Source organism: Planotetraspora sp. GP83 (assembly GCF_041262585.1).
Classification (GTDB): domain Bacteria; phylum Actinomycetota; class Actinomycetes; order Streptosporangiales; family Streptosporangiaceae; genus JAOEGB01.
The window spans coordinates 115,343-173,013 of sequence record NZ_JBGCBZ010000015.1; the positions used below are offsets into that span (position 1 = coordinate 115,343).

General features: G+C 70.7%; 44 protein-coding genes and 1 other RNA gene (2 of these 45 running past the window's edge). 30 read left to right on the forward strand and 15 right to left on the reverse strand.

The genetic code is table 11. The annotated features are described in order from the left end of the window. From ABH927_RS21565 to ABH927_RS21600, 8 genes are all read left to right on the forward strand, one after another. Positions 1 to 3, forward strand: the end of a protein-coding gene (locus ABH927_RS21565) for an HPr family phosphocarrier protein (protein ID WP_370024057.1). The gene continues 255 nt to the left of window position 1, outside the view; 3 of the gene's 258 nt are visible here — the last part of the coding sequence; the start codon falls outside the window, past its left edge; it ends in the stop codon at positions 1 to 3. A gap of 5 nt (positions 4 to 8) precedes the next feature. After that, positions 9 to 1,715, forward strand: a complete 1,707-nt coding sequence (ptsP, locus tag ABH927_RS21570) for a phosphoenolpyruvate--protein phosphotransferase (RefSeq protein ID WP_370024058.1) — start codon at positions 9 to 11, stop codon at positions 1,713 to 1,715. A 62-nt stretch (positions 1,716 to 1,777) separates the two neighbouring features. Then, the gene (gene nagZ / locus ABH927_RS21575; protein WP_370024059.1) at positions 1,778 to 3,202 is read left to right on the forward strand and encodes a beta-N-acetylhexosaminidase; all 1,425 of its coding nucleotides are present in this window, start codon (positions 1,778 to 1,780) and stop codon (positions 3,200 to 3,202) included. Between the two features lie 23 nt (positions 3,203 to 3,225). Beyond that, positions 3,226 to 3,894, forward strand: a complete 669-nt coding sequence (locus ABH927_RS21580; RefSeq protein WP_370024060.1) for an HAD family hydrolase — start codon at positions 3,226 to 3,228, stop codon at positions 3,892 to 3,894. A gap of 73 nt (positions 3,895 to 3,967) precedes the next feature. After that, positions 3,968 to 4,474: a DUF6912 family protein gene (locus ABH927_RS21585; protein ID WP_370024061.1), complete on the forward strand. Its 507-nt coding sequence runs from the start codon at positions 3,968 to 3,970 to the stop codon at positions 4,472 to 4,474. A gap of 82 nt (positions 4,475 to 4,556) precedes the next feature. Further along, positions 4,557 to 5,189 carry an HAD family hydrolase gene (locus tag ABH927_RS21590; protein WP_370024062.1) on the forward strand — a complete coding sequence of 211 codons (633 nt, stop codon included), beginning with the start codon at positions 4,557 to 4,559 and terminating at the stop codon, positions 5,187 to 5,189. A gap of 280 nt (positions 5,190 to 5,469) precedes the next feature. Beyond that, positions 5,470 to 6,216, forward strand: a complete 747-nt coding sequence (locus ABH927_RS21595; protein ID WP_370024063.1) for an HAD family hydrolase — start codon at positions 5,470 to 5,472, stop codon at positions 6,214 to 6,216. Between the two features lie 233 nt (positions 6,217 to 6,449). Continuing rightward, positions 6,450 to 8,471 carry an acetoacetate--CoA ligase gene (locus ABH927_RS21600; protein WP_370024064.1) on the forward strand — a complete coding sequence of 674 codons (2,022 nt, stop codon included), beginning with the start codon at positions 6,450 to 6,452 and terminating at the stop codon, positions 8,469 to 8,471. A gap of 27 nt (positions 8,472 to 8,498) precedes the next feature. On the opposite strand, the gene ABH927_RS21605 is transcribed toward ABH927_RS21600, so the two are convergent. The 5 genes from ABH927_RS21605 to ABH927_RS21625 form a co-directional block, all read right to left on the reverse strand. Continuing rightward, a complete protein-coding gene (locus ABH927_RS21605; RefSeq protein ID WP_370024065.1) occupies positions 8,499 to 9,923 on the reverse strand; it encodes an FAD-binding oxidoreductase in 1,425 nt (474 codons plus the stop codon). 106 nt (positions 9,924 to 10,029) lie between these two features. Then, positions 10,030 to 11,487 (reverse strand): NADH-ubiquinone oxidoreductase-F iron-sulfur binding region domain-containing protein, encoded by a 1,458-nt coding sequence (locus tag ABH927_RS21610; protein WP_370024066.1) that lies wholly within the window; start codon positions 11,485 to 11,487, stop codon positions 10,030 to 10,032. Further along, positions 11,484 to 12,416, reverse strand: coding sequence for a hypothetical protein (locus ABH927_RS21615; RefSeq protein WP_370024067.1), 933 nt, complete (start codon positions 12,414 to 12,416; stop codon positions 11,484 to 11,486). The genes ABH927_RS21610 and ABH927_RS21615 overlap by 4 nt, the downstream gene beginning before the upstream one ends. Positions 12,417 to 12,668: 252 nt before the next feature. Beyond that, positions 12,669 to 13,907, reverse strand: coding sequence for a DUF1996 domain-containing protein (locus ABH927_RS21620; RefSeq protein ID WP_370024068.1), 1,239 nt, complete (start codon positions 13,905 to 13,907; stop codon positions 12,669 to 12,671). Positions 13,908 to 13,975: 68 nt separating this feature from the next. Next, complete coding sequence (locus ABH927_RS21625; RefSeq protein WP_370024069.1) at positions 13,976 to 14,578, reverse strand: DUF4142 domain-containing protein; 603 nt, start codon at positions 14,576 to 14,578, stop codon at positions 13,976 to 13,978. 162 nt (positions 14,579 to 14,740) lie between these two features. On the opposite strand from ABH927_RS21625, the gene ABH927_RS21630 reads away from it, so the two are divergent. From ABH927_RS21630 to ABH927_RS21645, 4 genes are all read left to right on the forward strand, one after another. After that, entirely contained in the window at positions 14,741 to 15,268 is a 528-nt protein-coding gene (locus ABH927_RS21630) for a sigma-70 family RNA polymerase sigma factor (RefSeq protein ID WP_370024126.1), read from the forward strand. Beyond that, entirely contained in the window at positions 15,268 to 15,480 is a 213-nt protein-coding gene (locus ABH927_RS21635; RefSeq protein ID WP_261581426.1) for a zf-HC2 domain-containing protein, read from the forward strand. Before ABH927_RS21630 ends, ABH927_RS21635 begins: the two co-directional genes overlap by 1 nt. Before the next feature lie 107 nt (positions 15,481 to 15,587). Then, positions 15,588 to 16,409 carry a tryptophan 2,3-dioxygenase gene (locus ABH927_RS21640; RefSeq protein WP_370024070.1) on the forward strand — a complete coding sequence of 274 codons (822 nt, stop codon included), beginning with the start codon at positions 15,588 to 15,590 and terminating at the stop codon, positions 16,407 to 16,409. Positions 16,410 to 16,441: 32 nt separating this feature from the next. Further along, positions 16,442 to 21,409, forward strand: a complete 4,968-nt coding sequence (locus ABH927_RS21645; protein ID WP_370024071.1) for an NAD-glutamate dehydrogenase — start codon at positions 16,442 to 16,444, stop codon at positions 21,407 to 21,409. A 136-nt stretch (positions 21,410 to 21,545) separates the two neighbouring features. On the opposite strand, the gene ABH927_RS21650 is transcribed toward ABH927_RS21645, so the two are convergent. Beyond that, a complete protein-coding gene (locus tag ABH927_RS21650; RefSeq protein ID WP_370024072.1) occupies positions 21,546 to 22,616 on the reverse strand; it encodes a hypothetical protein in 1,071 nt (356 codons plus the stop codon). 82 nt (positions 22,617 to 22,698) lie between these two features. On the opposite strand from ABH927_RS21650, the gene prfB reads away from it, so the two are divergent. Next, a complete protein-coding gene (gene prfB / locus ABH927_RS21655) occupies positions 22,699 to 23,808 on the forward strand; it encodes a peptide chain release factor 2 (RefSeq protein ID WP_370024073.1) in 1,110 nt (369 codons plus the stop codon). A gap of 5 nt (positions 23,809 to 23,813) precedes the next feature. Here prfB and ABH927_RS21660 read toward each other — a convergent pair whose 3' ends face one another. Next, positions 23,814 to 24,002: a hypothetical protein gene (locus ABH927_RS21660; RefSeq protein ID WP_261581432.1), complete on the reverse strand. Its 189-nt coding sequence runs from the start codon at positions 24,000 to 24,002 to the stop codon at positions 23,814 to 23,816. A gap of 179 nt (positions 24,003 to 24,181) precedes the next feature. Here ABH927_RS21660 and ftsE point away from each other — a divergent pair, with 179 nt between their 5' ends. The 5 genes from ftsE (at position 24,182) to ssrA (ending at position 28,928) form a co-directional block, all read left to right on the forward strand. After that, positions 24,182 to 24,871: a cell division ATP-binding protein FtsE gene (gene ftsE / locus ABH927_RS21665; RefSeq protein WP_370024074.1), complete on the forward strand. Its 690-nt coding sequence runs from the start codon at positions 24,182 to 24,184 to the stop codon at positions 24,869 to 24,871. A 14-nt stretch (positions 24,872 to 24,885) separates the two neighbouring features. Continuing rightward, positions 24,886 to 25,785, forward strand: coding sequence for a permease-like cell division protein FtsX (gene ftsX / locus ABH927_RS21670; protein WP_370024075.1), 900 nt, complete (start codon positions 24,886 to 24,888; stop codon positions 25,783 to 25,785). Positions 25,786 to 25,873: 88 nt separating this feature from the next. Then, positions 25,874 to 26,356: an SsrA-binding protein SmpB gene (gene smpB, locus ABH927_RS21675; RefSeq protein WP_370024076.1), complete on the forward strand. Its 483-nt coding sequence runs from the start codon at positions 25,874 to 25,876 to the stop codon at positions 26,354 to 26,356. Positions 26,357 to 26,359: 3 nt separating this feature from the next. Next, on the forward strand, positions 26,360 to 28,246 hold the full coding sequence (locus ABH927_RS21680) for a penicillin-binding transpeptidase domain-containing protein (protein ID WP_370024077.1): 1,887 nt from the start codon (positions 26,360 to 26,362) through the stop codon (positions 28,244 to 28,246). Positions 28,247 to 28,542: 296 nt separating this feature from the next. After that, positions 28,543 to 28,928: a transfer-messenger RNA gene (gene ssrA, locus ABH927_RS21685) on the forward strand. A 224-nt stretch (positions 28,929 to 29,152) separates the two neighbouring features. Here the strand turns inward: ssrA and ABH927_RS21690 are convergent. Next, the gene (locus ABH927_RS21690; protein WP_370024078.1) at positions 29,153 to 29,698 is read right to left on the reverse strand and encodes a DUF1697 domain-containing protein; all 546 of its coding nucleotides are present in this window, start codon (positions 29,696 to 29,698) and stop codon (positions 29,153 to 29,155) included. Positions 29,699 to 29,895: 197 nt separating this feature from the next. Next, on the reverse strand, positions 29,896 to 31,473 hold the full coding sequence (locus tag ABH927_RS21695; protein ID WP_370024079.1) for an alpha/beta fold hydrolase: 1,578 nt from the start codon (positions 31,471 to 31,473) through the stop codon (positions 29,896 to 29,898). Positions 31,474 to 31,817: 344 nt separating this feature from the next. Between ABH927_RS21695 and ABH927_RS21700 the strand changes: the two genes are divergently transcribed. Continuing rightward, complete coding sequence (locus ABH927_RS21700) at positions 31,818 to 32,408, forward strand: GntR family transcriptional regulator (protein ID WP_370024080.1); 591 nt, start codon at positions 31,818 to 31,820, stop codon at positions 32,406 to 32,408. Between the two features lie 86 nt (positions 32,409 to 32,494). Here ABH927_RS21700 and ABH927_RS21705 read toward each other — a convergent pair whose 3' ends face one another. After that, positions 32,495 to 33,520 (reverse strand): adenosine deaminase, encoded by a 1,026-nt coding sequence (locus ABH927_RS21705; protein ID WP_370024081.1) that lies wholly within the window; start codon positions 33,518 to 33,520, stop codon positions 32,495 to 32,497. A gap of 92 nt (positions 33,521 to 33,612) precedes the next feature. Beyond that, positions 33,613 to 34,692, reverse strand: coding sequence for a S1C family serine protease (locus tag ABH927_RS21710; protein WP_370024082.1), 1,080 nt, complete (start codon positions 34,690 to 34,692; stop codon positions 33,613 to 33,615). A 149-nt stretch (positions 34,693 to 34,841) separates the two neighbouring features. On the opposite strand from ABH927_RS21710, the gene ABH927_RS21715 reads away from it, so the two are divergent. From ABH927_RS21715 to ABH927_RS21745, 7 genes are all read left to right on the forward strand, one after another. Beyond that, positions 34,842 to 35,759 carry a hypothetical protein gene (locus ABH927_RS21715; protein WP_370024083.1) on the forward strand — a complete coding sequence of 306 codons (918 nt, stop codon included), beginning with the start codon at positions 34,842 to 34,844 and terminating at the stop codon, positions 35,757 to 35,759. A 315-nt stretch (positions 35,760 to 36,074) separates the two neighbouring features. Continuing rightward, positions 36,075 to 38,282, forward strand: a complete 2,208-nt coding sequence (locus ABH927_RS21720) for an acyl-CoA dehydrogenase (protein WP_370024084.1) — start codon at positions 36,075 to 36,077, stop codon at positions 38,280 to 38,282. Positions 38,283 to 38,371: 89 nt separating this feature from the next. Next, positions 38,372 to 40,204 carry a hypothetical protein gene (locus tag ABH927_RS21725; RefSeq protein WP_370024085.1) on the forward strand — a complete coding sequence of 611 codons (1,833 nt, stop codon included), beginning with the start codon at positions 38,372 to 38,374 and terminating at the stop codon, positions 40,202 to 40,204. 138 nt (positions 40,205 to 40,342) lie between these two features. Beyond that, the gene (locus ABH927_RS21730; protein ID WP_261581445.1) at positions 40,343 to 40,474 is read left to right on the forward strand and encodes a hypothetical protein; all 132 of its coding nucleotides are present in this window, start codon (positions 40,343 to 40,345) and stop codon (positions 40,472 to 40,474) included. Between the two features lie 201 nt (positions 40,475 to 40,675). Then, positions 40,676 to 42,013, forward strand: a complete 1,338-nt coding sequence (locus tag ABH927_RS21735) for a glycosyltransferase family 4 protein (protein ID WP_370024086.1) — start codon at positions 40,676 to 40,678, stop codon at positions 42,011 to 42,013. Between the two features lie 15 nt (positions 42,014 to 42,028). Beyond that, positions 42,029 to 46,303: an alpha-(1->3)-arabinofuranosyltransferase family protein gene (locus tag ABH927_RS21740; RefSeq protein ID WP_370024087.1), complete on the forward strand. Its 4,275-nt coding sequence runs from the start codon at positions 42,029 to 42,031 to the stop codon at positions 46,301 to 46,303. After that, complete coding sequence (locus ABH927_RS21745; protein WP_370024088.1) at positions 46,300 to 47,295, forward strand: DUF3068 domain-containing protein; 996 nt, start codon at positions 46,300 to 46,302, stop codon at positions 47,293 to 47,295. Before ABH927_RS21740 ends, ABH927_RS21745 begins: the two co-directional genes overlap by 4 nt. Here the strand turns inward: ABH927_RS21745 and ABH927_RS21750 are convergent. Continuing rightward, the gene (locus ABH927_RS21750) at positions 47,236 to 47,973 is read right to left on the reverse strand and encodes a class I SAM-dependent methyltransferase (RefSeq protein WP_370024089.1); all 738 of its coding nucleotides are present in this window, start codon (positions 47,971 to 47,973) and stop codon (positions 47,236 to 47,238) included. The two genes, ABH927_RS21745 and ABH927_RS21750, sit on opposite strands and share 60 nt — an antisense overlap. A 1,962-nt stretch (positions 47,974 to 49,935) precedes the next feature. After that, positions 49,936 to 51,327 carry an acyltransferase family protein gene (locus ABH927_RS21755; RefSeq protein ID WP_370024090.1) on the reverse strand — a complete coding sequence of 464 codons (1,392 nt, stop codon included), beginning with the start codon at positions 51,325 to 51,327 and terminating at the stop codon, positions 49,936 to 49,938. A 188-nt stretch (positions 51,328 to 51,515) separates the two neighbouring features. Here ABH927_RS21755 and ABH927_RS21760 point away from each other — a divergent pair, with 188 nt between their 5' ends. From ABH927_RS21760 to ABH927_RS21775, 4 genes are read left to right on the forward strand one after another with little or no spacing between them, the layout of a single operon-like run. Then, complete coding sequence (locus ABH927_RS21760; RefSeq protein ID WP_370024091.1) at positions 51,516 to 52,436, forward strand: DUF3068 domain-containing protein; 921 nt, start codon at positions 51,516 to 51,518, stop codon at positions 52,434 to 52,436. A 56-nt stretch (positions 52,437 to 52,492) separates the two neighbouring features. Further along, positions 52,493 to 53,380 (forward strand): decaprenyl-phosphate phosphoribosyltransferase, encoded by an 888-nt coding sequence (locus tag ABH927_RS21765; protein WP_370024092.1) that lies wholly within the window; start codon positions 52,493 to 52,495, stop codon positions 53,378 to 53,380. After that, positions 53,377 to 54,714, forward strand: coding sequence for an FAD-binding protein (locus ABH927_RS21770; RefSeq protein ID WP_370024093.1), 1,338 nt, complete (start codon positions 53,377 to 53,379; stop codon positions 54,712 to 54,714). Before ABH927_RS21765 ends, ABH927_RS21770 begins: the two co-directional genes overlap by 4 nt. Positions 54,715 to 54,748: 34 nt before the next feature. Continuing rightward, complete coding sequence (locus ABH927_RS21775) at positions 54,749 to 55,498, forward strand: decaprenylphospho-beta-D-erythro-pentofuranosid-2-ulose 2-reductase (RefSeq protein ID WP_370024094.1); 750 nt, start codon at positions 54,749 to 54,751, stop codon at positions 55,496 to 55,498. Between the two features lie 262 nt (positions 55,499 to 55,760). On the opposite strand, the gene ABH927_RS21780 is transcribed toward ABH927_RS21775, so the two are convergent. Both ABH927_RS21780 and ABH927_RS21785 read right to left on the reverse strand, forming a co-directional pair. Further along, positions 55,761 to 56,954 (reverse strand): alpha-lytic protease prodomain-containing protein, encoded by a 1,194-nt coding sequence (locus ABH927_RS21780; RefSeq protein WP_370024095.1) that lies wholly within the window; start codon positions 56,952 to 56,954, stop codon positions 55,761 to 55,763. A 204-nt stretch (positions 56,955 to 57,158) separates the two neighbouring features. Further along, positions 57,159 to 57,671, reverse strand: the final stretch of a protein-coding gene (locus ABH927_RS21785) for a S1 family peptidase (RefSeq protein WP_370024096.1). 1,014 nt of this gene lie beyond the right edge of the window; 513 of the gene's 1,527 nt are visible here — the last part of the coding sequence; its start codon lies off the right edge, out of view; its stop codon occupies positions 57,159 to 57,161.

The window sequence follows — 57,671 nt, forward strand, 5'->3', positions numbered from 1 at the left end:
TGACACCCGTGGACGAGGACGACACCGAGATCGGGCGGCTGCTCGCGGGCACGGGGGTCAGCCCCGGAGCCGCGTACGGCCCGGCATATCCGGTCGTGGGGAACATCCCCGAGCCTGACGGCGACTCCCGGCACGACGGCGACGCCGGGGCCGAGCGAGACCGGGCCGAGCGGGCGCTGGAGCAGGTCGCCGCCGACCTGGAGGCGCGGGGCGTCCAGGCGGGGGGCGAGGCCCAGGAGGTGCTCGGCGCGCAGGCCATGATGGCCCGTGACCCGGGGCTCGCGGACGAGGTGGCCGCGCTGATCGACCAGGGCGTCACCGCTCCGAGAGCCGTCTTCGACGCTTTCAAGAAATATCGGGATCTGCTCGCGGCTGCCGGGGGGTACCTCGGCGAGCGTGTCTCCGACCTCGACGACATCCGCGACCGCACGATCGCGGTGCTCACCGGCCTGCCGATGCCGGGCGTGCCCACCACGGCCGCCGAGCCGTACGTGCTGGTCGCCCGTGATCTCGCCCCCGCCGACACCGCTCTGCTGACCAGGGACGTCGTCGCCGCCTTCGTGACCGAGCAGGGCGGCCCCACCAGCCACACGGCCATCCTCGCGCGCTCGTTGGGCGTGCCGGCCGTCGTCGGCTGCGCGGGCGCGACCGCGATCCCGCCGGGCACGCCCGTGCTGGTCGACGGGGCCTCCGGTGACGTACGGCTCTCGCCCTCCGACCAGGAGATCGCCGGAGCCCGCGACGCCGACCAGGCCAGGCGGGCCGTGCTCTCGGCCACGACCGGTCCCGGCGCCACCGCCGACGGCCATGCCGTACCGCTGCTCGCCAACATCGGCGGCCCGCGCGACCTCGACGCCGCGCTCGCGGCCGGGGCCGAGGGCGTGGGCCTCTACCGCACGGAGTTCCTCTTCCTCGACCGGGAGACCGCCCCTTCGGCCGAGGAGCAGGAGCAGGCATACCGGGCGGTTTTTGAGGCGTTCCCCGGCGGGAGGGTCGTCGTCAGGACGCTCGACGCGGGCGCCGACAAGCCGCTCGCCTTCCTGCCGCCTCCCGAAGAGGAGCCCAACCCCGCACTCGGCGAGCGTGGCGTTCGCCTGTTCCGGCGGTATCCGGACATCATGGCCGCCCAGCTCGGCGCGCTGGCCCGCGCTGTGGCCGGTACGTCGGCGAAGGCCGAGGTCATGGCCCCGATGGTGGCCACCGTCGACGAGGCGGCGTGGTTCGCGGAGGCCTGCCGTACGGCGGGGCTGTCCAGCGCCGGGATCATGATCGAAGTGCCCTCGGCGGCGCTCCGGGCCGCGGACCTGATCGGGGCCGTCGACTTCTTCTCGATCGGCACGAACGACCTCACGCAGTACGCGCTGGCCGCAGACCGTCAGGTCAGCGCCGTCTCCGAGCTCCAGGACCCCTGGCAGCCCGCTGTGCTCGACCTCATCGCGCTGGCGGCCTCGGCCGCTACGGCCGCGGGCAAGGGCTGCGGGGTCTGCGGCGAGGCGGCGGCGGACCCGGTCCTCGCCTGTGTGCTCGTCGGCCTGGGGGTGACCTCGCTCTCCATGGCCTCTCCCGCGTTGCCGTGGGTCCGCGCCGCGCTCGGACGGCACACGCTGGACCAGTGCCGCACGGCCGCCGCCGCGGCACGGTCGGCGACGTCGGCGGGCGCGGCGAAGGCGGCCGCGTGGGCCGAGCTTCCCGGCCTCGGAGCGCTCGCGCTGTGAGGCACGGCAGACGCTGTGAGCTTTGGCAGCGAGCGGTCCGCGAGCGTAGATAACGTAAAGAGGTGTCAGGACTGCGGCGCCGGATCGGGCGCGAGGCGAGGCGGGGGGCCAGGCGAGGGGCCAGGCGGGGGGCAGTCGGCCTCCTGGCTTTCATCGTGACGGGCTGCTCCGCCGGCCTGGGGAGCAGCGCGCCGCCCTCCACCCGCTCTCCCGCCGCGCCGTCGGCCGCGCCCACGGCTGTGCCGTCCACTACTGTGCCGCCCTCGACTTCCGCGCCCTCGGCGGAGCCGTCAGAGAGCGAGACGGGCCCGTCCACCCCGGCGGACGTCTCGGACGCGCTCGCCGGGATGACCGTCGAGGACAAGGTCGGCCAGCTCTTCGTGACCGTCGTGTACGGCTCGCACGCCGGCTCCTCCAGCAAGGAGAACCAGGCGAGGTACGGCGTGGCCACCCCGGCCGAGGTGGTGGCGAAATACCGGCCCGGCGGGGTGATCCTCTTCCCGTGGGCGGGCAACGTGTCCAGCGCCACGCAGGTCGCCGCGCTCACCACCGGCCTGCGGGAGGCGTCCTCGAAGACCCCGCTGCTGATCGGCGTCGACCAGGAGAACGGGCTCGTTTCGCGGCTGCGCCCACTGGTCACGGAGTTGCCCGGCGCGATGGCCATCGGCTCGACCGGCGACCCCAGGAACGCGCGGGACGCGGCACGGGTGACCGGCGAGGAGTTGCGGGCACTGGGCATCTCCCTCGACTACGCCCCGGTCGCGGACGTCAACATCAACCCGCGCAACCCGGTGATCGGCCCGCGGGCCTACGGGTCCGATCCGCGTGAGGTCGCCACTATGGTCGGCGCGGCGGTCGACGGCTTCCACGCCGCCGGCGTCGCCTCGGCGGCCAAGCACTTCCCCGGGCACGGCGACACGTCCGTCGACAGCCACACCGGGCTCCCCGTCATCCGGCATTCGATGGCGCAGTGGGAGAAGCTGGACGCGCCGCCATTCCGCGCGGCCATCGCGCGGGGCGTCGACGCGATCATGTCGGCCCACGTCGTCATGCCGAAGCTCGACCCCTCCGGCGATCCTTCGACGCTGTCCCGCAAGATCCTGACCGGGCTGCTCCGCGAGAAACTGGGCTTCGACGGTGTGATCACCACCGACGCGCTCGACATGGCGGGCGTCCGGAAGAAGTACGGCGACGCGGAGGTGGCGGTGCGGGCCATCCTGGCCGGGGCCGACATGCTGCTGATGCCGCCGGACTTCCGCACGGCGTACGGCGCCGTCCTCAAGGCGGTCCAGACGGGACGGATCAGCGAGGAGCGGCTGAACGAGTCAGTGACGCGGATCCTTCACCTGAAGGAGTCGCGCGGCGTGTTCGACGCGGCGCACACGGATCCCGGCGCCCTGAAGTCGAGCGAGCACCTCAAGGTCGCCAAGCGGATCCGCGAAGCCGCGGCCGCCCGCGCGCAGTCCCTGCCGATGCGCGCCCTGTGACGGGGCCCCTTATCCTGTACGGCGTGTCAACAGACGGAGCCGTGCTCAAGGGTGTGCTGATCGACTGGGGTGGGGTGCTCACGACGAGCATGGCCGACTCCATCGCCGAATGGATCGAGGCCGACCGCATCGACTCCGGCCACTACCGGGACGTCATGCGTGAACTCATCCTCCATGCTTACGAGGCCGGCGCCGCGCCGGGGGAGAACCCGATCCACGCGCTGGAGCGGGGTGAGGTCCCGGCGGCCGAGTTCGAGCGCAGCCTGGCCGCCCGGCTGCGGACGCTCGACGGTGTGCCGCCCGAGGCCGACGGCCTGCTGACCCGGATGTTCGCCGGGTTCCGGCCGGTGGAAGAGATGCACGACATGCTGCGCCTGGCCCGCGCGGCCGGGCTCGCCACCTGCCTGGTGTCCAACTCGTGGGCCAACGACTACCCCCGGGACCTGTGGGACGGGCTCTTCGACGCCATCGTCATCTCCGGCGAGGTCGGCATGCGCAAGCCCGAGCCGCGCATTTTCGAGCACGCGCTCGGAATGGTAGCCCTGCCGGCCGAGCGGTGCGTGTTCATCGACGACATCAAGGCCAACATCGAGGCCGCCGAGGCGCTCGGCTTCGTCGGCATTCACCACAGCGACGCGTCGGCCACCATCGCCGAGATGGAGCGGCTGTTCAGCCTTCCGTTCAGGCCGTGAGCTCGCGGGGCCGCGCATCCCGGGCACGTCCAATACCGAAATATCGTGACAATACTCGTGAGTCGAGGAACGCATGCGCGTGTATCTGCCGTGCACGCTCCCCGCGCTGGCCCAGGTGGCCGCGGCGGGCGAGCTTGGACCGGCCCCGCTGACCGGCTACGCCGTGACCCCCGCGCTGATCGAGTGGTATGTCTCGGGTGACACCGAGGAGCTTGAGTACGTCGCGCTCACCGAGGCCGCCCGCGCCTCTCTGCGCATGCTGGTCGCGGACCGCGCCGACGGCGTCGAGGTGGCCGCCCGGCGCGTCGTCGTCGCGGCCGACGTGCCCGACGACATCGTGAAAATCGGCCCCCACCTGGAGGAACGTGCCCGGGTGCGGCTGCTGCAGCCGGTGCCGCTCGGCATGCTCGCCTCCGTCCACGTGGACGACCCCACCGCCGTCGAGGACATCGACGCGGCGATCGCCGCACTCCCGGCCGCCGACCGGGGAGACGACGACGCCCAGTTCGCCGTGGACGGCGCCGAGGATCACGAGCTGATGTGGTATGCCACGCAGGAGATCCCCGACCTCCTGACCTGACCTCGTCTGACCTCACAGTCGTCTGACATGACCGTCGGGGTTCACGGAAATGTCATAGGTGCGGTCTATCCTCGGGAGCGATATGACGCACATAGTTTGGGACTGGAACGGCACGCTGTTCCACGACATCGACGCAGTCGTCGGGGCGACGAACGAGCTCTTCCAGCCGTACGGCCTGGGCCCCTTCGACGCGGACAGTTTCCGCGAGGTCTACACCCGCCCGATCTGGGTTGCCTACGAGCGCATGCTGGGGCGGCCGCTCAAGGAAGGCGAATGGGAGCTGCTCGACCTGGGGTTCCATGAGCACTACCACCGGCTGATGCTGGCCTGCCAGCTCGCCGACGGCGCCACGGCCAGCCTGCGGGCCTGGGAGGACGGCGGACGGACCCAGTCGCTGCTGTCAATGTGGGGCCACGAGCGGCTGGTCGGAAAGGTCGGCGAGTTCGGCATCGACGGGCACTTCATCCGGGTCGACGGGCTGCGCTCCGCCTCCGGCGGGACCAAGGCCGAGCACATGGTCGAGCATCTCAAGGCGCTCGACCTGGATCCGGCGAAGGTGGTCGTCATCGGCGACAGCGTGGACGACGCGCACGCGGCCCAGCACGTCGGCGCCCGCGCGATCCTCTACACGGGTGGCATGACCAAGCGTTCGGAGCTCCAGCGCGTGGGCGTCCCCGTCGTCGACTCGCTCGCCGACGCTCTCGACAGGGTCTGACGCGCCGGACCGCTCGGCGAGGCCCCGTGGGGCCAACTGCCGTGCCACGTGTCGGGCTCTCCCGGTGCCGCGCATGGTCTGCGGGCATGGCGCGCCTGAGTCATCGCACCCGGGTGTGGCGCCGGAGCGTGGCTCACCCGGACTCGGCGGCCCAGCATGGTGCCGGGTCCACGTGGGGGCCTCGGGTGTATGCGCGGCCGGGGCCGGGGGTATGCGACGGATGAGCTCGGCATTGGACGGCTTCAGTTGCGTGCGATAGCCGTACCCTTGGGCACGAGCCATGCCGAAACCCCCCACGGAGGCCACGATTAACCGCCTCGTTCTCTGGAACGTTGATCTCACCCTGGTCGATGTCACCATCGTGGCCCGCGATGCCTACGCGGACGCGTTCCGGATGGTCACCGGGCGGCCGCTCGTCAAGCTCGCGCCCGCGATGGGCCGCCCCGACTCCGAGATCATCTTCGAGACGCTGGCCATCAACGGCATCGTGGTCGAGGACTATCACCTGCCGCGTTTCCTCGACGCGCTCGCGGTGTCCTTCGGCGACAAGCACAGGCGATTGGCGAAAGAGGGGCGGACGATGCCGGGGGCCAAGGACGCGCTCAAGGCCGTCTCGCGGCTCGACGGGGTCGTCCAGTCCGTGCTGACCGGCACTATCAAGGGCAACGCCGTGCACAAGCTGAAGGCCTTCGGGCTCGACAAGTGGGTCGACTTCGAGGTGGGCGGCTACGGCGAGGAGGTCTATCCCAAGGCCACGCTGCTGCAGGTGGCGCAAGGGAGGGCCAAGGCGAAGTACGGCGCGGCGTTCACCTCGGGCAACACCGTGCTCGTCGGCGACTCCACCCGCGACGTCCAGGCCGCCAGGATCGGCGGCGCGGCCATGATCGCCATCGCGTCGGGCCGGTCCACGGCGGCCGAACTGCACGAGGCGGGCGCGGACATCGTGCTGCCCGACCTGTCGAACGCCTCCGAGGTCGTGGCCGCCGTCGCCCGCCTCACCACGCCCGCCGACCGCAAGGCGGGCTGAGCCACCAGGCCTTCCTCGGTCTCGCCGCTCGCGGCGCCCTCGCTGACCACGGCCCGCATGAGCCGCCGCGGCGCGGACACGGCGCCCGCTTCCAGCGGGCGGGGGGCGGAGGGGCCGTCCGGGACGAGCCGCGATCGACCACCTCAGAGGCCATATAGGGCCCACATATGACCGGCCCCTTCTATGTGGGCGGCGATGGTGACATACGGGCCGCCCCTCGTAAGGATGGGCACATGGTTGAGGAAGGCGCGCTGCTCTGGGAGCCCACACCGGACGTCGTCCGCGACGCTCGGATCACCCGTTTCATGGAACGGCTCGGCCGGCCGGTGGACTACCAGGACATGTGGCAGTGGTCGGTCGAGTCTCCGGCCGATTTCTGGACATCGATATGGGACTACTTCGGTGTGCTCGGTGAGCGTGGTGACGGGCCCGTCATCAGTGGGACGATGCCGGACGCGAAATGGTTCGCCGGAACGACGACCAATTACGCCGAGAACGCGCTGCGCGGCGATCCCGACCGCCTTGCCGTGATTTTCCGTGACGAAGCGGGGAGCCGGCGCACGTACACCCTTGGTGAGCTGCGCGAGGAGGTCGGCCGGGTCCGCGCCGGGCTCGTACGGCTCGGCGTCGGCCGTGGCGACCGGGTGGCCGGATATGTTCCGAACATCCCGCAAGCGCTGATCGCCTTCCTGGCGACCGCTTCGCTGGGGGCGATCTGGTCGTCGTGCTCGCCGGACTTCGGCGCACCGAGCGTCATCGACCGATTCACCCAGATCGAGCCGAAAGTCCTCATCGCGGTGGACGGCTACCGGTACGGCGGCAAGTCCTTCGACCGCTCGGACGTGGTTCGCGACATCGCCGCCAAGCTGCCCGGCCTCGTGGCGACCGTATGGATCGACCACCTCGCGCCGGGTCAGGAGGACGCGGGCCGTACGGCCGTGCCCGGCGGGGAGAGCGCGGGCGGTTCGGCGAGGGCGGCGCGGGAGTCGACCTGGCAGGAGCTGCGGGCCGAGGCCACCGGGCCCCAGTTCGAGGGGGCGGCGTTCGAGGGGACACAGTTCGAGCGGGTGCCGTTCGACCATCCGCTCTGGGTGCTGTACTCGTCCGGCACGACCGGCCTGCCCAAGCCCATCGTGCACGGGCACGGCGGCATCGTGCTGGAGCACCTGAAGTCGATCTCCTTCCACCAGGACCTCGGCGAGGGCGATGTGTTCTTCTGGTACACCACCACCGGCTGGATGATGTGGAACTACCTCATCGGCGGACTGCTCGTGGGGGCCACCGTCCTCCTCTACGACGGCAGCGCGACCCACCCGGAGACCGGCGCCCTGTGGAACCTGGTGGCCGAAGAGGGCGTCACCTACTTCGGCACCGGCGCGCCGTACCTCATCGCGTCGATGAAGGCGGGGCTGAAGCCGGTCGGGCTGGAGCGGCTGCGGGGGATCGGCTCGACGGGCTCACCGCTGCCGCCGGAGGGCTTCGCCTGGGTCTACTCCGACGTGAAGTCCGGCGTGCAGCTCGGGTCGTTCTCCGGCGGCACCGATGTGTGCACGGGCTTCGTGGGCGCGGTGCCGCTGCTGCCGATCAGGGCGGGCGTGATCCCATGCCGCTGCCTGGGCGCCCTCGTGGAGGCCTTCGACCCCTCGGGCGTTCCCGTGGTCGGCGAGGTGGGGGAGCTGGTGGTGACCCGGCCCATGCCCTCGATGCCGGTCATGTTCTGGAACGACCCCTCAGGAGACCGCTATCGCGAGTCGTACTTCGCCGACTACCCCGGCGTCTGGCGGCACGGTGACTGGATCAAGATCCTTCCTGACGGGAGCTGCGTCATCTACGGCCGCTCGGACTCGACCCTCAACAGGGGAGGGGTCCGGATGGGCACCAGCGAGTTCTACCGGGTCGTCGAACGCTTCGAGGAGATCACCGACAGCCTGGTGATCGACACGGGCAGGCTCGGCCAGGACGGCAGGCTGCTGCTCTACGTCACCCTCGGGGAGGGGGAGACCCTGTCCGACGATCTGGTCTCCCGGCTGCGTACGGCCCTGCGGACCGAGCTGTCCCCCCGCCACGTGCCCGACGAGATCCACGAGGTCCCAGGCATCCCCCGGACGCTGTCCGGCAAGAAGCTTGAGGTGCCGGTACGGAAGATCCTTCTCGGCACTCCCGTCGAGCAGGCCGCCAACCCCGACGCCATGGCCAATCCCGAGGTCCTCGGCTATTTCACCCCCCGCCTCCCTCTCCGGCGTGATCATGCATAGGTTCCTTCGTCGGCCGTCTGCCTGCGATCAGACGCCCTGGGGGAGGCGGAACAGGCGGGACGGGTCGTAGGTGGCCTTGACCTGGGCGAGGCGGGCGGCGTTGGCCCCGTAGTACTGCTGCCGCCAGCCGCCCAGCTCCGGGTCGATGTAGTTGACGTAGGCGTGGTCGCCGAAGTGCGGGCGCATCGCCGCGTGCGCCGCCCGGGTCCAGGCCGCCGCCCCGGCGAAGTGCGCGTAGTACTGCACGGTGAACAGGGCCTGCCGGTGGGGGAAGGCGGTCGCGTCGGGCCGCACGCGGCCCACGGCGCCGCCGAGCGCGTCGAGCAGCACGGAGTGCCGCCCACCGGCGGCCACCTGGGCCACCAGCGCCTTGATCCCGGCAGCGGACAGGGGTGTGTAGGCGATATGCGACTTGGCGCTGAACGAGTCGCGGACGAGTTGCCCGCTCGTGTTCTGGCCCGGCAGCGTGCCGGGCCGGTGGCACTGCGCCACCGACAGCGACGAGCAGCCCGCCATCACCATCATGGCGTGGTCGTATGCCGACTGCTTCACATAGCGGCTCGACGGGCCGGTCCCGATCCGGTCCACCAGCTTCCGCAGCAGCGCCTCGCAGCCCGCCTTGCCGCCCACGTAGAGGCCGCCGACCATGACGTCGAGCGACGGGTCGTGGTTGAGGTGCAGGTTCGACCAGAGCGCGTCCGGCGCGAACGGCGCCCAGGCCTGCCACGCCTTCAGCACGGCGGCGGCCTTGGCCCACGGCCAGTGCAGGAAGAAGACGGTGACGTCTCGGGTCGTGTGGGTGCGGAACGTGAACGAGGTCGCCACGCCGAAGTTGCCGCCGCCGCCCCCGCGAGAGGCCCAGTAGAGGTCCGGGTTGGCCGTGGCGGACGCGGTCAGCAGCCGCCCGTCGGCCGTCACGATCTGCGCCGACTCCAGGACGTCGCAGGTCAGGCCGTATTTCCTGGACACCACGCCGATGCCGCCGCCGAGGGTCAGGCCGGCGACGCCCACCGTGGGGCACGACCCCGCGGGGATGCTGACGCCGTGCGCGGCCAGCTTCGAGTACACGTCGACCAGCCGCGCTCCCGCGCCCACCGTGGCGTGGCCGCCCGAGTAGGAGACCCTGCTCATGGGCGACACGTCGATGACGAGACCCGGCCCGGTGGACCAGCCCGCGTAGCTGTGGCCGCCCGACCGGGAGGTCACCGGCACGCCGAACCTCCGCGCGAAGCTCACGCACTCCGCCACGTCCGCCGGGTTCTCGCAGTAGGCCACGGCGGCCGGCCGTACCGCGTCGTAGGCCGTGTTGAACAGGCGCCGGGCCTGGTCGTAGGACGCGTCGCCCGGACGGATGAGCCGCCCGTCGAGGCCACGGGCGAGCGCCGCCCAGTCTGGCGTGCGGGGGGCGGCCAGGGCGGCGCCCGTACCCGATACGACAACCGTCCCGGCCATGGCCGAAACGCGAAGGAAGCTTCGCCGATCCATCGTGATCACTCTCCGAGGCATTGATCTACCTCGTGAGACGTGCCGCTATCCGGTCGGGTTGGTTACATTAAGGTCACTTCGCTCCGATCCGGAGGGCCAGCGCGGGGCACATCTCGACGGCCTTCTGCGCCTCGCCGCTCAGCCATGACGGGATGCCGCTGTCCATGAGCACCGGGTAGCCGTGGTGGTCGAGCTTGACCAGCTCGGGGACGAGGTGCGCGCACAGCCCGTGGCCCTGGCAGCGGGTCCAGTCGACGACCAGCCTGACCTCGGACTCGTCCGTCATCGGCAGCGGCAGCACCTCACGCACCGGCCGCCCGCAGGTCCCGTGGATCCGGTGCTCCTCCACGTCGTCGGCGAAGGCCTCGATCGCGGACAGCACGAACCTGGCCGTGCCGTCGGGATGGAAGCAGGCCCCCCTTCCCCGTACGGCCGTCGCGGCCCGCCGTACGAGATCGGAACCGCCGGGCGCGCCGTCGGCGAGCTCGGCCATCGCCCGCGCCAGGTCGGGCAGGCCCAACCGGCAGGGCCCGCACTGGCCGGCCGACTGCGCGGCGAGGTAGTTCGCCACGCGCACGGTCTCCCCGAGGGGGCAGGTCTCGCCGCCGAGCGCGACCACGATGCCCGCGCCCAGCTCGCCTCCGGCGTCGGACGCGCCCCGCCGGGACACGATCGCCCCGTACGCGTCGGCGGCCGACAGCCACTTCCCGTGGTAGCCGCCGAGCAGCACGCCGTCGCCGACGGTGGCCTCGCACAGGTCCAGCACGGCCGCCAGCGGAATCCCGGGAGTCACCTCGACGACGGCCGGGAAGACGACCGAGCCGCCGACGGTCAGGAGTATCGTCCCCGGCTCCTGTACGGTTCCCACCGACGCGTACTCCTGGGGGCCGAGCTCCGCGAGGACCGCGAGCTGGGCGAAGGTCTCGGTGTTGGACAGGAGCGTCGGCCGGCCGTACACGCCGCTGTCGCTCGACCTCGTCTTGCGGCCGGGCGGCATGCCGGCCTCGCCGTTCACGGCCCGGACCAGGGCGCCGCCCTCGCCGGAGATGAACCGCTCCTGGATGCCGACCACCCGGACGCATCCGCCGAGGCCGCGCTCCACGACGGCGGCGGTCACCGAGCTCTCCGCGAGCTCTCCGGCGGCGACGGCGACGACCACCTCCCTGGCGTTGAGCGCGCTCGCCGCGAGCAGGGCGCCCTCCAGGACGAGATGCGGGGCCCGGGTGAGCAGCATCTTGTCCTTCATGCTGGCCGGCTCTCCCTCGGCGGCGTTCACGAGGACGACCGTCTCGGAGTCGCGGGCGCGGGCGGCCACGGCGCGCAGCTTCCGCGCGAAGGGGAAGGCCGCGCCGCCGCGGCCGCGCAGGTCCACCTCCTCGGCCATGGAGATGAGCGAGTCGACCGTCTCGCCGGAGAGCTGGTCGTGGACGGTGTAGTGGGTGTTCAGATCGAGCCTGCGGTGCTCGCCGAGCCCGGCGGTGAGCCGTGCCGGGCCGAGCTGCCTGACCTGGGAGACGCGATAGGGAATCACACGATCCTCCGTAGCCTGGTGTCCTGCGGCTTGTGTGCCGGCTTGCGTGCCGGCTTGTGTGCGCTGCCGATCGGGACGGCGTCCGTTCCGGTGCGGCCGAGGAGGCCGACGGGCTGTGCCACCGGCTCCGACGCCGGCTGGGGTGTCGTTCGCGGCGCCGTCCGGGGTCTGAGCCGCGCCACCTGTCCGTGGGAACGCGAGAGCGTGGGCAGCGTCCGCGCGCGCCGGGCGTCGCGCTCCTCCGCCGGGGCCACGGCGGCGGCCGGCCGGGCGGCGGCCACGACCCGGAGCAGCAGGGCCGAGCCGACCGCCACCAGGCAGACGACGTAGCTCCAGCTCACCCAGGCGGCGGGGGTCCGGCCGCTCACGAGGCCGTGGAGGACGGACAGCGGCCAGGCGAGGTAGGCGAGATCGTGCAGGATCCGCCAGGTCCACGGCCGCTCCGCCTGGGCGAACCGGCCGCGCATCACCCCGGTGGCGACGACCACGATCATCAGGTCGGACGCCAGGGCGCCCATCCCCACGTACACCGAGGTCGTGGGGACGACCGAGCCGTAGGCCGGGACGAGCCCCGTCGCGATCTTCATCCCGATGTGGGTGACGAGGAAGCCGACGCCGATCAGCGCCGCGGCCCGGTGGACGAGCTGGGCGCGGACCCGGTGCGGGATCGGCAGGACGATGCGGTCGGTGGCGGCCAGCCCGAGCGCCACCGTGGTCGTGAGGGCGAGGAGGGAGAAGACGCCCGCGTAGAAGGTGAGAAAGGCCTGCGCCTCGGCCAGGAACCGCGCGCCGGCGCCGCTGCGGGCGGCGAGCAGCGCTCCGCTGATGACCAGCGTGACGACGGCGCCGAGGCCGATGCGCACGCCGCGGCTGTTCAGATCGAGGCCGGCGTCTGGCCGGGTGTGCCGTGGAGCCCGTCGGTGTGGCACTGATTCCTCCGTCGGATGAACCTGTGAAATTGCTGTGCCGGGGTGGCCTCAGGCGAGTGGTTTTGAGATCGCCGTGCTGGGGCTGACTCGTCTCCTGAGACCTTTGGTGAGGGTGCGGGCTCGGGACCGGAACTGGAACTGGTACTGGAACTGGGTGCCGCTCCCCGTCCTCGGATGGCGGTCCTCAGGCGGGGGTGGACTGCGTAGGACCGGACGGAGAACGGCACGTCCTGGTGGTGTCCGGACGCGCGGTCAGCAGCGGCGGCCGCGGTTGATGCAGCTCACGACGGACGCCATGAGCCGGTCCGGCATCACGTTCTCGAAGTCGGCGTGGTCGGTGACCGGGTTGTGCTGCTGCTCCGGGAAGCTGTCCACCGCGAACGACGGACCCCGGGCCACCGAGTAGGCGAGCGTCATGCGCAGTTGTGGGATCGCCCGGGTTCCCGCGGGGCAGGCGCCGTTCGCGCCCGGGAACAGGACGTGCGTTCTGTGGTTGGCGCTGTCGGTGTTCTGGCCGTCCCAGCAGCTCGGGAAGTCCAGGATCCGCAGCACCAGGCTGCCTCTCGGGCAGAGGGGATATTTCGCGGTGACCCGGTTGGTGAAGCCCGTGCAACTCCACTGCGCGCGGGCGTTCGCGCCGCCGTTGGTCGCCGCCTTGGCGTCCCCGGTGATCAGGCGGAGGAACCTGGGCATCGCGACGACCCTGCTGAACCGGTTGCCCCGGAACTGCAGCGACACGAACCTCGCCCGGAGGATCTGCCCGACGTTCCCGTCCGCCGCGCCGCCCGGCTCGTCCGAGTGGGCGGCCCGGAAGGCGGCCCCCGCGGCCTCGTCCTGCGAGGCCGCGTCGTTTCGAGCGGTGTCGTCCTGAGAGCCGGTGTCGTTCTGAGAGCCGGTGCCGGTCGAGAGCCCGTCCTCTGGGGAGGCCGGGTCGCGCCGCGAGGCGGTAGCCGTACCCGACGGCGTGGCCGTGGGGCTTCGCGTGGCCGTGGGAGACACCGTGGGAGACACCGGGGGTGACGCGCTGGGGGAGGCCGTGGGTGATGGGCTGGGCTGTGTTTTTGGGCCCGTACGGCTCCGCAGGACCGGCCAGAAGTAGGCCGACCTGTCGCCGAACCGGCACGTGGTGCCGCCGGCGGCCAGGCTCTGGTCGGTGGAGAACCCGTTGGTGGTCAGGTTGCCGACGTAGTCGTGGACGTGGTGGGCGCCGTTGGACACGCCGGGGGCGACGATGTGGTTGTCGGAGTTGCGGTGACCGTTCTCGTTCCGGCCGCAGAGGGAGGTGAACGAGCCACGCCCCGCCCGGACGCCCGTGTTGCCGGGAGCCGCCCGGGTGATGTCGATGAAGTCCTCCAGGGCGGGGCCGACGTCCTCGCATTCGGCGCCCTGGACGGCGGGGTCGCAGTGGTCGGCCACGGCGGGCCGGGTCACCCCCACGAGCGAGCCGCCCAGCAGCACGCCGGCCATGGCGAGCATCAACCGTTTTCGCATGGTTCCTCCAAGAGCATGGTTCCTCCAGAAGCCGGTTCTTTCAGGAACCGGTTCCTTCGGAGACCGGGCTAGACCGATGGGGTGGGAAGCGTGGAGTAGTCCACGAGGCCCGTGCTTTCGAGCAGGGACATGTGCTTCATCACCACGTTCACGGCGCGGGTGGCGAAGGCCCTGATCAGCTCGTTGCGAGTGCCGGCGCGAACCGCGGAGACCACGGTGAAGACCTTGCCGTGGGCGCCGCGGAGCCGGTCGGCGAAGATCCGGTCGAAGTCGGCTCCCCGGCTGGCCGACATCTCGTCCAGCCAGTGCCGCTGGTCCGGGTTGGGCTGGTCGGGCAGGGGGACGCCCAGCTTGGCGGCGAGCTCCCGCACCTCGGCGTCGAGCTTGGTGTGGTCGGTCACCAGATGCATGCCGACGTCCTTCACCTTCTCGCTGGCCGCGCGGTCCTGGGCCCACCGCCCTGCGGGGATCTCCCAGAGCCCCGCCCACCGGACCCGGACCAGCAGGTCCCGGTCGGCCGGGCTGAGCGGGCCCCACCGCGTCTGCTGGATCGCCTGTGTCTGGGTCCAGCCCGCCTGGGCCTCCCCTCGGGGGACGACCACGATGACCGCGACGGCCGCCGCGAGCAGGAAGACGCCGAACACCAGGAGTTCGCCGAACCGGAACCGCATCGTGCCTCCTTTCGTGACCTTCGGTCGGAGGTACGCGGCGGTATCGGAGGCGGTTCAGGAAATAGTTAGAAATGACTGGAGTTACGGGAGTGCTGTACGTGACAGTAACGCCGGTGCAAATATGTGGCCGTGCGTCGACAACTCGACAGCCGGTTCGTGCGTCTGGACTCCAACGACGACCCTGATCGGGATGATCGTCTGATCAGGGAGCTGTACCGCGAGTTCGGTGGTCCGCTGCTGCGTCACGTGCGAAAGACGACCGGCAACGACCTGCAATGGGCTGAGGACGTCGTCCAGGAGACGCTCGTCCGTGCCTGGCGGAACTCGGCGAAGCTGACGTGGGAACCCGGCCTCCTGTGGGCCTGGCTCCTCACCGTGGCCCGCCGCATCGTGATCGACGGGCGCCGCAGGCGTGGCGTCCGCCCAAGGGAGGTGGAAGCTCCCGACGACGACAGCCTCGCCGTTCCGGATGGGTCCGACCGCACGCTGGCGGCCATCGTGGTCGCTGACGCGCTCCGCGGTCTGTCGGCCCAGCACCGGGAAGTTATCGAAGAGACATACTTACGGGACCGTACGGTAAGCGAAGCCGCCGAGGTTCTGGGAATCCCAGCGGGTACCGTGAAGTCGAGACTCTTCTATGCCCTGCGCGCGCTACGCACGGCCCTGAAAGAGAGGGGGGTGGCCAGCTGATGTCCGCGTCGTCGCCTCACTTCGATGTGGCCGCCTATGCCCTTGGAGTGCTCGACGACGACGAGTCCGAAGCGTTCGAGCTGCACCTCGACGAATGCGCGCAGTGCCGGGCGGAGTTGCTGGAGAGCCAGGACCTGCCCGGCATGCTCGACGACCTCAAGTTCGCCCCTCTCGAGTCCGACTCCGTGTCCCCCGAGCGGACCCGCCCCTGACACGCGCGTCAAGTTGACGTTTGTGCCGTTTTGGGGTGATATCGGGTGCGGTGGCGCTGAAATTCCGGTTCGATGGAGAGCCTGCTGCGCTGCCGGAGGAGTGAGGCATGGCTGCGACGCCGGAACGGCGACCCCGGAAGGGGGATGCGCTGCCACCTCCCCGTCTTTTCGGTGAGGAGGGCGCCCGCCTCTCCTACGGTGAATACCTGCGCCTGACGGAGCTTCTCGATCAGCAGGCCCCGCAGTCGGGCGCCAGCGACGAGCTGCTCTTCATCACCATCCACCAGGTCTACGAGCTGTGGTTCAAGCTGCTCCTGCACGAGCTGGAGCAGGCGAGGGACGCCATGATGGAGGGCGCCCTGTGGCGGGCCAGGCAGCTGTTCCGGCGGGTCCACGCCGTGGAGCGGGTTCTGGTCGAGCAGGTCCAGGTTCTGGAGACCATGACGCCGCAGGACTTCCTGGAGTTCCGGTCGGTCCTCGCCCCGGCGAGCGGGTTCCAGTCGGTCCAGTTCCGGGAGCTGGAGTTCCTCTCCGGCGCGAAGGACCCGTCATATCTGGAGCGGCTCAGGGACGCCAGTGACGGGGAACTCGCCAGGCTGAGACGGCGGCTGGCGGAACCCACTTTGTGGGATGCTTACCTCACCGCTCTCTCCCAGCGTGGCCTGGCCGTCTCCGACGAGGAGATCATGGACTCCCTGCTGGTTGTGGCAAGGAATCGTGGATCGCACGACGATCTGTGGGAACTGGCCGAGGGTCTCGTGACCCACGACGAGACGACCGCGCTCTGGCGGATGCGGCACGTTCAGATGGTCGAGCGCCAGATCGGCACGAAATCTGGTACCGGCGGCTCGTCCGGGGCACCGTACCTGCGGGGACGGACACGGATGCATTTCTTTCCCCTGCTATGGGAACTACGGGCCTGGCTGTGAATCAAGAGGCTCACAAGGGAGTGAGTAGCGACATGCCGCTCGATATGGCGCCAAATCGGCACGGAACAGATGAAGCGCTGGACGAGCTCCTCCGCACTGCCGCCGAAGTGTGCGCGCACACGCCGGGAGCGCATCAGGGAGACGGCGAGGACGTGCTCGCCTTCCTCCGGCAGTACTACAATCACGTGGCGCCCGAGGACCTGGCCGAGCGCAACCCCGTTGACGTGTTCGGGCCGGCCCTCGCCCACCGTCATCTGGCCGAGCACCGGCCGCAGGGCCGCGCCGTGGTCCGGGTCTTCACCCCCACGCTGGACGAGTACGGCTGGGACCCCGGCCACTCGGTCGTCCAGATCGTCACCGACGACATGCCGTTCCTGCTCGACACGGTGACCACCGAGCTGGACCGGCACGAGCTCGGCACCCACCTCATCGTCCACCCGCAGATGTGGGTCCGCCGGGACATGACCGGCGCGCTCCTCGGCCGCGGCAAGGACGACATGACCGGCCAGACGCTCCACGAGTCGTGGATGCACATCGAGATCGACCGGCAGTCCGACTCCGCCGTGCTCAAGCAACTGGAGAGCGATCTCCAGCGGGTGCTCCTCGACGCCCGGTGCGCCGTCGAGGACTTCGCGAAGATGCGGGCGCTCGCGGTACAGACCTCGGAGGACCTGGCGGTCAACCCGCCGCCGCTGGACCCGGCGGGCGTCGAGGACAGCCTGGAGCTGCTGCGCTGGCTCGCCGACGGCCACTTCACCTTCCTCGGCTACCGCGAGTACCGCCTGGAGCAGACCGAGGAGGGCGAGAGCCTGCGGGCGCTGCCGGGCACCGGGCTCGGCATCCTCCGGGCCGACAAGGCCGGATCGGACAGCTTCGCCGCCATGCCGCCCGAGATGCGCGCCAAGGCCCGCGAGAAGCAGGTCCTGATCGTCACCAAGGCCAACAGCCGGGCTACCGTCTACCGGCCGCAGTATCTCGACTACGTCGGCGTGAGGGTGTTCTCCCCGGAGGGGGAGGTGGTCGGCGAGCGCCGGTTCCTCGGGCTGTTCACCCACGTGGCGTACAACGAGTCGGTCTCCCGGATCCCCGTGCTGCGGCGCAAGCTCGCCGAGGTCCTCGACCGGGCCGGCCTGTCGCCCGACAGCCACGACGGTAAGGACCTCATCGAGATCCTCGAGACCTACCCGCGCGCCGAGCTGTTCCAGATCTCGGTGGACGAGCTGCTGCCGATCGCGCTCGGCGTGCTCCGGCTCCGCGAGCGCAAGCAGGTCAAGGTCTTCCTCCGCCGTGACGACTACGGCCGCTACATCTCCTGCCTGATCTACCTGCCGCGTGACCGCTACACCACCAAGGTCCGGCTGCAGATGCAGGAGATCCTCCTCAAGGCCCTCGGCGGCAGGTCGCTCGACTACAGCGCCATGATCGGCGAGTCGGCGCTGGCCCGGCTGCACGTCGTGATCCGCGGCGAGCGCGGCAAGCCTCTGGGCGACGTGCCGGTCGACGTCGAGGAGCTGGAGGCGCGCCTCGCCGCCACCACGCGCTCCTGGGAGGACGACCTCGCCGTCGCGATCAACGAGCTCTCCTCCGAGGAGGAGGCCCCCACGCTGGTCCGCCGCTACAGCACGGCCTTCCCCGAGGGCTACAAGGCCGACTTCCCGCCGCGTACGGCCGTCGCCGACGTGAGGCGGCTGGAGCAGCTCGCCGAGGACCCCGAGAAGCAGGCCGCGATCGGGATGAACCTCTACGAGCCGTACGGCGCGGCCGAGGGCGAGCGGCGCTTCAAGCTCTACCGCCTGGGAGCGCCCATCTCGTTGTCCCGGGTGCTGCCGCTGCTCCAGCGGATGGGCGTCGAGGTGGTCGACGAGCGCCCGTACGAGCTGGCCCGGGGTCACGACGCGGGCGTCCGGGACGCCTGGATCTACGACTTCGGCCTGCGCTACACGCCGTCGGACGAGATGGACCGCGACGACTTCAAGCGGCTGTTCCAGGACGCCTTCGCGGCGCTGTGGCGCGGCGAGGTCGAGAACGACGGCTTCAACGCGCTCGTGCTGGCCGGGGGCCTGACCTGGGAGCAGGCCGAGATCCTGCGCGCCTACGCCAAGTATCTCCGGCAGGCCGGGACCACCTTCAGCCAGTCGTACATCGAGCGGGTGCTGCTCGGCAACGTCCGGCTGGCCCGGCTGCTGGTCAGGCTCTTCGAGGCCCGCCTCGACCCCCGGCGGGCGGACGGGGGCAGGTCCGAGGTCTGCGACGCGCTCACCGAGGAGATCCTCGCGTCGCTGGACGAGGTCGCCTCGCTCGACGAGGACCGCATCCTCCGGGCCTACCTGGAGATGATCCAGGCGACCCTGCGGACGAACGTCTTCCAGACCGCCGATGGCGAGGGACGTGACGCCGGAGCCGGGGGCAGCCACTTCGTCACCGGCAGGCGCAAGCCGTACATCGCATTGAAGTTCGACCCGCAGGCGATCAGCGTGCTGCCGCTGCCCCGGCCGAAGTACGAGATCTTCATCTACTCGCCGAGGGTCGAGGGCGTGCACCTGCGCTTCGGCAAGGTCGCGCGGGGCGGCCTGCGCTGGTCGGACCGCATGGAGGACTTCCGCACGGAGATCCTCGGCCTGGTCAAGGCGCAGATGGTGAAAAACACTGTCATCGTGCCCACGGGCTCCAAGGGCGGATTTGTCGTGAAGCGTCCGCCGGTTCTGTCGGGTGGCGGCGGTGGGCGCGACGAGATGCTGGCCGAGGGCATCGCCTGCTATCGCCAGTTCATCTCGGGGCTGCTCGATCTGACCGACAACCTGGTCGCCGGCGAGGTCGTCCCCCCGCCCGACGTCGTGCGGCACGACGGCGACGACACCTACCTGGTGGTGGCGGCCGACAAGGGCACGGCCACGTTCTCCGACATCGCCAACGCGGTGGCCAAGGACTACGGCTTCTGGCTCGGCGACGCCTTCGCCTCCGGCGGCTCGGTGGGATACGACCACAAGGCCATGGGCATCACCGCCAAGGGCGCCTGGGAGTCGGTCAAGTACCACTTCCGTACGGCCGGCGTCGATGTCCAGACGACCGACTTCACCGTCGCGGGCATCGGCGACATGTCGGGCGACGTGTTCGGGAACGGCATGCTGCTGTCCGAGCACATCAAGCTGGTGGCGGCCTTCGACCACCGGCACATCTTCATCGACCCGGCGCCCGACCCCGCCCGGAGCTTCGCCGAGCGTCAGCGGCTGTTCGCGCTTCCACGGAGCTCGTGGGCCGACTACGACAAGAAGCTCATCTCGTCCGGCGGCGGCGTCTGGCCGCGGACCGCCAAGTCGATCCCCGTGTCCCCGCAGATCAGGGCCGCGCTCGCGCTGCCCGACGGCGTCACCGCGCTCGCCCCCAACGACCTGATCAGCGCCATCCTCAAGGCCCCCGTGGACCTGTTGTGGAACGGCGGCATCGGCACCTACGTCAAGGCGACCTCGGAGAGTCACGCCGACGTCGGGGACAAGGCCAACGACGGCCTCCGCATCAACGCGGGCGACCTGCGCTGCAAGGTGGTCGGCGAGGGCGGCAACCTCGGCTTCACCCAACTCGCCCGGATCGAGTTCGCGCTGAACGGCGGGCTGATCAACACCGACTTCATCGACAACTCTGCCGGAGTGGACACCTCCGACCACGAGGTCAACATCAAGATCCTGCTCGACCAGGTCGTCCGCGACGGCGACATGACCGACAAGCAGCGCAACCAGCTCTTCCTCGACATGACCGACGAGGTCGGCGAGCTGGTCCTTGAGGACAACTACGCGCAGAACGTCGTTCTTGCCGCGTCCCGCGCCCAGGCCCCCGAGATGCTGCACATCCACTCGCGGTACCTGCGGCGCCTGGAGCGGGAGGGCCTGGTCAACCGGGAGCTGGAGTTTCTCCCTTCCGACAAGGTGCTCGCGGAGCGCCGCCAGGCCGGGCTCGGCCTCACGGCTCCGGAGTTCGCGGTGCTGCTCGCCTACACCAAGCTCGTGGTGGACGCCGAGCTGCTCGAGTCGGACATCCCCGACGATCCGTGCCTCGCGTCCTGGCTGGTGTCGTACTTCCCGTCGGCCCTGCGCGAGCGTTTCCGGACTTATATGGACTCGCACCCGCTGCGCCGGGAGATCATCACGACCTGCGTGGTGAACGACGTGGTCAACGCGGGCGGGACCAGCTTCGTCTTCCGCTTCGGCGAGGAGTCCGGCGCCTCGACACCCGACATCGTGCGCGCCTACCTGGTGGCCCGGGAGGTCTTCGACCTGGCGACCTTCCGCCACCAAGTGGAGGCGCTGGACAACAAGGTCGACACCGCGACCCAGCTCGCCATGCTCTTCGAGAGCCGCAAGCTGTCGGAGCGCGGCACCCGGTGGCTGCTCGGCAACCGGAGGCCGCCGCTCGACCTCGCGTCCACGGCCAGGTTCTTCATCGAGGGCTCCGACGGTCTGCTCACCCACCTTCCGAAGCTCCTCACCGGCCCGGACCTGCTGGCCTACGAGGAGCGGCGGGACTCCTTCGTCGCCCGTGGCGTGCCCGAGGACCTGGCGGAGCGGGTGGCCTCGATGGTCCCGGCCTACTCCACCTTCGACCTGGTGGAGATCTCCTCCGTCACCGGCAGGCCGGTGGACGAGGTGGCCGAGGTCTACTTCGACCTGGCCGACCGGCTCCAGTTCGCCCGGCTGAGGGAGCGGATCATCGCCCTGCCGCGCGACAACCGGTGGAACTCGATGGCCCGGGCCGCGCTCCGCGACGACCTCTACGCGGCGCACGCCACGCTGACCCGGGACGTGCTGATCCACAGCGAGCCGGGCCTGTCCCCCGAGGAGCGGCTGGCCCGCTGGACCGCGGCCAACCAGGCCGCCGTCACGCGATCGCGGCAGACGCTCTCGGAGATCTGGGAGAGCGACACCTTCGACCTCGCCACCCTGTCCGTGGCGCTGCGGGCCGTACGGACCCTCGTCGCCACGAGCAACCTGCCCCACACCGACGCATAGGTCGGTGCATGATCACGGCCAGGGTTCGCGCACGTGAGCACCGCCGCCCGGGAACCTGTGCATGATCACCCCCAACACCCTTGATGGTGATCATGCAGGGATTCCTGGCCGGCCGTAATGCAGGAGCCGAGCGGAGTCAGCGGGTGGTGGCCTTGGTCGTGAAGCCGGCGTAGCCGATCACCTGCGCGGGCGCGGTGGACGTCTTGGGCGGCACCGCGCCCACGTACTGCTGGGTCTCCTGGATCCGCCGTTCGTTGCAGATCTTCGAGACCTTCAGGAGCCACCTGGCCTGAGGCGGGATCACGACCGGGCGGCACTTGGCGTACATCAAGATCGGCGTCCACGTGGATGTGCGGATCAGCGTGTAGTAGACGAGCGCGCCGCCGTCTTCGGTGCGCAGGGCGAAGACCGGGTTGTCGGCCGCGGCCGCGAAGATCGACTCGTATTCCATGCCGTCGTCGCGCTGGGCCTTGACCTTGGCCGCGGTGATGTCGGCGAAGTAGCCGGTGGTCTGCGGTCCGGGGGCGATCAGGCCGGAGGCGAAGCCCTGCGTTCCCTCTTCGGCGGTCGTCGCGTGCAGCGGGCCCATCAGATTGGGGCTGACGGCGACCGTCTGGTCACGGGACTCCAGGGCGGTCGCGTAGCCCGCGGAGTCGATCGCGGCCGCCGGCGGTTTCTCCCCAGGGTAGAGCAGGGACTCGAAGCTGATCTGCCACGGAGACTTCCCGTCCGGCCGGAGGAAGGCGAGCATGGCGGTGCGGATCTCGCCCGAGGCGCTCCGCCGCTCGACGGTCGCGGCGAACCACTGGGCGGCCTTCCCGGGGACCTGACGTGGCACCAGGAGTGTCCGGTGGCCCCAGGTGTAGCGGGGGAGCACGCCCCCGCGCGAGGAGCGCAGCCGGGCGATGGTCATCGGGCGCTGGCCGTCGCGGGTGAGGGCGAGCGCCCACTTGTCGGCTCCGGCCGCCCGCACCACGTCGTCTGTGGCGAGGAAGGTGTCGAGAGCCCGGCCCGCCTCCGCGAGCGTCACGGCGTTGGCCGCGGTCGATGTGGGGCTCGGGCTGGGGGCGGGAGCGCTGGAGACGGCCGCCGCGGGGGTCGGCGTCGTGCGCGGCTTCGCGGGCTGCGACGGCGCGGCGCCGGAGCAGGCGACAGCCGTACTGGCGAGGAGCGCGAAGGCGAGCGCACTCCGGACGACCCCGATCAACGCCCCTCCTCCTACACAGGTCCACATGCTAGCCGAGGTGCGATACCTAACAGGGTCCGCTGTTCGCGTACCCTTTACAGACGTGGCAGTCATCGATCCAGCCGAAGAGATCAACGAGCTTACCGGCACGCTGAAGAGCATTCAGGACGTGCTCGACCTCGACGCCCTGCGCAAGCAGATCGCGGACTTGGGAGAGCAGGCTGCCGCGCCCGACCTGTGGAACGACCCGGAGCAGGCCCAGAAGGTGACGAGCAAGCTCTCCCACCTGCAGGGCGAGCTCAACCGGGTCGAGGCGCTGGCCAGCCGTCTGGACGACCTGCCGATCCTGTTCGAGCTGGCGGCCGAGGAGGGGGATGAGGACGCGCTCGCCGAGGCCGGCAAGGAGCTCACCTCCCTCAAGGCCGACATCGGCGCGCTGGAGGTCCGCACGCTGCTGTCGGGGGAGTACGACTCCCGCGAGGCGCTCATCACGATCAACTCCCAGGCCGGCGGCGTCGACGCGGCCGACTGGGCGCAGATGCTGCTCCGCATGTACCTGCGGTGGGCCGAGCGCAAGGGCTATCCGTCCGAGGTCTACGACACCTCCTACGCGGAAGAGGCCGGCATCAAGTCGGCCACCTTCACGATCAAGGCGCCCTACGCGTACGGCACGCTGAGAGGTGAGCACGGCACCCACCGGCTGGTCCGGATCAGCCCGTTCGACAACCAGGGCCGCCGCCAGACCTCGTTCGCGGGCGTGGACGTGGTGCCGGTCGTCGAGCAGACCGACCACATCGACATCAACGAGGACGACCTGCGCATCGACGTCTACCGGTCGTCGGGCCCGGGCGGCCAGGGCGTGAACACCACCGACTCGGCCGTGCGGATCACGCACATCCCGACCGGCATCGTGGTCTCCTGCCAGAACGAGCGGTCCCAGCTCCAGAACCGGGCCTCCGCGATGACCGTCCTGTCGGCCAAGCTGCTGGAGCGCAAGCGGCAGGAGGAGGCCGCCGCGATGAACGAACTGCGCGGCGAGTCGACGACATCGTGGGGCACGCAGATCCGCAACTACGTGCTGCACCCCTACCAGATCGTCAAGGACCTGCGCTCCGGCGTCGAGGCGGGCAACCCGACCGCGGTGCTCGACGGCGACATCGACGAGTTCATCGAGGGCGAGATCCGCTGGATGCGCCGCCAGGAGACCCGGTAGTCGCCCTAGTAACCGCCGGCGTGCTTGAGGGCCACCAGGGCGACCACGAGCAGTACGGCGAGGGTGATGACCAGGGGCGACAGGCCCATGAATCCGTGGTGGTGAACCTTGGCGCGGCCCTCCCGGCAGACGGGGCAGCGGCCCTCCACCACGGGGCCCGCGCACGCCGCGCAGATCAGATGTTCGCAGCTCATAGCACCTTTACCGTCTCACTACTCAAGGCCTAATCGTTTTGTTTCCGTTATGGACGTTCCATGCCAGTGTTACCCCTAGACTGAGCTACGGCCAACCGGAACGTCGATCCACTGCAAAGTGACCGTCGCCCCCCGAGCTGGATGTCCCAACCCCTAGACTGGCTTGCCGTGATGCGCCCGTGATCCATTTCGATAATGTCACCAAGGTCTACACGAACCAAAACCGGCCTGCCCTCGACCACGTGAGCGTGGATGTCGACAAGGGCGAGTTCGTCTTCCTGGTCGGTCCTTCGGGCTCGGGGAAGTCCACCTTCCTCCGGCTCGTCCTGAAGGAGGAGCGGCCCAACTCCGGCGCCATCCATGTCGCCGGCAAGGACCTCGCGCGGCTGTCCAACTTCAAGGTGCCCCACCTGCGCCGCCGCATCGGCTGCGTCTTCCAGGACTTCCGGCTGCTTCCGAACAAGAACGTCTACGAGAACGTTGCGTTCGCGCTCGAGGTCATCGGAAAGCCGCGCAGGTTCATCCGCAAGGTCGTTCCCGAGGTGATCGAGCTGGTCGGCCTGGAGGGCAAGGCGCATCGCATGCCCGACGAGCTGTCCGGAGGCGAGCAGCAGCGCGTCGCCATGGCGCGCGCCTTCGTCAACCGGCCGATGATCCTCCTGGCCGACGAGCCCACCGGAAACATCGACCCCGCGACGAGCATCGGCATCATGAAGGTGCTCGACCGCATCAACAGGACCGGCACCACCGTCCTCATGGCAACGCACGACGCCGCAATCGTCGACTCCATGCGCAAGCGCGTTGTGGAGCTGGAGGACGGCAAGATCGTCCGCGACCAGTCGCGCGGCGTGTACGGCCAGGCGTATTAGGAGTATCTGGGACCATGCGGGCCAACTTCATCTTCTCCGAGGTCTGGATCGGCCTCCGGCGTAACCTCACGATGACCATCGCCGTCATCGTGACCGTGGCCGTCGGCATGGCGCTGCTCGGCATCGGGCTGATGATCAACTCTCAGGTCTCGTCCATGACGGGCTACTGGACCGACAAGGTCGAGCTGTCGGTGTTCCTGTGCAAGAAGGACGACGTCTTCGCGCCCTGCAAGAACAAGCCCCCGCTCAACGACGAGCAGAAGGGCGCGCTCAAGCAGACGATCCAGGCCATGCCCCAGGTCGAGCGGGTCGACTTCGAGGACCAGAACCAGGCGTACAACAACTTCAAGTCTCAGCAGGGCAACAGCATCCTGCTGTCGGTGATCTCGCCCGACGAGATGCCCGAGTCGTTCCGGGTGAAGCTCAGGGACCCGGACAACGCCGCCGCCGTCGCGGACCAGCTGAAGGGCAAGGCCGGGGTCTCCAACATCGTTAACCAGCGCGACATCCTGGACTCGTACTTCGGCTTCCTGGGCAAGCTGCGGAACATGGCCCTCGGCGTCGCGATCCTGATGGTGTTCGCGGCCACTCTGCTGATCGGCAACACGGTCCGGCTGTCCGCCTACAACCGGCGCCGGGAGACCGGCATCATGCGGCTGGTCGGGGCCTCGAACATCTACATCCAGCTGCCCTTCGTGATGGAGGGTGTGATCGCCGGCCTGATCGGCGGCGTGTTCGCGGCCGTCCTGCTGATCGTCACCAAGATCCTCCTCTTCGAGGGCATCCAGACGTACATGGCCGTCCCCCTGGGATGGAACACCGTCGCGGGCGTGATCACGTTCACGATGGCCGTGGGCGTGGTGATCTGTGTCCTCGCGTCGTTCATCACGCTCCGCCGCTACCTGCGTGTGTGACCGGTCGATGGCCGCATCTGCTCCACGCGCGATCGTGCGTCGTTTTCCGTCGCCACGCCAGTCCTCGCGCCAACGGTAGGCTCCCTGTATGCCACGTGAGACCGGGCGCAAGCTGATCGCCCAGAACAAGCGTGCCCGGCACGACTTCTTCATCGAGGACACCTACGAGGCCGGGCTCGTGCTGACCGGTACGGAGGTCAAGTCCCTCCGCGCGGGGAAGGCCAATCTCACCGACGGCTACGCCACCGTGCTGGACGGCGAGGCCTGGCTGATCAACGTGTACATCCCGGAGTACAGCCAGGGCACCTGGACCAACCACGCCGCGCGGCGCACGCGCAAGCTGCTGCTCCACCGTAAGGAGATCGGCAAGATCGAGGCCACGCTCAAGGAGCGCGGCCTGACGCTGATCCCGCTGTCGATCTACTTCAAGGACGGCAAGGCCAAGATCGAGGTCGGCGTCGGCCGAGGCAAGAAGGACTACGACAAGCGGCAGACGCTGATGGAGAAGCAGGCCAACCGCGAGATGGCGCGTGCCATGTCCACCGCGGTCCGCCGCCGGGGGGGCCGCTAGGCCGTGTCCGTCCACGCGAGAGCCGTACGGGCCGCGCTGGCGGTGGCCCTGGTGGCACCGATGCTGACGGGCTGCTTCGAGGAGCCGTCGCCGCACGAGGCCGTCCGCGACTTCCTGGTCGGCTGGCAGACGGGCGACTACTCGAACGCCGCCAAACGGGCCGACGGCGACCCGGCGACCGTGCGGAAGGCGCTGGAGTCCGTCGGGCTGCAACTCGACGCGGCGTCGATCCGGTTCTCGCTGAAGGGCATCCAGCGCGACGACGAGACCGCGCGGGCGGAGTATCACGCCCAGGTCGACCTCGGCGAGAACAACCCGCTGTGGGAGTACGACGGCGCGCTGCCGCTGCACATCGTCGACGGCCGGTGGAAGGTCCAGTGGTCGCCGGGCGTGATCCATCCCGACCTTCATCCCGGGCAGCGTTTCGCGGTGGCGACCGTCCCCGTTGGGCGCCAGCCCGTCCTCGACCGCGACGGCAACCCGCTCCAGGACGAGACGGTCCTCTACGTGGCCGGCGTCGTCCCGGCGAAGATCAAGGACCCGGGCCGGCTCTGCGACGAGCTCTCGAAGGTCACCGGCTTCGCCCAGGACCGCCTGCTGAGCCGGATCCTCTCCTCGCCGCCGCAGACCTTCGTCCCGCTGGCGACGTTCGGCCGGACGAAGTACGCCGCTCTGAAGGACAAGCTGGCCGTCATCAAGGGGCTCGGCATCCAGACCGACAACCCGCCGGTCGCGCCGAAGTCTCCCGCCCAGATCGTGGGGCGCGTCACGGCGATCACTCCCGAGGTGGAGCAGCAGCTCGGCGGGCCGCAGCGGGCCGGAGACACGGTCGGCAGGGACGGCCTGCAGAAGGCCTACCAGGACCAGCTCACCGGCTCGACGGAGACCCGCGTCGTCATCCTCGACGCCGCGACGGGGCAGCAGGTCAAGGAGCTCAAGGCCTGGCCGGGCCGGACGAACACCGCCGTCCGCACCACCATCGACTCACGCGCCCAGAGCGCCGGCGACGCCGCGGTGGGGGGCTCCCGGCCCGCCGCGCTCGTCGCCGTCAAGGCCGCCACCGGCGAGGTGCTCGCGGTCTCCACCAACGAGCTCCACCAGGAGAAGGACGCCCTCGCCGGCAGGTACGCTGCGGGCACGACCTTCTCGATCCTCGCGGCCGACGCCCTGCTCCAGGGCGGTCTGGACCCGGCCCAGAAGATCCCCTGCAGCGCCGACCGCACGGTGGGCGGCGCCCGGTTCCAGCAGCCGGGGGTCCTCGGAAGCGTGACGCCGAGCTTCGAGGCCGACTTCGCGCAGGGCTGCGTGACCGCCCTCGCCTCGCTCGCCAGGCGGACGAACCGGCAGGCGCTCCTGGACAGCGCGGCCCAGTTCGGCATCGGCGGCGACTGGGGGCTTCCGCTCAAGACGTTCAGCGGATCCCTCCCCCCGGGGGACGGCGACGCCGCCGTCGCGAAGATGATCGCCGGACAGAGCGTCCGGGTCAGCCCCCTCTCCATGGCCCTCGTCGCCGCCGCCGTCGAGTCCGGCACATGGCGGCCGCCCGTGCTCGTCACCTCGCCGGCGTCGCCGGACCCCTCCGCCGACGTCGCGCCGCCCATCCCGCCGCACCCGGTGACGCTCGACGCCCCTACGATCACCAAGCTGCGCGCGCTGATGCGCGCGGGAGTGGTGTCCGGTTCGGCTCGCGCCGCCGAGGTCTCCGGAAGCCCGGTGTACGGCGTGGCCGCCGAGGTGACCCAGGTCGACAAGAAGCAGCGCAAGAGCCTGTCGTGGTTCGTGGGCTGGCAGGGCGACGTGGCGGTGGCCGTGCTGGCCGAGAGCGCCGACGCGGCGAGCGCCGCCGAGATCGCCGGGGCGTACTTCCGGAACGCCGGCGCACAGGCCTGAAATTTCCGCTGAGCCGAGCAACCATCGGGGGCCTCGGCGGCGTCTTTCTAAGTGACTGAGCACCGCTTGGGGGGTTGCGGGTTCAGTCACCGTGATGAGACCAGGGCTCCATCTCGGGGGGAGCCCTGCCGTCCGGACCGGCTCGACCCTGCCGGTCGGCCCCCGGGGCGCGTGCGTCATGCCGCGTTCCCGGGGGCTTCGCCGTCCCGCGGGCAGGAATTCGGTTCGCGCCGCCGGTGTTCTGAGATATATGGTTGCGCTACCCGGCTCCTCGGAGCGGGGTTGACAACTCAACAGGGGGTGACCGGTTTCGACTTCGGCATTGCATGCCAGGGGAAGCGGGCCGAGGACTGCGGACATAACCTCGTTAACACTGTGACCGCAAACCAATAAGTGCCAATAACACGCGCACTGAGGTCAGCCAGGGCAACCTGGCTCTCGCCGCCTAAGCAGCGAGTAACCTCTGTCAGCCCGGGACCGCCTCCGGCCCGGATCTGACATCGCTAGGAGGCTCAACCGACCGACCCGGTCACGGGGTCGAGCGGGAAACCAAACAGTGACTGAGCCCGTCGGCGACTCGCCTGTGAGATCGCCGGGGCTGAGAAAATCGCAACAGGCTGCGCCCGGAGAAGCCCTGACATGGTGTTGAAGGACGCGGGTTCGATTCCCGCCACCTCCACCCGAAGCGCTCACTCGAGTACGGCTCTGCTAGAGCGGTGCTCGAGTGGCGCAGAGGTGTTCGCAGCGGCGGTGCCCGAAGAGGCGCCGCCGCTTTCGCGTGTTCCGGCCCCCGTGGACCGCTGGCAGCGACGTGACTACTAGATCTAGTGCCGGTCAGCTAACCGTCGCCGTGATCATGCAGGGCTTCCCGGAAAGCTCGGGGACCTGAGGGTTCCCGGGTCGTGATCACACTTGATCGGGGGGTGAGGCCTGACTGCTCTCTGCCAGAGCCAGCAGCCTCGTTACCGTGTTCCAGTTGCGCGTCGTGGCCGGCACGTTCGACCGCTTCTCCAGCAGAGGTGGCAGCTTCGGGCGCCGGAGGCCGTCGGGGAAGTGCATGTAGATCTCCCGCCTTCCGATACGCATCTCCTCGGGCGCGTAGGTGGCCGGATCGATGCCCTCCAGCATCTCCCTGTCGGGCGCCTTGGCCAGGAACACCACCGCGAACTTGGCCGGATCCCGCACCTTCAACGGGTTCTCCTCGACCACCGCGCGCAGCTCCTCGGCCGTCACAACGATGACGGCAACCGCCAAGCCCAGCTTGTCGGCGATTCGCCGCTCGATGGCCGCGGCGATCCGCTCGGGCGGCTCCTCGTCCGAGGTGAACACAGCGTTCCCGCTCCGCAGATGTGTCCGCACGGCGGTGTGCCCGAGCTCTTCCAGGAGCGCGCGAAGATCGGCCATAGCGACCTGGGTGCCGGGATTGACATTGATACCCCGCAACAGCGCCACACATCGCATCCGGCTGCCTCCTTCGTGAGGGATCCGTCAGCGACGCTACCGCCCTTACCTGCCGACCGGTGTCAGGTATCCGTCTGCCGCCACAACGCTTGCGCCACCGTGGGGACCTTCGGGTCCGCCGCACGGAAACGCCCTGCTCCCGGAGGAGCAGGGCGTGTCTCATGCATTGGTTGGACGCCCCGTGGCGATTAGGGCAGGCGCAGCCAGCCGGGCAGGTCCGGAAGCGGGCCCGAGGGTCGCGGCCATGCTTCCCGCTGAGCGCTGACGTCGGCGAGAGGTACGGCCGGGCAGCGCGTGCCGCGCGCGGGCAAGGTCAGCGACACCAGATAGCGGTCGATGGCGCCCCGGGTGCATTCGCCGTGGCCGTAGATCCCGTGACCCCAGCCCTCGTAGGTGAGCAGCACACCTTCACGGCCGATCTGCCGGGCCGCGTCCACCGCCCAGCTGTACGCGGTGGCCGGGTCGTGAACCGAGTTGCCGAGCAGCAGCGGCGCACTGCCGTGGACCCGCAGGGCGTGCTGCGGGTTGGGAATCCGCGTCTGGCCGAGGCAGAAGGGGGTCAGCCCGAAAGCCAGCGGACTGAAGCGCATGTCCGGTGCGACCCTCGCCGCCAGGCGCAGGTGGGCGGCGTACTCGCGGTAGTCGCGGATCGGCAGCCGATAGTCCTCGCAGAAGACCTGCGACGGGAACTCGGCCACGTCCTCCGTCGCCGCGTTCCGCCGCGTTGTCATGGCGGACAGCTCCGCCGGCACCGGGGCGCCGGTGTCCAGAGCGTTCAGCAGGTTCGCCAGGTCCGCCCAGGACGGTTCGTAGAACTTGCGGAAGGCGGTGCCGATGAGATCCAAGGCGGTCAGCGGAACGCTCGGGTCGTCCGGAGACGGCAGCTCGCCACGTTCGGCCCGGGCGAGCAGGCCCGCCCACACCTTCCGCACGTCCTTCCCGTGCAGCGCGCAGCTCTCGTCGCGGTCGCACCACGCCACGAACTCGTCGAATGAGTCCTGCACGGTGGCGGCCTCGGTGGCGAGGAACGCCGTGGTCCCCAGGCTGTGATCCATGTTGCTGTCGAGGGCCAGGGCGCGGACTCTGCGGGGGAACTGCTCGGCGTACTGCTGCCCGATCAGCGTGCCGTACGAGATGCCGTAGTAGGACAGTTTGTCCTCGCCGAGGGCGGCGCGGATGGCGTCGAGGTCACGCACGACGCTCAGCGTGTCCACGTGGTCGTACAGCGGGCCGGTGCGGGATCGGCAGTCGTCGCGCAGCCGCTGGTCGTAGGTCAGCCACCCGTCGAACTCCGACTGGCTCTTCATGATCGGATTGGGCGCCTGGCTGAGCACGTCGATCGAGCACACGACCGGATGGCTGCGTGCCACGCCGCGCGGGTCGAAACCGACGAGGTCGAACCGGCGGGTGATCTCCTCGCTGAAGTAGTGGTTGCCGAGGAAGGCGAAGAGCACGCCGGATCCGCCGGGACCGCCGGGGTTGATGAGCAGGGAGCCGATCCGGGCCGCCGGGTCCGTGGCCTTGCGCCGGGCCAGAGCCAGGTCGACGGTGGGGCCGCCGGGACGGGCCCAGTCGATGGGCACCGCCAGCGTGCCGCATTCGACGGCCGGGTCCTCGGGACACGCGGCCCAGGCGATGGCCGCCCCGGCAGTGGTGGTGGTCGTCTTGCTCGTGGTCGTCTTGCTGCTGGTGGCGTTCGCGGGTGTGAGGGAGAGCAGGGAGGCGATCATCGCCAGGGCGCACGCGAGCAGGGAGGTTCTTCGCACACGATCTCCAATCGTCGGGTCCCCCGGGCCGAGCACCCGTGCGCGGCGATGTACGGCGGATTGCCTCCGGCGATGGTGCCCGGGCCGACCTGCGTGCGGCGGGTGCGACGGCTCCTGTCCGGTACAGGTGGGACAGCGTGCAGGGCTCGGCGCCGCGAGCCGCCTTGATTGTCTGATCACGGACAGGGTGCCGCCCATCCGGAGAAAGGACGAAACTTCCGCCTACTGTCATTCGCAAGGAGTAGGCCTCAGGCTCAGGGAGACGCCATTCAGAGCCCTCGGCCGGCCACTGGCTAGAGTCGCTGGAGTGATGTGCTCGGGGCTCGGGAAGGACGCGGATCGCTGTGGGGGATCGGAGCGCGGGGGAGTCCGGTGGGGAGTGGCGGGGCCCTCGGGTGGTCGTACGGCGCGGCCTACCGACTGAGCCGGCCGTACGGGGCTCGGCGTCGCTGTTCATGACCGAGGCCGGGCGCCAGGGCCTCCGGGTCGGCCGCCGCATGCTGTACGTCGGCCCGGAGCCGGCCTCCGATCACGTCGCCCAGGCTCTCCAGGTGCCACCGGGCGTGGAGGTCCTGGCGCGGCGCAAGGTAATGCTGGCCGACGACGTTCCCGTCCGGATCGCGACGAGCTACTTCCGGCTCGATCTCTTCGGCGGCACCCCGCTCTGCGCGCCGGACTTCGTGAAGCCGAGCCTGCAGGCGGGGATCGAGGCACTGGGGCACCGCTTCGGCCGTGCCGAGGAGCACCTGATCGCCCGGCCGCCAACCGAGGCCGAGGCCGCCACATTGCAGCTCGGCCCCGGCGAGTGGGTCGTCCAGATCCTGCGCGTCGGCTACGCCACCGATGACACGCCGATCCACACGCTGGAGACCATCTGCGCCGCCTCCCGCCACATCTTCCCCATCGCCCAGGTGACGGGCTCCGACGAGTTCTAGCCTGGCGGAGCCTCCGGCCGACGACGACAACGCGGCGAGGCGCCATCTGGGCCGCACGCAGCAGGGCATGATTTGTCAGACACGACTTAGGGCTGGGTGACGTAGGCGTCGATCTCGGCGAGCAGGGCGGACTTGCCCTCGACGCTCATGAAGGAGGCCCGAACGGCCGACCTCGCGAGGTCGGCGACACCGTCCCGGTCGAGGCCGAGAAGCTCGGCGGCCACCGCGTACTCCTGGTTGAGGGTCGTCCCGAACATCGGCGGGTCGTCCGAGTTGATCGTGACGGGGACCCCGGCCTTGACCAGCTCGGGCAGGGGATGGGCGGCCAGGCTCGGGATGGCGCCCGTACGGATGTTGGAGGTGGGGCAGACCTCCAGCGTGATGCCGTGCTCGGCGAGGTGTTCGAGCAGGGCGGGGTCCTCCACGCTGTGGACGCCGTGGCCGATGCGCTCGGCCCCCAGCTCGCGGATGGCCTCCCACACCGTCTCCGCGCCCGTGGTCTCTCCGGCGTGCGGTACGGAATGCAGCCCGGCGGCCCGGGCGGCGGCGAAGTGGGGGGCGAACTGCGCCCTCGGCACGCCGGCCTCCGGCCCACCGAGGCCGAAGCTGACCAGTCCGTCCGGCCGCTGGTCGAGGGCCAGCGACAGGGTCGGCTCGGCGGCCGCGACGCCGAACTCGCCGGGGATGTCGAAGCACCAGCGCAGCGTCGTGCCGAAGTCGGCCTCGACCCGGCGGCGGGCGTCCTCGATCACCTCGCAGAACTGGGCGGGCGCGAATCCCTTCTCCAGGTGGAGATAGGGCGTGATGGTCAGCTCGGCGTACCGGACCCGCTGGCCGGCCAGGTCGCGGCCGACCCCGTGAATCAGGGCCCAGAGGTCCTCCGGGTCCCTGATCAGGTCCATCACGGCCACGTAGACCTCGATGAAATGGGCGAAGTCGCGGAAGACGAAGAAGGAGGCCAGTTGGGACGGGTCGGCGGGCACCGGCGTGCTGCCCTCGTGGCGGGCGGCCAGCTCGGCCACGATCTGGGGAGACGCCGCGCCGACGTGGTGGACGTGCAGCTCCGCCTTGGGCAGTCCGGCGATGAATTCCGTGAGGTCAGGGTCGATCACGCGACGACCGTAACAAGGACCTGCCGCCCGGTTCCAACTGAAATGGCCGTTTCTCACAGCACTTTGTCAGGTTCGCCCCGGCAGGGGCCCGGCTATTCCGTCGGTGGCAGCTCGTTGAGGGTCACCGTGACGGTGGAGGTCTGGGCGTCCGGGTGCAGGACCCGGACCTGCGTCTTGTCGCCCGGCCTCAGCGTCGCCAGCACCTGGGAGAGCGCGTTCGCGGTGGGGGTCGGGACGCCTCCGACGCTGACGATCACGTCGCCGGGCTTGATGCCCGCCTGCTGCGCGCCGCTTCCCGGCGTCACCGCGCCGACCACGGCGCCGATCGGGTTGCCGTCCGCGTCCACGGCCGTGCCGACGCGGACGCCCAGCGCCGCCCGGCGGCTGTTGACCACCCTGCCGAACTTGATGATCTGACCCGCGACGTCGGTGGCCGTGTCGCTCGGGATGGCGAAGCCGATGCCGGGGGCCGCGCCCAGCTCGGGATCGACGGCTGCGAGGGTCGGGATGCCGATGACCTTGCCGGAAAGGTCCACGAGCGCGCCGCCGCTGTTGCCCGGGTTGATCGGGGCAGAGGTCTGGATGGCGTTGGTGATGGTGGCTCCCGGCGTGCCGGTGGGCCCCTGCCCGGAGACCGTGCGGCCGAGGGCGGACACGATGCCCTGCGTCACGCTTCCCGAGAAGCCGAGCGGGTTGCCCATGGCGAGTACGATCTGCCCGACCTGGAGCTGGGCGGATCGCCCGAACGTCGCGGGGGTCAGCCCGCTGGGGTCGTCGACCTTGATCATCGCCAGGTCGCCGGCCGGGAAGGCGTTGACGAGCGTGGCCCTCCGCGGCTTGCCGCCGGTCGCGAGGGTGACCTGGAATTCCCGCGCCTTACCCACCACATGGGCATTTGTCACGATGTGGCCAGCGGTGTCGTAGACGACGCCGGAGCCCAGGCCCGTGGTCGTCGTGATCTGGACGATGGCCGGCAGCACCCTCTTGATGACCCGTTCGAACGACGACTCGAGCGCGACCGCCTCAGGGGCTCCCGAGACGGAGGGGGAGGCCGTCGCCGTCCGCGCCGCCGGGGTGCCGCCTCTGAGGCTCCCGGCCATGCCGCCGCACGACGTGACTGCGACGAGAGCGAGCGCGGCCGCCATGCGGGTGACAGCCCGTGAGAATCCCATACTCCCCTGTCTACCCAGGTGAGGGCGGGGATCCAAGCACCGTGACCTCGGCCGGTCGGCGGGGCGTCGGGACGCGGAGCGGCAAAGCGCCGCCGAAGCGTGACTGGGAGCGACCTCGACCATCGTCGTTTCTGACGTAATCTGCGGACATGACGGAGGGCGGTGGAAACCCGGCCGGGCACGACCGGCCACGGCAGCCTTTCATCCGTTCCTACGACGCGCCGACGACGCCCATGCCACGGGTGCGTCCCGAAGATCTCCGGACGTCGCCGCCGGTCACGCCGCCGCCCGGAGCGGCGCCCGCTCCCGCGCGAGGGGCCGGCCGCCGCGCCGGGGACCTTCCGCTCCGCCTGTTCTACACGGTCGTCGCGGCCGTCGGGGCGATCATCGCGGTGGCCCTGGTCTTCCTGGTCTTCTCGGGAGACAAGCCGGGGCACGTCGCGCCGGTCCACCAGGCACAGGCCGGGGCGACCGGACCGGCGAGCCCCACTCCGAGCGTCTCGCCGACCCCGGCGCCCGTGGCGCTGCCCAAGGTCCCGGCCTCGTACAAGTACCTGCCGGTCTATCCCGGTCAGGGCACGTCCGTGGTGTCGTACGTCCTCGACAAGAAGGCCGGGATCAGCTATCCCAAGTTCGGCAAGCCGTGGAAGACGGCCGATCCGGCGCCGTTCGCCCTCGCCCAGCGGGCCGGTCCGGCGCGGCTGCCGCAGGCGCTGATCGGCTCGGGTCCGCTCCCGGGGGCCGCGCCGGGCACCCTCAGCACCTACCGCGACTATCGCAAGCTGGCCGCCAAGGCGGCCAGGTGGACGCTCCGCCATCAGCCGCCCGGCGGCAAGCTCACCTGGACGGCGTCCCAGCCGGTACGGCGGGGCATGGGCTGGCTGCTCGGCTACAAGGTCAGCTATGTCTCGGGTGGGGTCAAGCACTCGTCCCAGGCCATCGTGGCGGTCGTCGGCACGGGGAGGACGAGGCCCGCGATGCTGTTCGCCACCGTGCCGGACGACCGCAAGGAGCTTCTCCACGATCTGAACATGCTGTTCTGGACCGCCCGCCCGATTTCCGCGTGATCATGCACAAGTTCCCGGGGTGTCCCTCCGACCTGCGCGGCGGCCGTACGTGATCATGCACTCCTTCATCCGCACCTATGGTGAGCTGCGGACGTACGTTCGTGATCATGCAGGCGTGTTGCGGGTGCATGATCACGAACGGCATTCGCGCAGCTAGGGTGCGGTCTCCGGGAACCCGTGCATGATCATCTGCGATGAAGGCGCAGGATGGTGGCAGTCCAGGGAAGCTGTGCATGATCACGCGGGGGGGCTGGGTAGTGCGAGAACGTCCTTCTAGAATATGGTTCTACCAGGTTTCTAGCGGTGGAGGAGCACATGGCGATCGGGCTGAGCGAGGAGCACGAGGCGCTCCGCGAGTCGGTGACCAGGTGGGCCGAGCGCAACATCTCCGTTGACGCGGTGCGGCGCGCCGTCGGCCGTCCCGGAGAGCCGGGGACCGAGGAGCGCCCGGCGTTCTGGGCCGGGCTCGCCGGCCAGGGCCTGCTCGGACTGCACATCCCCGAGGAGCACGGCGGCTCGGGATGCGGCCTGCTGGAGACGGCCGTCGCGATCGAGGCCCTGTCCGAGCGCGTGGCGCCCGGCCCGTTCGTGCCGACCGTCTTCGCGAGCGCCGCCATCCTGGCCTCCAGCGGAAAGGCGCACGCCGAGCTGCTGCCCGGCCTCGCCGACGGATCGCTGACCGGAGCCGTCGCGCTTACTGGCGCGGTCTCGGGGGCCCGCGAGGGAGGCGTGCTGACGATCAGCGGCGTCGCCGAGCCCGTTCTGGGCGCGGCCCTCGCCGACGTGCTCGTCCTCCCGGTAACGACCGACCTCGGCGAGGAGTGGGTGGCCATCGACGCCGCCCAGGCGACGATCACCCCCATCAGCCCGCTGGACCTGACCCGCGGCGTGGCCAAGGTCGAGGTGGAGGCGGTGGCCGTACCGGCGGAAAGGGTCCTCGACGGGCTGGCGGGACCCGGCATCCGCGACCTCGCGGCGATCATCCTGGGCGCCGACGCCGCCGGCGTCGCGGCGTGGTGCGTCACGGCCGCCGCCGACTACGCGAAGGTCCGGGTGCAGTTCGGCCGTCCGATCGGCCAGTTCCAGGGCATCAAGCACAAGATCTCACGGATGCTCGTCGCGCTGGAGCAGGCCAGGGCCACGGTCTGGGACGCCACCCGCGCCTCGGGGCAGGAGCGCGCCTACGCGGCCGCGATCGCCGGCGTCATGGCTCCGGACGCGGCCGTGCAGTGCGCGAAGGACGCGATCCAGACCTTCGGCGGGATCGGCTACACCTTCGAGCACGACGCGCATCTCTACTACCGGCGGGCGCTGACGCTCCGGGCGCTGCTCGGGTCGTCGGCGGAGTGGGCCGAGACCGTCGCCTCGCTGGCGCTGACCGGCGTCACCCGTGAGATGGAGATCGACCTGCCGGAGGAGTCCGAGCCCCTTCGGGCCGCCATCCGCGCGGAGCTGGCCGAGATCGCCGCGCTCGAAGGCAAGCCGCAGAAGGAGGCGCTGGCCAAGGCCGGCTTCGTCATGCCGCACCTGCCCAAGCCGTGGGGCCGCGACGCCACGCCCCTGGAGCAGGTGCTGATCCACCAGGAGATCAGGGCCGCCAAGATCAAGCTGCCTCAGATGATCATCGGTGCCTGGGTGGTGCCGTCCATCGTCTCGTACGGCACGCCGGAGCAGCAGGAGCGGTTCCTGCTGCCCACGCTGAGCGGCGAGATGGTGTGGTGCCAGCTCTTCTCCGAGCCCGGCGCGGGCTCCGACCTGGCCTCGCTGCAGATGAAGGCCGAGAAGGTCGAGGGCGGCTGGAAGCTCAACGGCCAGAAGATCTGGACCTCCGTCGCCCACGTCGCCGAGTGGGGCATCTGCATCGCCCGCTCGGACAGCTCCAAGCCCAAGCACGACGGCATCACGTACTTCCTCGTGGACATGAAGGCGCCGGGCGTCACCGTGCGGCCGCTGACCGAGATGACCGGCGAGAACCTGTTCAACGAGGTCTTCCTCGACGACGTGTTCGTGCCGGACGACCTCGTGGTGGGCGAGGTCGACCAGGGCTGGAAGGTCGCCCGCAACACGCTGTCCAACGAGCGGGTGTCGCTGTCGTCCGGCTCGGGCGGTACGGGGTCCTCGGTGCCCGACCTCCTCGGCCTGGCCGGGAGGCTCGGTCGTGAACTGACGGCGGCCGAGCGGCTGGAGCTCGCCAGCGTGGTCTGCGAGGGCCACTCCATCAACGCGCTGTCGTTGCGGGTGACGTTGAAGCAGCTCGCCGGCGCCGAGCCGGGCGCCGACGCGTCGGTGCGCAAGCTGCTGTCCACGTCGCACGCGCAGCACGTGTCCGAGGCGGCGGTCAATCTGGTCGGCCCGGCGGCCGTCACCGCGGCCGACTGGAAGCTCGGCGACGCCGGCTACTGGAACCGCGCCGTCCTCGCCACCCGCGCGATGACGATTTACGGCGGCACGACCGAGGTCCAGCTCAACATCATCGGCGAGCGCATGCTCGGCCTTCCCCGCGACCCCGAACCGGGCAAGTAGCCCAAGCGGCCTTCTCGATCACGCGGGCCCGTTGCGTGCGCACGTGAAGGGCCCGCGTGGGTCCGCGTGATCGTCAGGAGCGCGCCGTCATGACGCCTAGCCTGTACGGCATGCGGCCCCGTTTCCGGCTTGTACGGCATGCGCCTGCCTGGTTCACCAGGCTGGCGCCGGGGGCGCTCGGATTGGGACTGGGCGTGCTGGCGCTGGGGCCGGCCCTCGGGCCGGGGTTCACGCTCCGGTACGACATGGTGTTCGTGCCCGATCCGCCGTTGCGGCTCGATGTGGCCGGTTTCCCCCGGGCCGTGCCGAGCGACCAGGTGGTGGCGCTGCTGTCGGCCGCACTTCCGGCGGAGGTGGTGCAGAAGCTCATCCTGCTGGGCATCTTCGTGCTGGCCGCGTCGGGAGCGGCCGCGCTGGCGCCTTCGGGAAGGGCGGCCCCCCGGCTCGCCGCCGCCGCGTTCTACGCCTGGAACGCCTACCTGGCCCAACGCCTACTTCTCGGGCAGTGGGCGCTGCTGCTCGGCTTCGCCGGCCTGCCATGGGCCGTACGGGCGGCCTCGCGTGGCGGGGCCTGGCGGCTCGCGCCGGCGCTGCTCCCGGCCGCGGTCGGCGGCTTCCAGGCCATGCTCGTCTCCGCGCTCACCGTGCTCCCGGTGGCCGCGCTCCGCACGGGTGAAGGGCCGGTGGACGGATGGCGGGTGCCGGTCCGTCGCTCATGGGTGGTGTTCCGAGGGCGGGCCGTCCTGACGAGCGCCGCCGTCATCGTGGTGCTCAGCCTGCCGTGGCTCGTGCCCGCCCTCCACACGAGCGCCGTGACCGACCCGGCGGGGGTGGCGGCGTTCGCGCCCCGGGCGGACGGGCCGTTCGGGACGCTCGGCAGCCTGCTGTCACTCGGCGGCATCTGGAACTCCCACGCGGGCGTGCCCGGCCAGGATTCGTGGCCACTCGCGTCCGTGCGGCTCACACTCGCCGCCCTCGCGCTCGCCGGTTTCGTGCTGCTCGTCCACGGCACGCGCGTACGGCGAGTGGCAGGCGGACACGCGGGCGGGTCCAGCGGGCCTCTTGCACGGTCATCTGGCCAGGGAAATCGCTTTCCGCCGCCCGTGATTGCTCAGATGACCGTACAAGAACGTGGATCCGGGGGCGGAAGCGAAGGGGGCGGCGGTTATGCGCGGGGGCTGGCGGTCGCGGCGGGAGCGGGGCTGCTCATCGCGTGTGCGGGGGCCTTCGTCCCCGGCGTTCCGCAGGCACTGATCGGCTGGTGGCCGGGCTTCGGGCCGTTCCGGGACGGCCAGCTGTACCTGGCTCCGCTCGCCCTGGCCGAGGCGGTCGGCTTCGCCGTCGTGGTGTCCGCGCTCGGCCGTCTGGGGCCGCCCGCGACAGCCGTACCGGTGCTGGCCGCGACAGCCGTGCCGGTGCTGGTCCTGCCGACCTTCGCGCTTGGCACCTTCGGAAGGCTGGGATCCGCGGACTATCCGGACGAGTGGCGCCGGGTGCAGGCCATCGTCAACGAGGACCCGCATCCCGGCGCGCTGGTCTCGTTGCCGTGGAGTGCTTACCGCGCCTTCCCGTGGAACGGCGGCAGGGTGGTCCTCGACCCGGCGACGAAGCTGTTCGCGCGGCGGGTAATCTGGGACGACACGCTCGTGGTCGGCGTTCCCGGTGGGGGACGGATCCGCGTCGCGGCCGAGGATCCGCTCACCCGCCGGATCGCGGCCCTGATCGGCGGCGCCCCCGGCACGGGCGGAGCCGAGGCCGGTGGGACTGGGCCTGAGGGGGCGAGGTCCTTGACGGGGGACCTGGCTCGGGAGGGCGTGCGGTACGTCCTCCTGGAAGGTTCTAACGAGAACCAGTTTCTGTTCAGGCTGCGTGGAGCCACCCTTGTATGGCGGGGTGAGGGCCTGCTGCTCCTGAGGATCTGACCTGGTCCAGGGGTTGATACCGCACCATACCGGAGGGTAACTTTTTTTATCACGGTTTGACCAACGCTATGGTGTATGAGCTGGATCACGTTCTAGTCTCGGCACACTGCGCGTTCGGAACATGAGGGGAGAAGCACTGTGTTGAAGGTGCTCGCTGCTCTGGCGGTCGGGGCCGTGCTTGCCGGCGTCGCCTCGGTGGCCGTCGTCAACGTGGCTTCGCCCACCCCGGAGCCGCCTAACAAGCCGCTCTACAACTACGGCGACAGGTGACCCGCCGGTCCTGATCTCCATTTCGTAAGGCGCGAGCCGTACCGGGTCCCTGACGGGCTCAGGCGGGACGGCATAACCAGCTCGTGAGTACGGGGTGTGGCTTCGCCATGCCTTCATGCGTCCGTGCCCGGATTCGCCCGCGCCGGTGTCCGCCGCGGCGCCGTGATCCGCCGCCGTGACGCGCCAGCCAAAGGAGTGGCCGTGGTCGCACAGAGTGCGAAGGCAAACCTGTCGGGGCGCACCTCTTTCACGAACAGCGACGGCTTCCCCCAAGGCGACGGCTTCCCCCAAGGCGACGGCTTCCCCCAAGGCGACGGCGAGCGCGACAGGCCGCGCCTCGCCGAAGGGCCGGCGGCGCCCGAGACGGCGTTCACGCCCGCTCTCCGTGACGTGCGCGTGGCCGTGCTGAACTTCCGCGAGCCGTGCCAGTCGGTCGCCGGAGGCGCGGAGGAGTACGCCTGGCAGGTCTCGTCGTACCTCATCGGCCAGGGCGCGCACGTCCATTTCGTGACGAGCCGGGAGCCCGGGCAGCCGCGTGCCGAGCTCCGCGACGGCATCGAGCTGCGCAGGATGGGCAACCGCTATCTCGTCTACTTGCTCGTCCCGCTGTGGCTGCTGCTGCGGCGCGGGCGGTTCGACGTGGTGATCGACTGCATGAACGGCATCCCGTTCTTCGCGCCGGTCGTGGTCTCGCGCCGCACCCGGGTCATCTCCCTGGTCCACCACGTCCATGACCGGCAGTTCTACGCGTTCTTCCCCCGCTGGCTCGCGAGGATCGGGTGCTTCATCGAGGGGCCGGTGTCCCGGCTCGTCTACCGGCGGTGCACCACGGTCACGGTGTCGGAGTCGTCCCGGATCGAGCTGCGCGAGCGGCTGCGGTGGCCGGCCCCGATCGAGGTCGTGCCGAACGGCAGCCCGATGGTCCGGCCGGTCGCCAGGGACGCCGTGCCGGGCGACCCGGCCGTGGTCTACCTGGGCCGGCTGGTTGGGCACAAGCGCGTCGAGCGGGTGGCCGACCTGGCCGCCGACCTCGCGGAGAGCTGGCCGGACCTGCACGTCCACATCGTCGGCCGCGGTCCCGAGCTGGGCCCGCTGGCCGCCCGCGCGAGCGAGCCCGGCAGAGCCGGCCGGGTGCACCTGCACGGCTTCCTCCCCGAGGCCGAGAAGAACGCGGTGCTGAGCGGTGCCCGGCTCAACGTCACCGCGTCCGAGTTCGAGGGCTGGGGGCTGACCGTCATCGAGGCGGCCGCGCTCGGCGTGCCGACGGTCGCCTACGACGTCGCCGGACTCCGCGACTCCGTACGGCACGGCGTCACCGGATGGCTGGTCAGGGAGGGGGAGCGGCTGGCCGACGTGGTGGACCTCGCGCTGAAGGAGCTGAGCGATCCGCGCACCCGGGCCCGGATGGGCGCCGACTGCCGCATGTGGGCGCGCGAGTTCACCTGGGGCAAGACCGGCGCTAGCATTACCGGACTAATCACTACGGAACTGTGCAAATCAACTGCATGTGAATCGACACCTGTGCGACTCAACCCGTGACTCCTGAGCGTAGCCGTGTCCGTTGAGACCTGGACTGGAGGGCCCGAACGCGGGGGGCCTGGACGATTCGGGCCGCCGGTCGCCGAGCGAGGAAACCCCTCGGGGCGGCCCGCCGACGGTCCGGCGCTCCGGCACAGGCTCAGGCTGCTCGCCGGGTGCCTGCTCCTCGCCGCCGTGGCGTTCAACACCGCGCCCGGCGCCGTCATCGCCGAGACGAAGCTCGACATGGCGATCAACCCGGCGGGGTTCCTCGCCCGGGCGACCCATCTGTGGGATCCGGCGTACTTCGGGCACCTGCAGAACCAGGCGTACGGCTACCTCTTCCCGATGGGGCCGTTCTACGTGCTGTTCCACGCGCTGGACATGCCGGCCTGGGACATCCAGCGCGTGTGGATGTCGCTGGTGCTCTGCGCGGCCTTCCTCGGCACCGAGCGGCTGGCCAGGGCCATGGGGATCGGGTCGCCCGCCACCCGGATCCTCGCCGGGCTGGCGTACGCGCTGGCCCCTCACGCGCTCGCGCTGATCGGTGTCAACTCCTCGGAGTTCCAGCCCAGCGCGGTGCTGCCCTTGGTCCTGCTGCCACTGGTCCACGGCACGCGTCTCCTGGAAACAAGGGAGGGCGCGAGCCCGCGCAGGGCGGCCGCCCTGTCCGCGGTCGCGTTCCTGTTCGCCGGGGGGATCAACGCCGCCGCGGAGCTCGCCGTACTCGTCGTGCCGCTCATCTACCTGCTGAGCAGGCGGGACCGGCGGCGCAAGTGGTGGCTGCTGGGCTGGTGGCTGCTCTTCATCGGCATCGTGTCGCTGTGGTGGCTGGTCCCGCTGGTGCTGCTCGGGCGGTACATCTTCTCGTTCCTGCCGTTCATCGAGACGGCGAGCGCGACGACGAGCGTCACCTCGCTGCTGAACACCCTGCGAGGCACGTCGAGCTGGATCTCCTTCCTGCCCGTCGACGGCCAGCCGTGGCTGCCCGCGGCCTTCCACCAGGCCACCGTGCCCTGGCTGGTCGTCGCGACGACGCTGGTCGCGGCGCTTGGCCTGACCGGGGTGATCCGCCGATCGACCCCCGAGCGCACCTTCCTCGTCCTCTGCGTGATCGCCGGGCTCCTCGTCATCACGGCGGGCCACGCGGGCGATCTCGCGCATCCGTGGACCGGCCAGGTCAAGGCGCTGCTCGACGGGCCGCTCGCGCCGTTCCGTAACCTGCACAAGTTCGACGCGCTGATCAGGCTCCCGCTCGCGCTCGGCCTCGCCGCGCTGCCCGTCGCGGGGCCGGTGCGGTTCAGGAAGCCCGTCATGGCGGTCTCCGCCGGGCTGCTGACGCTCACGCTCGTCCCCGTGGCGACCGCCGGGGTGACGACGCGGGGCGCGTTCGCCGACATCCCGTCCTACTGGCGTGACGCGGCGGCGTGGCTCAACAGAAGCACCGGAGACGGCATGGTGCTCGCGGTGCCCGGCTCGGCGCGCGGCGAGTACCTGTGGGGCAGGCCGCTCGACGAGCCCATGCAGTCGCTGCTGACCGTCCGCTGGGCCACCCACGCCAACGTGCCGTGGGGATCGCCCGGCCTGGCCCGGCTGGTGCAGGCCGTGGACGAGCGGTTCTCCACCGGGCGCGGCTCGCCGGGGCTGGCCTCCGCGCTGCGCCGCGTCGGCGTGCGCTTCCTCCTCGTGCGCAACGACCTCGTCCGGGACACGCTCGGCACGGCCTGGCCCGCCCGCGTCCACCAGACCCTCCAGGACTCGGGGCTGAAGAAGGCCGCCGAGTTCGGGCCGCTGGTCGGCATGACCCAGAGCAGCACGGCGTCGGGCTGGTTCGACCAGCCGTACCCGGCGCTGGAGGTCTACGAGGTCCCGGGTGCGGCGCCGCAGGCCGGCACGGTGCCCCGCGAGGGGACGCTGCACGTCGAGGGCGCCCCCGAGGCCGTGCTCGACCTCGCCGAGCACGGCCTTCTCACGGACGACCGGCCGGTGCTGGTCGGCGACGAGCCCGGCGCCGCATCGATCCCGGACAAGGACACGGTGGCGACCGACACGCTCCGCAAGAGGGACATCGTCTTCGGCGACGTCAGGCGGATCGCGTCGGCCACGCTGCCCGAGGGCCGGCGGACCGTCACCACCGACCTGCTCGACCCCGCGTGGTCGGCGGCCACCTCGACGGCCCGTTACCTGGACATCAAGGACGTCACCGCCTCCTCGTCGGAGTCGGGCGTCACCGCGGCCTCCGGCCAGCGCGACCCCGGGCGGCAGCCGTACGCCGCGCTGGACGGCGACACCCGCACCGGGTGGCGGTCCGACGGCTGGCGGGGCGCGGTCGGGGAGTGGCTGGAGGTGCGGTTCACTGGACGGCTCGACCTGAGCGAGGTAGGCGTGGCCTTCGACCAGGCGCCGATCGGGCCGCCCGTGGCCGAGGTCGCCCTGGAGACCGAGCAGGGCGTCCGGCGCGTGCCCGTTGAGCGGACCGACCGAGAGCAGCCGCTCCGGCCGGTCCGGGGCAAGACCGCGTGGCTGCGCGTACGGATCACCAGGCTCGCCTACGAGCCGAAGGCCAAGCTCGGCAGCCGCGTGGGCGTCACCGAGCTGCGGATCCCGGGAGTGCGGGCCGTACGGACGCTCTCGGTGCCGGAGCCGGAGCGGGGCGACCCCGGGACGCTGCTGCTGACCAGGCAGGGCCAGGCGCCGGCCTGCATGCGCGGGTCGGCCACGTGGACGTGCGACCCGCGGCTGCAGATCCTCGGCGAGGACGGCTACGGCCTCGACCGGCTCTTCCCCGTGGCGCGGAGCGAGGTCCGCACGGTGAGCGGCCGGGCCGTCCTGACCGATCCCCGGGCGGCCGACCTGATCACCACGCTGCCGTCGCTCTACCCGCACGTCGGGGCGTCGTCCACGGCGACGGACTACCCGGCCACGCTGGGACGCCAGGCGATGGACGGCGACATCAGGACGGTGTGGTACGCCCAGCCGTTCGACCGGCATCCCACGCTGTACATCGACCTCGGCACGGTCCACCGGTTCTCGCAGATCAGGGCCTTCTTCCCCGACTCGTTCCTCGGGCAGCCGCCGGTGCGGCTGACCGTCCGCAGCGAGACGAGGACCGTGCAGGGCTGGGTGGGCCGGGACGGACGCTTCGTCTTCCCCGCGCTGCGGACCAGGAAGTTCTCCGTCGAGTTCACGGCGCCCGCCTCCCGGGCGATCGAGGTGACCGAGCTGACGATCCCCGGCGTCAAGCCGCTCGGCGGGCTCGGCGGCATCCCCCTCCGGCTGCCGTGCGGCTACGGGCCGACCCTGCGGGTGGACGGCAACGCGGTGCCGACCCGCATCGTGGGCGGCACGCTCGACGACGTGCTGAACGGCCGGCCGCTGACCTACTCGGGATGCGTCCCCGTCCACCTGTCCGAGGGGCGGAGCAGGCTCAGCGTCGCGTCGAGCGACGCCTTCCGCGTGGAGTCGGCGATCCTCACGACGGACACCGGCGCCCGGAACGGCACGAGCCCGGCGACGGGCCTCACCAGCGACGGCGCGGGTGAGTCGGGGCCCGTGACTATGGCGCGGCCCCAGGTCGTCTCGTGGGGCCTGGAGGAGCGCCGCCTGCGCGTCAGCGCCGCCACCCCGTCCTACCTGGTGGTCAACGAGAACTACAACGCCGGATGGCAGGCGTCTCTCGGCGGCGCGAAACTCCGCCCGGTGCGGCTCGACGGCTGGCGGCAGGCGTGGGAGCTGCCCCCGGGCGGCGGCGAGGTGATCCTGCGCTACGAGCCGGACCCGGCGTATCGGGCGGCGCTCATCGGCGGATTTCTGCTGGCGCTGATCGTGCTCGCCCTCGCGCTGCTCCCGGGCCGGTCGAGGCTCGCCGGCGTGACAGCCGGGAGGCCGGGCACGGCGTGGGTGTGGCCCGCGGCGCCGCTGGCCGGCCTGTGGGCCGGGGGAGTCGCGGGGGCGGCGATCGTGACCGTGACCCTCGCGCTGCACCTGTGGCTGCGGCGGCTGGCCGACGCCCAGCACGCCGGGCCGAGCAGGCTGCGCAGGCTCGCCCGGCGGGCCGTCTCGGCCTGGGTCGCCTTCGGCGTCCTCGGGGCGGCCGGGCTCGCGCAGGCCGCCGGGCAGAGCCTGGCCGCGCAGGTCCTGTGTCTCGTGGTCCTCGCGCGGCTGCTCGGAGCGGTGCGGGACCAGGAGCCCATCGTACGGTCGCCGCTGTTCGCCGAGGAGCCGGAGCCTGAGCAGCCGGAGTCCGAGGAGCCGGAGTCCGGGGCCCCCGGACAGCACGAGCGCCCGGCCTTCGAGGAGGTCGGAACGTGATCGACTTCCTGGTCCGGCTGCCCAGGTCGATCCTCCTGGCGGGGACGGCGTTCCTGCTCACGATGGCGGCGCTGTTCCGGTTCTACGTCTACCCCGGCACCCAGGTCCTCCCGCTGGAGCAGACCCGGGTCTATCGGCTCGTCTCGCCCTCGGCGACCTACCTCGACAGCGCCACCTTCCAACTGCGCACGGGTGTGCCCGTGGAGGACACGGTCTCCATCTACGGCGATCCCACCGCGGGCGACGAGCGCACGGCCGTATGGGTGGAGTTCTCCTCCATGCAGACGCGGGACGACGGCACCCGGCTGGACTACCACGAGCGGCGCACGGCCTTCGACCGGCGGACAGGCCTGGCCGTCGCCTGCTGCGGGGAGTACGTCGACAACGACACCGGGGTCCGGCAGACGGGGCTCGCGTTCCGCCTGCCGTACCGGGCGGAGCCGCGCACGTACGAGATGTTCGACCCGGTGCTCAAGCGGGAGGCGCCGCTGCGGTTCGAGCGGGCCGAGACCGTCGAGGGCCTCACGACCTACAGGTACACGTACGCCGCCGGGCCGGTGAAGGTGGAGGACCTGCCGGACCAGATCCCCGGCAGGTCCATCGGCCTCCCCGCGTGGCGGAGGGTCAGCGTGGCGAGGTACACCGAGATCAGCCGGACCCTGTGGGTCGAGCCCGAGAGCGGCCTCACGGTGAAGATCCTGGAGCGGCGCCGGGACACCCTGCGGACGCCCGACGGGGTGGAACGGCAGACCAGCTTTCAGGCCGACCTCGTCACGAGCTCCGCCGACGTGGCCTCCCAGGTGGCGGAGGCGGCCAAATTCCGACGGTGGATCCTGCTCGTGCGCGACGTGGTGCCGGCGGCCTTCCTCGTGCTCGGCGGCCTGCTCGTCGCCCTGTTCCTGTGGCAGCGCGCCGCCCGTCTCGCCCGGCGCCTAGCGGCGGCGAAGCACCAGGACCAGGTTCCAGGTCACGACCTCGCGAACGCCGGGTAGATGGATCACCGCGGTCGCCCACCGGGGGTGGTAGCGGGGCAGGGCGTCGAGGACCTCGGCGTCGGGCCGCCGCCTGGCCCACGCGAGCGCGTCGGCCACCGACACGGCGTAGAGGCTCTCGCCGTACACGTTCTTGGGGGAGCGCCCGTGACGGCGGGCGTAGCGGCGGGCGGCGCGGTGGCCGCCGAGGTAGTGCCACGGCGAGGTCTCGTGCCCGCCCCACGGAGAGAGCCAGTTCGTGAACGAGAGGTAGACGATCCCGCCCGGCCTGGTCACCCGGACCATCTCATCGGCCATCCGCCACGGGTCGGGCACGTGCTCCAGGACGTTGGAGGAGAAGCACACGTCGACCGAGCCGCTCCGGAGCGGCAGGTCGAGCGCGCTGCCGAGCAGGGCGCCGTCCGGGATGACCCCGGTCCTGGCGCTCATCTCCCCGGCGTCGCAGTCGACGCACAACGGCCGGCCCCCGGCGGCGCGCAGCGCCTCGGTGAAGTAGCCGGGCCCGCCGCCCACGTCGGCGACGAGCGCGCCGTTCAGGTCGGTGTAGGACGAGAGCTGCGCCACCGTGTCGCGGGCCAGCAGGCCGTAGAAGAACTCGGGGTCGGTCTGCTCCTTGCGGAAGGCGCTGAACAGCCGGATCGAGCGGGCCAGGTCGGCGCGGAACGGTTCGGTCTGCACGGCGTCTCCCTGCGTGTAGGTGCCCTACGTGGGGGTGCGCCGGAGCATAACACCCGGTTGAACCCGATTCGCGGTCCATATAGCTCTCTTATCGCTCGTATCGCTCATATGGTGATGGACGCCTCTGGGAGATCAGAATGACTCAGATCACGCGCACGGAACGGCCGAGCCTGAGCATCACGGTCCCGGCGTGGATGTCCGGCATGGCGAACCCCGTCATGATCACGGCGGTCCTGCTCATCGCAGGCTCGCTGGCGGTCCGGATCCCCGTCCTGCTCGGCTCCTACTTCGTCGAGGACGACTTCCTGTTCATGGGCGACGCCTACGAGCACGGGCTGACGTTCGACTTCCTCTTCCGCGTGCACAAGGGGCACCTCATGCCCGGTGCGCTCGGGCTCACCTGGGTGCTGGCGCGGATCTCGGCGTACAACTGGCTGCTGGTCTCGTCGGTCACCATGGCGGCCCAGGCCGCCGTCTCGGCCGTGCTGCTGCGCCTGCTCGTCCGGCTCTTCGGCGTACGGCCCGGCATCCTGCTGCCGCTCGCCATCGCCCTGTTCTGCCCGCTCACCATCCCCGCGTTCGGCTGGTGGTCGGCCGCACTCAACGCCGTGCCGCTTCAGCTCGGGATGGTCATGGCGCTCAATGCCCAAGTGCGGCACGTCCGGCAGGGCGGGAGGGTCCATGCGCGGCGGGCGTTCTACTGGGTGCTGTTCGCGATGGCCTTCAGCACCAAGGGGGTCTTCGTCCCGTTCCTGCTGTTCGCCATCACCACGGCCTACCTGCGCGGCTGGGCGGGGAACTGGACCGCGCTGATGTTGCGCGAGGCCCGCACCCACTGGCGGCTCTGGGGCTCCTACCTGCTGCTGATGGGCGGCTACGCGGCGCTCTACCTCGCTCGCCGGAGCACGGCGCCCGGTGAGGGAGCCGTCGTGCCGGAGCCGGTGGACGTCGTGGACCTGGTGAACCGCATGCTCGGATGGACCTTCCCCGCCGGGGCCGTCGGCGGGCCGCTGTCGTGGGGCCCCGTCCCGCCGACGGGCGGCATGGCCCACCCGAGCGCGTTCCTCGTCGTGGCGGCCTGGACCGTGCTCGCCGCCGCCGTGCTCGTCACGCTGCTCTGGCGCCGCCGTGCCGTACGGGCCTGGGTGGTGCTGGCGGGTTACCTCCTGGGAGTGGACGCCATCCCGACCGCCATCGCGCGCGGCACCGGCCTGACGCAGATCGTCGGCGCCGAGACCCGTTACGTGGCCGACGCCGTGATCGTCCTGGCGATCTGCCTCGCCCTCGCCCTCCTTCCGCTGTACGGCGAGGCCGAGCCGTACCGCCGGCCGATCCCGGGAGGGGCGGGCGTGCCCGTGGTGGCCGGGCTGCTCGCCGGGGTCTACCTGGCCATGTCGATCGTGTCGGTCGACGCCTACCGCCACACGCTGTCGGGCGACCGGTTCCGGGCCTACCTGGACGCCGTGCGGACGTCCCTGGCCAAGGCTCCCGACACGGCCGTCATCTTCTCCAGCCCGGTCCCCGGCGACATCGTGATCCCCTGGAACGGCAACCGCAGGCTCAGCCATCACGTGCTCGCGCCGCTCGCCCGGCCCGTGCTGCGGGCCAGGATGCGGGCGCCCGACCCGTCGGAGCACGCGCTGGTCTTCGACGACAAGGGCAGGCTGGTGCCGGTCAGCGTGAAGCCGCTGTTCGCCACCCTGCCTCCGCCCGGCAGGACGTGCTTCCCGCTCATCGCCGGTGCGATCTACTTCCCGGACGTCGTGTCGTACGGCGGCGTGGGCCCGATAGGCGGGCTCGCCTACACGGCGAAACGGGCGGGGACCGCCACGTACGAGATGAGCGGGCAGCGCGGCCAGCTCAGCTTCGCGCGCACCGACGGAGGGCTGCTGCAGTTCCCGGTGACGGCGGTGGGCAAGGGCCTGATGATCCGGCTGGACGACCCTTCGGCGCCCATCTGCCTCAAGGGGTTCGCGTTCGGGGATCCCGTCCCGGCGGCCGCCCCGGCTCCAGCGCCGGCGGCGAGCCCGGCCCCTCCAGCCGCGGCGTCGCCGTCTCCGTCGCCATCCCCGTCTCCGGCTTCGCACTTCCCGAAGCCGAAGCCGTCACCGACGTCGCAGAAGAAGAAGGGGAAGGCCTCGTGACGAACCTGATCAGGCCCCTCGCGGGCTCCTCGACGTACTTGTACGTGAGCGTGGCGAGCAGCACCGTGAGGCCGCCCACCACGACCAGGTTGCCGAGGAAGTTGCCGCTCCACGGCCCCTGCTCGGTGAAGTCGTACCAGAGATAGAGCGCGACGAACTGCCACAGGAAGATGCCGTACGACACGCGGCCGAGGAAGCGCATCACCCGGCTGCCGAGGAAGCGCCCGAGCAGCGAGGCCCGCCCCCCGGGCGCGGGGGCGAGCAGCGCGGCGGGCGCGACCAGGCACGCCGCGACGGTCGCGTAGAGCACGAGCTCCGACAGGTCCGCCCAGACGCCGTCGACGCCGCTGAACCTCGTGCCGGTCAGCGGCGAGGCGGCCACGGCGTACGCCACGGCGGCCACCAGCCAGAGCGTGCCCGCCGAGGCGTTGACCGCGCGGACGAAGCGGCGGGCGGGGCCGTCCGTCCCCGGCTCGTCGCGCGCCCACACCGACACCACGGCCAGCGCCATGCCGGGGGCGAAGAACACCCCCGCGCGGGGCAGCCAGGTGTTCAGGTACGGCCGGTAGGTGGGGTAGTAGGTGAGCAGGGCCCAGACGAACGAGGTGGCCGCAAGCACGGCGATCCCGATGAGCAGCCGCCTGGCCCGGCGGCCGGCGTCGTCCCCGGCCCGGCGCGCGTACGCCGACAGAGCGGCGGCCAGCAGGGGCAGCACGAGATAGAAGGCCACCTCCACGCAGAGGCTCCACATCTGGGCGAGCCCGCGCGGGCCGAGGCCGTACCACCACGGGTGGAGCTCGTAGTTCTGCGTGAGCAGGAGCAGTTCGAGCCAGGTCTTGACGTCCCCGGCGTGGCTCCCCGACCACAGCACCATGGCGACGATCACGACGAGCCAGTACGCCGGGAGGATGCGGAGAGCCCGTTTCATCAGGTAGACGCGGGTGCCGGGAGGCTGGCCGCCGTACAGGGCCGCTCGCGCGTAGGGCCGGTAGAGCAGCAGGCCCGACAGCGCGAAGAAGATGGGGACGGCCACGTCGCCCCGCGAGAGCAGGCTGCTGAAGAAGTTGTCCTGGAGCGCCGCCCCCGACTCGATGGCGACGTGGAAGGTTAGCACGGCGAGGGCCGCGACCGCGCGCATGCCGTCCAGGGCGTCGAGGTGACCCGTCGCTTTCGGAAGCGCGGCGCGAGCCGCGTCGAGTCCGGAAGGCACAGTTTTGTCACGAACGGGTGACGAACTGACGAGTAATATGTCACGAGCCGCCGACGACCTAGAACCTGTTTCGGTCACTTTTCCGCATCCCTCGTGACGTCGGTCACTACCCCCACTAACATTAGCGCGAAATAGGAACCTGTTTCAGGACAAAATGGCGGTTTTACCACGCCTGCCCAGGAGGAGCGATGCGCCGCGCAGTTGGAGTTGTTCTCTTGGCAATCGGGGCGTTCCTCATCGTTCTCGCACCACTGATCAAATTCCAGGTGGCGGGCAAGCTCGTCCAGGCTCCCGCCGACTACTACATCAAGACGCGACTGACCGCGGAGAACGCCCGCTACTTCAACAAGGGCGCCCTGAAGGTCCTCACCGGGAACCTCGACATCACGGTCACGACGAGGGGTGACGTGGCGCAGGCCAAGGACGACCACGTGGTGTGGGACCAGTTCACCGCCGTCAACGACGTGACGAACAACAAGCGCGGGATCTCGTTCACCGAGTTCCGCAGCGCGTTCAACAAGTACAACGGCGCGGGCGTCACCTGCTGCGGCGCGAGCGTGGACAAGGAGCCCGTCCAACTGGAGGGCCAGATCTTCCTGTTCCCCTTCGGCGTGGAGAAGAAGACCTACAAGGTCTTCAACACGGACGCGCACAAGGCGTTCGACGCGACGTTCGCCGGCGAGGACACGGTCAACGGGCTCAAGGTCTACAAGTTCGAGCAGAAGGTCCCGCCGACGGTCACCCAGACGCTCAGCGCGCCCGCGTCGGTGCTCGGTATGGCGGACCCCGGCGACATCCAGGTCAACCGCGTCTACGACGGCGTCACCACGTTATGGGTTGAGCCCACCACGGGCGCGCCGGTCAAGCAGGAGCAGCAGCGCCACGAGGTGCTCAAGACGGCCGACGGCGTGGAGCGCATGCCGGCCCTGATCGCGACCGCCGTGATGACGCCGCAGAGCGTCAGCGACCTGGTCAGCGCGGTCAGGGACAATCTTGGGCAGATTACCCTCATTGGCACCACGATCCCGCTGATCTCCCTTATTCTCGGCGTCGTGCTTCTCGTCGCCGGTTTCCTGATCATGCGCGGCTCCCCGGCGCGCGAGGGCTGATGACCCCAGAGCGCACGTCAGTGCGCCCACCGGTCGACACGTCGCCGGTGGGCGCAATGACGTGGCGCTCGACGGCGGCCGGGCTGTTGCGGGCCTGCCGTCCTCGGCAGTGGCTCAAGAACGTGCTCGTCCTCGCCGCGCCGGCCGCCGCCGGCGTGCTCATGACCGGCCCGGGATTACGGGGCTCCCTGGTCGCCCTGGTGGCGTTCTGCCTCGCCGCGAGCGGGACCTACCTGTTCAACGACGCCGCCGACGTGACGGTGGACCGCCGCCATCCCCGCAAGCGGCTGCGTCCCGTCGCCGCCGGGATCGTGTCCGTACGGCTCGCGCGGATCACCGGCGCGATCCTGCTGGCGGCGGGCCTGCTCGTGAGCCTGGTGGCCGGGCGCTGGCAGCTGGCGGCCGTGGTCGCCGCCTATCTGGCGCTGACGTTCTCCTACACCCTCTGGCTCAAACGGCAGCCGGTCGTCGACCTCGTCGCCGTGGCCGGCTGCCACGTCATCCGGGCCTACGCGGGGGCGGTCGCGGTGGCCGTACCCGTCACGAGCTGGTTCCTCGTCGTCATCTCGCTGGGCTCGCTCCTGCTCGTGGCGGGGAAGCGGGAGGCCGAGCTGCGCGCGCAGGGCGGCAACGGCACGACCCATCCCACCAGGGCCACGCTGGTGGTCTACACGGCGAGCTACCTGGCCCACGTCCGGGTCATGGCCTCGGGCGCGATGATCGTCACGTACTGCCTCTGGGCGCTCCAGGAGCACGCTGGGACGGCCCGCGCGTTCTACGCCCTGAGCATCGTGCCCTTCGTCCTCGTGGTCCTGCGGCATGCCCTGCTCGTCGACCGGGGAGTGGGGGAGGAGCCCGAGGAACTGGCACTCCGGGACCGGCCGCTCCAGGTCTTCATCGCCCTCATGCTCGTGCTCCTCGCCTTTGGGGTCTATCTGACATGACGGTTCTGACCGGGTGGGGGCGCACCGCCCCGACCCCCGCCAGGCTGGCGCGCCCGCGCTCGGCCGACGAGGCCGCCGCGCTGATCAAGGAGGCCTCCCGGCGCGGGGTCGTCGCACGCGGCCTCGGCCGCTCGTACGGCGACGCCGCGCAGAACGCCGGCGGCCTCGTGCTCGACTGCACCGCCCTCACGCCGTCATGGGCCCACGATCCGAAGACCGGCCTGGTCACCGCGCCGGCCGGGATGAGCCTGCACGACCTGATGGCCGAGCTCGTGCCGCGCGGCTGGTTCGTCCCGGTGAGCCCCGGCACCCGATATGTCACGGTCGGCGGGGCCATCGCCGCCGACGTCCACGGCAAGAACCACCACGTGGACTCGTCCTTCGGCGCGCACGTCCGCTCGCTGACTCTGCTCACCGCCGACGGGGCGACGCGCGTGCTCGGGCCGGAGGACGAGCTGTTCTGGGCGACCGTCGGCGGCATGGGGCTGACCGGCGTCATCGTCGAGGCCACCTTCGTGTGCGTCCCGATCGAGACCTCCCGGATGCGGGTGGACGTCGAGCGGACCCGCGACCTCGACCAGACGCTCGACGTGATGACGGCGACCGACGACCGCTACCGCTACACCGTCGCCTGGATCGACCTGCTCGCCCGGGGTGGCCGGATGGGCCGGAGCGTCCTCACCCGCGGCGACCACGCGCGCCTGGACGACCTGCCATCGCGGATGCGCCGCGACCCCCTCGGCTTCGCCCCCCGGCCGCGCCTGTCCGCTCCGCCATGGGTGCCCGGCGGGCTGCTCAACCGCGCGTCGATCGGCGCCTTCAACGCCGTCTGGTACGGCAAGGCGCCCTCGGCCAGGCGCGGAGTCGTCCAGGGCATCGCCCCCTTCTTCCACCCGCTCGACGGGGTCGGTCACTGGAACCGGATGTACGGCTCTCACGGCTTCGTGCAGTACCAGTTCGTCGTGCCGTTCGGGGCCGAGGAGACCTTACGCCGGGTGGTGGAACGGCTGTCCGGCGCGGGCGTGGTGTCGTTCCTCACCGTCCTGAAGAGGTTCGGCGAGGGGACCCCTGGGATGCTGTCGTTCCCCATGCCGGGGTGGACGCTGGCCCTCGACATCCCCACCGGCCAGAGCGGGCTCGCCGGGATGCTGACCGAGCTCGACGGCTGGGTGGCCGCGGCCGGGGGACGTATCTACCTGGCCAAGGACTCCCGCATGTCGGCGGCGATCATGGCCGCGACCTACCCCCGCCTGGAAGAGTGGCGGGCGATCCGCCGCCGGATCGACCCCCACGGGGTCTTCCACTCCGACCTGGCGAGGAGACTGTGCCTGTGACAGCCAAGACCGCGACGACCTCACCGGTGAGGACATGAGGAACGCCCTGGGTTCGGTCGACACCGTCCTGCTGCTCGGCGGCCGGAGCGAGATCGGCCTGGCGATCGTGGAGCGTCTCGTGCGGGACGGCGCCGGCCGCGTCATGCTCGCCGCGCGTGGCGGCACCGCGCCCACCGAGGAGCTCCGGAAGCTCGGCGCGGAGGTCCACGTCGTGGACTTCGACGCCGCCCGCCCCGAGACGCACGCCGCGCTGATCGAGCACGCCGCCGCCACGCTCGGGGACCTCGACGTCGTCATCCCGGCCTTCGGCGTGCTGGGCAAGCAAGCCGTCTACGACGCCGACCCGGTGGCCGCCGCGCGGGACGTCGCGGTCAACTTCGGCGGCCACGTCTCTGCCGGGCTCGCCGCCGCCCGGCGGCTGCGCGAGCAGGGCCACGGCACGCTCGTGGTGCTGTCATCTGTCGCGGGCGTGCGGGTGCGCAAGGCCAACTTCGTGTACGGCTCGGCCAAGGCGGGCCTCGACGGTTTCGCCCAGGGCCTGGCGGACTCCCTCCACGGCTCCGGGGCCCAGGTCGTGGTCATCCGGCCCGGGTTCGTCATCGGCCGGATGACCGAGGGGATGACCCCTGCCCCGATGTCGGTGACCGTCGACACCGTCGCGGACGCCGTGATCGACGCCCTGAAGTCGGGCCGGCAGACGGTCTGGGTCCCGGGAAGGCTGCGTTTCGTGTTCGCCGTCATGCGGATCCTGCCCCGCGCGCTGTGGCGCCGCCTCCCCCGCTGATTCCGCGTGATCATGCACATTTTCCCGGGCTGTCACCCCACCCTGCGCTTTCCTCGCGCGTGATCATGCACCGATTCCTCGTCACCGCGCCCTGGCCGCGCGAAGTCCGTACGTGATCATGCAACCGCAATGCCTCTGCATGATCACGAACCGATTCTTCGCGGCGCACCATAGGTGCGGGGGAAAGTGCGCATGATCACGTACTGCTGTCGCGCAGGTCAGGGGACAGCCCGGGAAAATGTGCATGATCACGCGGACGGGTTCAGCCCGTTGCGAGGGTGAGGCCGTAGACCGCGAGGATCTCGTTGACCGGCTGGAAGTAGGTCGTGCCGCCGAAGGTGCAGTTGCCGGAGCCGCCGGAGGTGACGCCCTGGGCTTGGCTGCCGGAGATGAAGGAGCCGCCGGAGTCGCCGGGCTCGGCGCAGACGTTGGTCCTGGTCACCTCGTAGACCGTGCCCTGCGAGTAGGTGACGCTGGTGTTGCGCTGCTGCACCGTGCCGCAGTGCCAGCCGGTGGTCGAGCCGGAGCGGCAGATCGAGGAGCCCTCGACGGCGACAGCGGACCCCTTGACGGTCACGTTCCCGCCGCCGCTGCCCCTGACCCACGGCCGGGACGTCCAGCTGCTGTTCACCGCGACCCACGAGTAGTCGTTGCCGGGGAACGACGAGCCCTGGAAGGTGCCCTGCGCGACGCGGTTGTAGCCCGCCGTCGTGTAGCCGGGCCGCCCGCAGTGACCCGCGCTGACGAAGCCGTTCGTGGAGCCGCGCCGTACGGAGAACCCGATCGAGCAGCGGGCCGAGTTGTTGATGTAGTAGGCGTCGCCGCCGCGCACGTCGTAGTAGAGCTGCGGCTGCTCGGCGGACCGCACCACGTGGACCGCGGCCCTGTCGGCCCCGCTGGCCGCGACGAAGGCCTCGGCCTCGGCGGGCTGCGAGGAGAGCACGACCACGCTGTTGGTCCGCACGTCGACGTACCAGACCGGCGTGGACTGCTTGGTCGTCGAGGGCGCGCTCGCGGCGGCCCTGTCGAGCGCCTCCTTGGCGGCGGTGAGCGCGGCCAGCGTCCGGCCCACGATCTGGGGCTGGGCGCCGGACCCGGCGATGGTGGGCGCCTGCGCGGCGTCGGTCGTGGCGACGACCAGCGTGGCGGAGGTCTCTCCGGTGACCCACGATCCGGCGAAGCTCGCGCCGAGGCTGCCGCGCAGCTTGGCCTCGGTGGCGCTCGCGCGGGCCTCGTTGGCCAGGCGGGCCTCGGCCTGCGCCGCGCTGAGCCCGAGGTCGCGCTGAATGGCGTCGAGAACGGCGGGCGGCGGAGTGGGGTCGGAGCCGGACGAGGCCGTGGTGGCATCGGGTGTGGTGGCGTCAGGTTGGGGGTCGGCCACGGCGGGGTATGCGGTCAGCGCGAGGACGCTGATGACCAGGGCACAGCCGGTCGTCACCGTGCGTCTGCGGAGCATGTGGCTCTCCTTTGTCGGGGGGTGCCGTCACCGTAACTGAGCTCCCGACAGGCGCGGATCTATCAGTTAACCCCTACCGTCGCGGTATGGAAGCGCGCCGAATCTACCTCGCTGTGATCTCTCAGACACGGGGGCGCCGCCGTCTTGGCGGACGGCGGCGCAAGTTTTACTCACTCTGTGTTGCCGGGATCTCGCTTCCGGCCACTACGGCTTGCTGAGGCCCATGGTGTAGGAGCCGGAGCCGCTGTAGGCGTGGACGCGGTACCGGTAGTAGCCGGCCGTACCGGAGTAGGTGACGGTCTCATCCGGGCCCGACGAGGTGCCGCTGGCGACGTTGACCCAGGTCGAGCCGTTCCACTTCTGCAGGTAGAGGTCGAAGTCGACGCCGTCGGGACCGTCGAGGCAGCCGCTGTGGGTGCCGGAGACGGTCGATTGGTAGTAGGAGCCGTTCGGCTGGTAGGCGCTCGCGCCGCTGGTGAGGCTGCCGCTGAAGGTCTGCTGGTAGCCGGAGCAGCCGGTGGGCGGCGGGTTGCCGCCGGAGGTCACCAGGGTGAGGCCGTAGGCCGACAGGATCTCGTTGACCGGCTGGAAGTAGGTCGTGCCGCCGGACGTGCAGTTGCCGGAGCCGCCGGAGGTGACGCCCTGGGCCTGGCTGCCGGAGATGAAGGAGCCGCCGGAGTCGCCGGGCTCGGCGCAGACGTTGGTCCTGGTCACCTC

Excerpts from the sequence above, each read along its gene's own strand:
- ABH927_RS21585 (WP_370024061.1), top strand. The coding sequence starts at position 3,968 with ATGCGCGTGTATCTGCCGTGCACGCTCCCCGCGCTGGCCCAGGTGGCC.
- ABH927_RS21590 (WP_370024062.1), top strand. The coding sequence starts at position 4,557 with ATGACGCACATAGTTTGGGACTGGAACGGCACGCTGTTCCACGACATC.
- ABH927_RS21595 (WP_370024063.1), top strand. The coding sequence starts at position 5,470 with ATGCCGAAACCCCCCACGGAGGCCACGATTAACCGCCTCGTTCTCTGG.
- ABH927_RS21600 (WP_370024064.1), top strand. The coding sequence starts at position 6,450 with ATGGTTGAGGAAGGCGCGCTGCTCTGGGAGCCCACACCGGACGTCGTC.
- ABH927_RS21605 (WP_370024065.1), bottom strand. The coding sequence starts at position 9,923 with ATGGCCGGGACGGTTGTCGTATCGGGTACGGGCGCCGCCCTGGCCGCC.
- ABH927_RS21620 (WP_370024068.1), bottom strand. The coding sequence starts at position 13,907 with ATGCGAAAACGGTTGATGCTCGCCATGGCCGGCGTGCTGCTGGGCGGC.
- ABH927_RS21625 (WP_370024069.1), bottom strand. The coding sequence starts at position 14,578 with ATGCGGTTCCGGTTCGGCGAACTCCTGGTGTTCGGCGTCTTCCTGCTC.
- ABH927_RS21635 (WP_261581426.1), top strand. The coding sequence starts at position 15,268 with ATGTCCGCGTCGTCGCCTCACTTCGATGTGGCCGCCTATGCCCTTGGA.
- ABH927_RS21640 (WP_370024070.1), top strand. The coding sequence starts at position 15,588 with ATGGCTGCGACGCCGGAACGGCGACCCCGGAAGGGGGATGCGCTGCCA.
- ABH927_RS21645 (WP_370024071.1), top strand. The coding sequence starts at position 16,442 with ATGCCGCTCGATATGGCGCCAAATCGGCACGGAACAGATGAAGCGCTG.
- ABH927_RS21660 (WP_261581432.1), bottom strand. The coding sequence starts at position 24,002 with ATGAGCTGCGAACATCTGATCTGCGCGGCGTGCGCGGGCCCCGTGGTG.
- ftsX (WP_370024075.1), top strand. The coding sequence starts at position 24,886 with ATGCGGGCCAACTTCATCTTCTCCGAGGTCTGGATCGGCCTCCGGCGT.
- smpB (WP_370024076.1), top strand. The coding sequence starts at position 25,874 with ATGCCACGTGAGACCGGGCGCAAGCTGATCGCCCAGAACAAGCGTGCC.
- ABH927_RS21710 (WP_370024082.1), bottom strand. The coding sequence starts at position 34,692 with ATGGGATTCTCACGGGCTGTCACCCGCATGGCGGCCGCGCTCGCTCTC.
- ABH927_RS21715 (WP_370024083.1), top strand. The coding sequence starts at position 34,842 with ATGACGGAGGGCGGTGGAAACCCGGCCGGGCACGACCGGCCACGGCAG.
- ABH927_RS21720 (WP_370024084.1), top strand. The coding sequence starts at position 36,075 with ATGGCGATCGGGCTGAGCGAGGAGCACGAGGCGCTCCGCGAGTCGGTG.
- ABH927_RS21725 (WP_370024085.1), top strand. The coding sequence starts at position 38,372 with ATGACGCCTAGCCTGTACGGCATGCGGCCCCGTTTCCGGCTTGTACGG.
- ABH927_RS21760 (WP_370024091.1), top strand. The coding sequence starts at position 51,516 with ATGCGCCGCGCAGTTGGAGTTGTTCTCTTGGCAATCGGGGCGTTCCTC.
- ABH927_RS21765 (WP_370024092.1), top strand. The coding sequence starts at position 52,493 with ATGACGTGGCGCTCGACGGCGGCCGGGCTGTTGCGGGCCTGCCGTCCT.
- ABH927_RS21770 (WP_370024093.1), top strand. The coding sequence starts at position 53,377 with ATGACGGTTCTGACCGGGTGGGGGCGCACCGCCCCGACCCCCGCCAGG.
- ABH927_RS21775 (WP_370024094.1), top strand. The coding sequence starts at position 54,749 with ATGAGGAACGCCCTGGGTTCGGTCGACACCGTCCTGCTGCTCGGCGGC.
- ABH927_RS21780 (WP_370024095.1), bottom strand. The coding sequence starts at position 56,954 with ATGCTCCGCAGACGCACGGTGACGACCGGCTGTGCCCTGGTCATCAGC.